The sequence below is a fragment of the Streptomyces sp. NPDC048606 genome (assembly GCF_040650855.1).
GTDB lineage: Bacteria > Actinomycetota > Actinomycetes > Streptomycetales > Streptomycetaceae > Streptomyces.
The window spans coordinates 1-43,428 of the sequence record NZ_JBEZIB010000052.1; the positions used below are offsets into that span (position 1 = coordinate 1).

General features: G+C 70.2%; 39 protein-coding genes and 13 pseudogenes. 32 read left to right on the plus strand and 20 right to left on the minus strand.

Going from position 1 to position 43,428, the window contains the following annotated elements; all coding sequences use genetic code 11:
• Window positions 1–105: 105 nt before the first annotated feature.
• Window positions 106–888 carry a site-specific integrase gene (locus AB0D01_RS36010; protein WP_229335153.1) on the plus strand — a complete coding sequence of 261 codons (783 nt, stop codon included), beginning with the start codon at window positions 106–108 and terminating at the stop codon, window positions 886–888.
• Between the two features lie 256 nt (window positions 889–1,144).
• Complete coding sequence (locus AB0D01_RS36015) at window positions 1,145–1,954, plus strand: serine/threonine-protein kinase (protein WP_229335154.1); 810 nt, start codon at window positions 1,145–1,147, stop codon at window positions 1,952–1,954.
• A 177-nt stretch (window positions 1,955–2,131) separates the two neighbouring features.
• Here the strand turns inward: AB0D01_RS36015 and AB0D01_RS36020 are convergent.
• The 3 genes from AB0D01_RS36020 to AB0D01_RS36030 form a co-directional block, all read right to left on the minus strand.
• Window positions 2,132–2,940, minus strand: a protein-coding gene (locus AB0D01_RS36020) for an IS5 family transposase (RefSeq protein ID WP_363062946.1) whose coding sequence is annotated in 2 segments (ribosomal slippage) — window positions 2,132–2,593 and window positions 2,596–2,940 — 807 coding nt in all. Because the reading frame shifts where the segments join, the coding sequence is not laid out codon by codon here.
• Window positions 2,941–2,980: 40 nt separating this feature from the next.
• Complete coding sequence (locus AB0D01_RS36025; protein ID WP_363062948.1) at window positions 2,981–3,625, minus strand: NAD(P)H-binding protein; 645 nt, start codon at window positions 3,623–3,625, stop codon at window positions 2,981–2,983.
• Between the two features lie 23 nt (window positions 3,626–3,648).
• Window positions 3,649–4,401 carry an MBL fold metallo-hydrolase gene (locus tag AB0D01_RS36030; RefSeq protein WP_363062950.1) on the minus strand — a complete coding sequence of 251 codons (753 nt, stop codon included), beginning with the start codon at window positions 4,399–4,401 and terminating at the stop codon, window positions 3,649–3,651.
• A gap of 81 nt (window positions 4,402–4,482) precedes the next feature.
• Between AB0D01_RS36030 and AB0D01_RS36035 the strand changes: the two genes are divergently transcribed.
• Complete coding sequence (locus AB0D01_RS36035; protein WP_363062952.1) at window positions 4,483–5,112, plus strand: winged helix-turn-helix transcriptional regulator; 630 nt, start codon at window positions 4,483–4,485, stop codon at window positions 5,110–5,112.
• 144 nt (window positions 5,113–5,256) lie between these two features.
• Here the strand turns inward: AB0D01_RS36035 and AB0D01_RS36040 are convergent, their stop codons facing one another.
• Entirely contained in the window at window positions 5,257–6,777 is a 1,521-nt protein-coding gene (locus tag AB0D01_RS36040) for a catalase (protein WP_363062954.1), read from the minus strand.
• Between the two features lie 551 nt (window positions 6,778–7,328).
• On the opposite strand from AB0D01_RS36040, the pseudogene AB0D01_RS36045 reads away from it, so the two are divergent.
• Window positions 7,329–8,588, plus strand: a pseudogene (locus tag AB0D01_RS36045) (ISL3 family transposase); the annotation flags it as partial.
• A 109-nt stretch (window positions 8,589–8,697) separates the two neighbouring features.
• Here the strand turns inward: AB0D01_RS36045 and AB0D01_RS36050 are convergent.
• A complete protein-coding gene (locus AB0D01_RS36050; protein ID WP_363062956.1) occupies window positions 8,698–8,853 on the minus strand; it encodes a hypothetical protein in 156 nt (51 codons plus the stop codon).
• Window positions 8,838–9,194 (minus strand): hypothetical protein, encoded by a 357-nt coding sequence (locus AB0D01_RS36055; RefSeq protein WP_363062958.1) that lies wholly within the window; start codon window positions 9,192–9,194, stop codon window positions 8,838–8,840. Before AB0D01_RS36055 ends, AB0D01_RS36050 begins: the two co-directional genes overlap by 16 nt.
• 517 nt (window positions 9,195–9,711) lie before the next feature.
• Between AB0D01_RS36055 and AB0D01_RS36060 the strand changes: the two genes are divergently transcribed.
• Together AB0D01_RS36060 and AB0D01_RS36065 are read left to right on the plus strand one after the other, a co-directional pair.
• A complete protein-coding gene (locus tag AB0D01_RS36060; RefSeq protein ID WP_363062960.1) occupies window positions 9,712–10,608 on the plus strand; it encodes a hypothetical protein in 897 nt (298 codons plus the stop codon).
• A gap of 768 nt (window positions 10,609–11,376) precedes the next feature.
• Window positions 11,377–12,414 carry an SGNH/GDSL hydrolase family protein gene (locus AB0D01_RS36065; RefSeq protein ID WP_363062962.1) on the plus strand — a complete coding sequence of 346 codons (1,038 nt, stop codon included), beginning with the start codon at window positions 11,377–11,379 and terminating at the stop codon, window positions 12,412–12,414.
• Window positions 12,415–12,489: 75 nt separating this feature from the next.
• On the opposite strand, the pseudogene AB0D01_RS36070 reads toward AB0D01_RS36065, so the two are convergent.
• A pseudogene (locus AB0D01_RS36070) lies at window positions 12,490–12,767 on the minus strand (transposase); the annotation flags it as partial.
• A 41-nt stretch (window positions 12,768–12,808) separates the two neighbouring features.
• Here AB0D01_RS36070 and AB0D01_RS36075 point away from each other — a divergent pair.
• Both AB0D01_RS36075 and AB0D01_RS36080 read left to right on the plus strand, forming a co-directional pair.
• A pseudogene (locus AB0D01_RS36075) lies at window positions 12,809–13,552 on the plus strand (transposase); the annotation flags it as partial.
• Window positions 13,553–13,972: 420 nt separating this feature from the next.
• Window positions 13,973–14,923 carry a hypothetical protein gene (locus AB0D01_RS36080; RefSeq protein ID WP_363062964.1) on the plus strand — a complete coding sequence of 317 codons (951 nt, stop codon included), beginning with the start codon at window positions 13,973–13,975 and terminating at the stop codon, window positions 14,921–14,923.
• A gap of 215 nt (window positions 14,924–15,138) precedes the next feature.
• On the opposite strand, the gene AB0D01_RS36085 is transcribed toward AB0D01_RS36080, so the two are convergent.
• Window positions 15,139–16,467 carry a helix-turn-helix domain-containing protein gene (locus tag AB0D01_RS36085; protein WP_363062966.1) on the minus strand — a complete coding sequence of 443 codons (1,329 nt, stop codon included), beginning with the start codon at window positions 16,465–16,467 and terminating at the stop codon, window positions 15,139–15,141.
• Between the two features lie 316 nt (window positions 16,468–16,783).
• Between AB0D01_RS36085 and AB0D01_RS36090 the strand changes: the two genes are divergently transcribed.
• From AB0D01_RS36090 to AB0D01_RS36110, 5 genes and pseudogenes are all read left to right on the plus strand, one after another.
• Complete coding sequence (locus AB0D01_RS36090) at window positions 16,784–18,139, plus strand: lipase family protein (RefSeq protein WP_363062968.1); 1,356 nt, start codon at window positions 16,784–16,786, stop codon at window positions 18,137–18,139.
• A 336-nt stretch (window positions 18,140–18,475) separates the two neighbouring features.
• The gene (locus AB0D01_RS36095) at window positions 18,476–19,051 is read left to right on the plus strand and encodes a hypothetical protein (RefSeq protein WP_363062970.1); all 576 of its coding nucleotides are present in this window, start codon (window positions 18,476–18,478) and stop codon (window positions 19,049–19,051) included.
• Window positions 19,052–19,245: 194 nt separating this feature from the next.
• A complete protein-coding gene (locus AB0D01_RS36100) occupies window positions 19,246–19,647 on the plus strand; it encodes a hypothetical protein (RefSeq protein WP_363062972.1) in 402 nt (133 codons plus the stop codon).
• Between the two features lie 155 nt (window positions 19,648–19,802).
• A complete protein-coding gene (locus AB0D01_RS36105; protein ID WP_363062974.1) occupies window positions 19,803–20,000 on the plus strand; it encodes a hypothetical protein in 198 nt (65 codons plus the stop codon).
• A gap of 19 nt (window positions 20,001–20,019) precedes the next feature.
• Window positions 20,020–20,354, plus strand: a pseudogene (locus AB0D01_RS36110) (transposase); the annotation flags it as partial.
• Here AB0D01_RS36110 and AB0D01_RS36115 read toward each other — a convergent pair.
• Together AB0D01_RS36115 and AB0D01_RS36120 are read right to left on the minus strand one after the other, a co-directional pair.
• Window positions 20,329–20,655 (minus strand): hypothetical protein, encoded by a 327-nt coding sequence (locus tag AB0D01_RS36115; RefSeq protein WP_363062976.1) that lies wholly within the window; start codon window positions 20,653–20,655, stop codon window positions 20,329–20,331. The pseudogene AB0D01_RS36110 and the gene AB0D01_RS36115 overlap by 26 nt on opposite strands.
• An 86-nt stretch (window positions 20,656–20,741) precedes the next feature.
• On the minus strand, window positions 20,742–21,236 hold the full coding sequence (locus AB0D01_RS36120) for an HIT family protein (RefSeq protein ID WP_363062978.1): 495 nt from the start codon (window positions 21,234–21,236) through the stop codon (window positions 20,742–20,744).
• Window positions 21,237–21,378: 142 nt separating this feature from the next.
• On the opposite strand from AB0D01_RS36120, the gene AB0D01_RS36125 reads away from it, so the two are divergent.
• The 3 genes and pseudogenes from AB0D01_RS36125 to AB0D01_RS36135 all read left to right on the plus strand — a co-directional run bounded on the left by AB0D01_RS36125 (window position 21,379) and on the right by AB0D01_RS36135 (window position 22,733).
• Window positions 21,379–21,684 carry a hypothetical protein gene (locus AB0D01_RS36125; protein ID WP_363062980.1) on the plus strand — a complete coding sequence of 102 codons (306 nt, stop codon included), beginning with the start codon at window positions 21,379–21,381 and terminating at the stop codon, window positions 21,682–21,684.
• A 57-nt stretch (window positions 21,685–21,741) separates the two neighbouring features.
• Window positions 21,742–21,944 (plus strand): annotated as a pseudogene (locus AB0D01_RS36130) (hypothetical protein); the annotation flags it as partial.
• 42 nt (window positions 21,945–21,986) lie between these two features.
• A complete protein-coding gene (locus AB0D01_RS36135) occupies window positions 21,987–22,733 on the plus strand; it encodes a phosphotransferase (RefSeq protein ID WP_363062982.1) in 747 nt (248 codons plus the stop codon).
• A gap of 234 nt (window positions 22,734–22,967) precedes the next feature.
• On the opposite strand, the gene AB0D01_RS36140 is transcribed toward AB0D01_RS36135, so the two are convergent.
• Window positions 22,968–23,444, minus strand: a complete 477-nt coding sequence (locus AB0D01_RS36140; protein ID WP_363062984.1) for a hypothetical protein — start codon at window positions 23,442–23,444, stop codon at window positions 22,968–22,970.
• A 157-nt stretch (window positions 23,445–23,601) separates the two neighbouring features.
• Here AB0D01_RS36140 and AB0D01_RS36145 point away from each other — a divergent pair.
• Window positions 23,602–23,739 (plus strand): annotated as a pseudogene (locus tag AB0D01_RS36145) (IS5/IS1182 family transposase); the annotation flags it as partial.
• Between the two features lie 11 nt (window positions 23,740–23,750).
• Window positions 23,751–24,083, plus strand: a complete 333-nt coding sequence (locus tag AB0D01_RS36150) for a hypothetical protein (RefSeq protein WP_363062986.1) — start codon at window positions 23,751–23,753, stop codon at window positions 24,081–24,083.
• A 386-nt stretch (window positions 24,084–24,469) separates the two neighbouring features.
• Here the strand turns inward: AB0D01_RS36150 and AB0D01_RS36155 are convergent, their stop codons facing one another.
• From AB0D01_RS36155 to AB0D01_RS36165, 3 genes and pseudogenes are all read right to left on the minus strand, one after another.
• Window positions 24,470–25,435: a linear amide C-N hydrolase gene (locus tag AB0D01_RS36155; protein WP_363062988.1), complete on the minus strand. Its 966-nt coding sequence runs from the start codon at window positions 25,433–25,435 to the stop codon at window positions 24,470–24,472.
• A 348-nt stretch (window positions 25,436–25,783) separates the two neighbouring features.
• Window positions 25,784–26,071 (minus strand): annotated as a pseudogene (locus AB0D01_RS36160) (winged helix-turn-helix domain-containing protein); the annotation flags it as partial.
• A gap of 26 nt (window positions 26,072–26,097) precedes the next feature.
• Complete coding sequence (locus AB0D01_RS36165; protein ID WP_363062990.1) at window positions 26,098–26,322, minus strand: hypothetical protein; 225 nt, start codon at window positions 26,320–26,322, stop codon at window positions 26,098–26,100.
• 298 nt (window positions 26,323–26,620) lie between these two features.
• On the opposite strand from AB0D01_RS36165, the gene AB0D01_RS36170 reads away from it, so the two are divergent.
• A complete protein-coding gene (locus AB0D01_RS36170) occupies window positions 26,621–27,448 on the plus strand; it encodes a helix-turn-helix domain-containing protein (protein ID WP_363062992.1) in 828 nt (275 codons plus the stop codon).
• A gap of 267 nt (window positions 27,449–27,715) precedes the next feature.
• Window positions 27,716–28,093 (plus strand): hypothetical protein, encoded by a 378-nt coding sequence (locus tag AB0D01_RS36175; RefSeq protein ID WP_363062994.1) that lies wholly within the window; start codon window positions 27,716–27,718, stop codon window positions 28,091–28,093.
• Window positions 28,094–28,229: 136 nt separating this feature from the next.
• Here AB0D01_RS36175 and AB0D01_RS36180 read toward each other — a convergent pair whose 3' ends face one another.
• Window positions 28,230–29,252, minus strand: a complete 1,023-nt coding sequence (locus tag AB0D01_RS36180; RefSeq protein WP_363062996.1) for a hypothetical protein — start codon at window positions 29,250–29,252, stop codon at window positions 28,230–28,232.
• A gap of 990 nt (window positions 29,253–30,242) precedes the next feature.
• Between AB0D01_RS36180 and AB0D01_RS36185 the strand changes: the two genes are divergently transcribed.
• A complete protein-coding gene (locus AB0D01_RS36185) occupies window positions 30,243–30,857 on the plus strand; it encodes a hypothetical protein (RefSeq protein ID WP_363062998.1) in 615 nt (204 codons plus the stop codon).
• A 112-nt stretch (window positions 30,858–30,969) separates the two neighbouring features.
• On the opposite strand, the gene AB0D01_RS36190 is transcribed toward AB0D01_RS36185, so the two are convergent.
• A complete protein-coding gene (locus AB0D01_RS36190) occupies window positions 30,970–31,101 on the minus strand; it encodes a hypothetical protein (protein ID WP_363063000.1) in 132 nt (43 codons plus the stop codon).
• Window positions 31,102–31,694: 593 nt separating this feature from the next.
• Window positions 31,695–32,048: a hypothetical protein gene (locus AB0D01_RS36195; RefSeq protein WP_363063002.1), complete on the minus strand. Its 354-nt coding sequence runs from the start codon at window positions 32,046–32,048 to the stop codon at window positions 31,695–31,697.
• A gap of 361 nt (window positions 32,049–32,409) precedes the next feature.
• Here AB0D01_RS36195 and AB0D01_RS36200 point away from each other — a divergent pair, with 361 nt between their 5' ends.
• The 3 genes and pseudogenes from AB0D01_RS36200 to AB0D01_RS36210 form a co-directional block, all read left to right on the plus strand.
• Complete coding sequence (locus AB0D01_RS36200) at window positions 32,410–32,766, plus strand: hypothetical protein (protein ID WP_363063004.1); 357 nt, start codon at window positions 32,410–32,412, stop codon at window positions 32,764–32,766.
• A gap of 95 nt (window positions 32,767–32,861) precedes the next feature.
• Window positions 32,862–33,194, plus strand: a complete 333-nt coding sequence (locus AB0D01_RS36205; protein WP_363063006.1) for a hypothetical protein — start codon at window positions 32,862–32,864, stop codon at window positions 33,192–33,194.
• A gap of 85 nt (window positions 33,195–33,279) precedes the next feature.
• Window positions 33,280–33,384 (plus strand): annotated as a pseudogene (locus tag AB0D01_RS36210) (HNH endonuclease); the annotation flags it as partial.
• 42 nt (window positions 33,385–33,426) lie between these two features.
• On the opposite strand, the pseudogene AB0D01_RS36215 reads toward AB0D01_RS36210, so the two are convergent.
• Window positions 33,427–33,574, minus strand: a pseudogene (locus AB0D01_RS36215) (IS5/IS1182 family transposase); the annotation flags it as partial.
• A 25-nt stretch (window positions 33,575–33,599) separates the two neighbouring features.
• On the opposite strand from AB0D01_RS36215, the pseudogene AB0D01_RS36220 reads away from it, so the two are divergent.
• From AB0D01_RS36220 to AB0D01_RS36230, 3 genes and pseudogenes are all read left to right on the plus strand, one after another.
• Window positions 33,600–34,016 (plus strand): annotated as a pseudogene (locus AB0D01_RS36220) (lipase); the annotation flags it as partial.
• A 761-nt stretch (window positions 34,017–34,777) separates the two neighbouring features.
• Window positions 34,778–35,866, plus strand: coding sequence for a UDP-N-acetylglucosamine 2-epimerase (non-hydrolyzing) (gene wecB / locus AB0D01_RS36225; protein ID WP_363063016.1), 1,089 nt, complete (start codon window positions 34,778–34,780; stop codon window positions 35,864–35,866).
• Between the two features lie 38 nt (window positions 35,867–35,904).
• Window positions 35,905–37,224: a glycosyltransferase gene (locus AB0D01_RS36230; protein ID WP_363063008.1), complete on the plus strand. Its 1,320-nt coding sequence runs from the start codon at window positions 35,905–35,907 to the stop codon at window positions 37,222–37,224.
• A gap of 242 nt (window positions 37,225–37,466) precedes the next feature.
• On the opposite strand, the gene AB0D01_RS36235 is transcribed toward AB0D01_RS36230, so the two are convergent.
• Window positions 37,467–37,625, minus strand: coding sequence for a hypothetical protein (locus AB0D01_RS36235; protein ID WP_363063010.1), 159 nt, complete (start codon window positions 37,623–37,625; stop codon window positions 37,467–37,469).
• 676 nt (window positions 37,626–38,301) lie between these two features.
• Between AB0D01_RS36235 and AB0D01_RS36240 the strand changes: the two genes are divergently transcribed.
• The 5 genes and pseudogenes from AB0D01_RS36240 to AB0D01_RS36260 all read left to right on the plus strand — a co-directional run.
• Window positions 38,302–38,910: a hypothetical protein gene (locus AB0D01_RS36240; RefSeq protein WP_363063018.1), complete on the plus strand. Its 609-nt coding sequence runs from the start codon at window positions 38,302–38,304 to the stop codon at window positions 38,908–38,910.
• Window positions 38,796–39,387 (plus strand): annotated as a pseudogene (locus AB0D01_RS36245) (IS5 family transposase); the annotation flags it as partial. The gene AB0D01_RS36240 and the pseudogene AB0D01_RS36245, both read left to right, overlap by 115 nt.
• Before the next feature lies 1 nt (window position 39,388).
• A complete protein-coding gene (locus tag AB0D01_RS36250; RefSeq protein WP_363063012.1) occupies window positions 39,389–41,515 on the plus strand; it encodes a serine/threonine-protein kinase in 2,127 nt (708 codons plus the stop codon).
• A gap of 167 nt (window positions 41,516–41,682) precedes the next feature.
• Window positions 41,683–42,366: a peptidoglycan DD-metalloendopeptidase family protein gene (locus tag AB0D01_RS36255; protein ID WP_363063014.1), complete on the plus strand. Its 684-nt coding sequence runs from the start codon at window positions 41,683–41,685 to the stop codon at window positions 42,364–42,366.
• Window positions 42,367–42,432: 66 nt separating this feature from the next.
• Window positions 42,433–43,032 (plus strand): annotated as a pseudogene (locus tag AB0D01_RS36260) (peptidoglycan recognition family protein); the annotation flags it as partial.
• Between the two features lie 25 nt (window positions 43,033–43,057).
• Here AB0D01_RS36260 and AB0D01_RS36265 read toward each other — a convergent pair.
• Window positions 43,058–43,428 (minus strand): annotated as a pseudogene (locus AB0D01_RS36265) (carbohydrate-binding protein); the annotation flags it as partial.

Genomic DNA, 43,428 nt, shown 5'->3' on the forward strand with positions numbered 1-43,428 from the left:
GCACAACCTCGCCCTCGCCGGATAGGCCTACGGGCGGTACAGCAGCCCACTATCCCCGAGGCAACTCAAAGATCATTTACGGGACAACCCTTAGGTAGTCGCCGCATGAACTCATTCGACCACCGAGTAGTCGACGATTTCATTCGAACCCTGGAGGTTGCAGACACGGGCCTAGCCACGCAATCCAACGCATTCGACAAGCTCTCTGCGGTACTTACCGACGCTCAAAGACTCGGCATCTACGACTTCAATCCAACAGATGGAGTCAAGCCGCCACAGTACACACCTGGCCGCGCCACCATACCGACAGTCGAACAACTGCGAAACATCCGACAAATCGGCGACGATAGGCTTCGGTTGATCTGCGACCTAATGAGCGGGTGCGGAATGAGGAATTCCGAGGCCGTCGCCGTGAACATTGACAACATAGTTGCCGACAATGTTTACAGGATTACCGAACAGGTGAATCAGGCGACCAAGGATTACGATCGCCTCAAGCATCGCAAGTCTGGCGAATATCGCGAAGTTCCACTGCCGCCGCGAATAAGGCAGTCCATCGAACAGTATGCCGCAGAACACGGTAGCATCGACGGCTACCTTCTGAGGGACCCTCGCGATTCATCCAGGCCCTTCCAGCCATACCTGCTCCAAAACCAGTGGCAGCGACTAAAGCGCGCCAACCGCGCAGCCATACCAGACGGAATGGTGCTGTACAGTCTCCGACATTTCTTTGCATCACGGTGCCTCCAACTGCGCATCCCCATTACCGACGTAGCCGACTGGATGGGCCATAAGAGCCTGGATATGACGTTCCGCATCTATCGACACCTGATGCCAGGGTCGATTAAGAGTGCCGCCGAATCCTTGGATTTCGCCTTGGTCGCATAGAGGACGGCACGCGGATAATCTCACAAGGGGATCGGCAGACCCTCTTTCGTAACGGTCCGCCGACAGAGGTTGGCGGACCGTTACGCGTTCTGTAGCTGGCGGCAGGCTGACAACGCGGTTCCTCGCGCTCGGTGAGCGCCGACTTCCACTGGTCCGGTCGCGGTGCCGCCGGGACGAGGAGCCCGCCTCAAAGGCCATCCAGGTAGGAGGGGAAACTCCCTGCGGCGTCCGACGAGACTTGGCACCATCCTTGAACATGACGGCGCACCCACTCCTCGACGTCTCCCACGTGGCCTCACTCGACACCTACGTCGCCCAAGTCGGGCCCATCTTTCGCACCTTCGCCGAGCAGGACTCCGGATGCATCTCGTACGGGGTCCTGGCAGGCGAGCGGAGATGGTTTGTGAAGAGCGCCTCGACACCCGCAGCCGCAGCCTTGTTGCGCCAAGCCGTAGCCGTGCACCAAGCCGTCACCCACCCCACCATCATCCCCCTCCTGAACAGCATCACGACGGATCAGGGGCTGGCTCTCGTCTACCCCTGGGTACCGGGCGAAGTCCTCTACCACCCCACCAGGTCTCGTAGCGGAGGCAGAACAGCGCCGGAGAGCACGATGGCTCGCTTCCGCAGGCTTCCTCTCCCCGAAATCCACTCCGCCGTGGAAGCCATCCTGGGTGCCCACATCGCTGTGGAAGGCGCGGGGCTCGTGGCCGTCGACCTCTATGACGGCTGCATGCTGTACGACTTCGAAGAGAACCGCATGAGGTTGTGTGACCTGGACGAATACCGGCAAGGGCCGTTCACCCTGGAAGCCGACCGGCTCCCCGGCTCAAGCCGGTACATGGCTCCGGAGGAGTTCATTCGCGGTTCGGTGATCGACATTCGGACCACTGTGTTCAACCTCGGCAGGGCCTTGCGGCTCCTGCTGGACACCGGCGACGAGGAAAAGGGCTGGCGCGGCACTCCCGATCAGCTCGCGGTCATCGAGAGGGCGACGTCGACCGGACCCAGGGACCGTTTCTCCTCCGTCTCCTCGCTGGCCGATGCCTGGCATGCCGTTGCCTGAATCGCAGTCGCCCCGTCGGTGTATACCAGCGCCTGCTGCCACAGCATCGGGCGCTGAGGCAGGCCCTACCTGCCGATCCGACCGCGCCCGTTGGCCTCCCCGTCATCCGGGGAAGCCAACGACGTCAGGACGTGCCAACGACGAGCATGTGCGCAGAAGCGTCGGTAAGACGTCATCTCATTTGGCTAGTCTGCGGTAGCAGATGAGGGTGCAGGCGAGGCTGGTGAAGGCGAGGAAGTGCTCGGCCTTGCGTTCGTAGCGGCGGTGTAGTCGTCGGCAGCCGGCGAGCCAGGACATGGTCCTTTCGATGACCCATCTGTGGCGGCCGAGCCGCGTGGAGGACTCGATGCCTCTGCGGGCGATGCGGTGTTTGATGCCGCGTCCGCGTAACCATCGTCGCAGGTGGGCGTAGTCGTAGCCCTTGTCCGCGTGCAGCTTGCCGGGCTTGCGCCGTCGGCGTCCGCGGCGGGATCGGATGGGCGGTATGCCACGGACCAGGGGCTCGAGAGCCTGACTGTCGTGCAGGTTTGCGCCCGAGATTGCGACGGACAGGGGCAGACCGGTCCGCTCGGTGATCAAGTGGATCTTCGACCCGAACTTGCCCCGGTCGACAGGATTCGGACCTGTCAGGTCCCCCTTTTCGAGGCCCTCATGTTCACCGAGTCGATCGCGCAGCGGGACCAGTCGAGCTCGCCGCGGGCGCCGAGTTCGTCGAGGACCAGGCGGTGGAGCTTGGCCCACACCCGGGCCTTGCTCCACTCGGAGAACCGCCGATGGGCCGTCGCCCCGGAAGGGCCGAACGAGGCCGTGGGCAGCTGCTGCCAGGTACAGCCCGACGTCGCCACGAAGACGATCGCGGCCAGTACCTCACGGTCACCGTGCCGACGCCGACCACCGCCCTGGGGCCGCGACGGCGCCTCCGGCACCACCCGCTGAAACAGCACCCACAGCTCGTCCGGCACCAGCCGTTCAACGATCCCCACCATGACCGCCAGCCTACCAACGAAGCCCAAATGAGATGACGTCTCAGTACGCCACGGTGATGCGGCGGCGGATGGCGGTGCCGCTCTCGATCGTGTCGGCCAGGGCGATCGCGTAGTCGGCGTACGAGATGCGGCTGTTGCCGTCGTCGTCGGTGAGCAGGGTGTCGCCGGCGCTGCGGTAGGTCCCGGTCCGCTCGCCCGCCGCGATGATCGCGGCGGGGGACACGTACGTCCAGTCGAGGTCGTGCACGCCGCGGTAGAGGTCGAGCGCTTCGGACTGGGCTTCGGCGTTGGCCTTCCACAGCGCGGGGAAGTGCGGGTCGTCCATGACCCGGGCGCCGTTCGGCGTGCGCAGGCTACCGGCACCGCCGATGGTGACCAGGCGGGTGACGCCGGCTCGGCGGAGTCCGTCGATCAGCGCACGGGCGGCGCCGACGATCGTTGCGCGGTCGTTCTCCTGGCCGATCCGGGGGCCGACGGCCGACAGCACGGCGTCGTGGGAGGCGGCGAGGCCGGCGACCGCGGCGGCGTCCGTGACGTCACCGGCGGTCACGGTCAGGGCCTCGTGCTCGAGTCCGCCGACCTGGCCGGCTCGGGTGACCGCGGTGACGGTGTGGCCGCGACGCAGCAGTTCGTCGAGGGTGGGCCGGCCGATGTTGCCGCCGGCACCGAACAGGACGATCTTCATGTGTTGCTCCTTGTTTCTGGTGGTCACAGGACCGGTTGGCCGTCGGCGATGATGGCCGCGGTGATGCCGCGCTCGTCGGCGGCGTGCCGGAAGCGCTGCTCGATGTCGGGTTGTTCGGTGTAGAGCGGCGGGTTGTGGAACAGGCCGTAGTGCATGGCGCAGACGGTGCCGGCGCCGAGTGCGACGGCGGCCTCGACGCCCTGCTCGGGGGTCATGGTCGCCGGGACGTTGGCCGCGTAGCCCTCGAAGTGGGCGATGACGCCGTTGACCGGGACGAAGGCGACGTCGAACGGGCCGTGGTCGCGGGCGATCTGCCACCAGCTGCCGTGCCACTGGGTGTCGCCGCAGTGGATGATCCGCCGGCCGGCGCCTTCGACGACCCAGGCGACCTGGTCACAGTCGTTGCCGCGCCAGTCCAGCGAGGTAACCGGGGTGACGGTCAGCTCTCCGATGCGGCGTGACCGGCCCAGGTCCTGGGCGACGGGGGTGATGCCCACCTCGTGCAGGGCCGCCGCGCTCGGGGTGTGGCAGCCGATCGTGCCGGTGGCCGCGATCCGGGCGATCAGGTCGTGGTCGTAGTGGTCGGGGTGCAGGTGGGTGATGAGGGCGTGGGTGCCGGGCGGGGTGTCGACCGGGTCGACCGGCCGGTGCGGCGGCCCCATCACCGGCGCCAGCGGAGCGACGTTCTCGAGCGGATCGATCAGCAGGCGGGTGTCGCCGAGACGGATCTCGACGCCGGCCCAGGCCAGCCGACGCACCGAAAGGGTGGAAGTCATGGGCAGCGACGCTAGACCGACCTTGTTGAGAAAGTCAACAACCAAGTTTTGGATCTCAACACCACGATGTAGGGTGGTGGCATGCGCACCTACGGGCAGTACTGCGGCATCGCGAAGGCACTGGACACCATCGGCGACCGATGGACCCTGTTGATCATCCGTGAACTGTTCGCCCTGGGTCCGTGCCGGCACACCGACCTGCGCAACGGGCTGCCCGGGATCGCCAGCAACCTGCTGGTAGACCGGCTCCGCGACCTCGAGGAAGCCGGCCTGATCCACCGCGAGGCCGCCCCGCCGCCGGTGGCCACTACGCTGTTCTCCCTCACCGAGCGTGGCCACGAGCTGGAGCCGGTGCTGCGGGAGCTGAGCCGGTGGGGCCTGCCGCTGTTGCGCGAGCCGGGCGGCGGCGACACCTTCCGCACCCACTGGCTGGACATGCCCGCCCGGGCACTGACCGACCACCATCCCGACCAGCCGGCGATCGCCCTGCAATTGCACGCCGACGGCAACGAGGATCTGGTCATCGAAGTGAAGGACGGCTCGGTGCACACACACGCCGGCCGGGTCGACGACCCCACCGCGTCCCTGACCGGACCGCCGCACCTGTTGGCCGCCACCCTGCTCGGCGACCTCGACCTGAGCGCCGCAATACAGCAAGGCCTGCGGCTCAGCGGCGAACGCGAGGCGGTAATCCGCATCTTGCCCCGCTGATTTACCGGCCGCTCGCGCGAAAGGCCCGGAGGAGCCGGCCCCCACAAGGGTGGTCGGCTCCTCCGGGCCTTTGGGCCCGCCGTGCCGTGCCGGTGCGTCGCGCTCGGGTCCGCGTGTCCGCGGAGCAGGCCCGTACGCGAACGCTCAGGCCTTGTCCTGCATGCTGCTCCGCGCCGGGTTGCCCTGCTGAGCCGCCTTCGGGTCCTTCTCGGCCGCCTTGGCGCGTACGCCCTGCGCGATGCGCTCGCCGATCGACTTGTCGATGTTGGACCAGTACTGGAAGGCGCGCTCCAGGACCGGCTCGCTCACCCCGTTCAGGAGGTGCCCCACGACGTTGTCCACCAGCCGGTCGCGGGCCGCGTCGTCCAGGACCTCGCGGACCATCGTGCCCGCCTGGCCCCAGTCGTCGTCCTCGGCGTGCGAAACGTAGGCGCTGCGGGTGATCGCCCCGTCGGTCTCCCAGCTCGGCGGCTGCCCGTACCGCGCGGTGTCGGCCGCCGGACCGCCCTTGGAGTTCGGCGCATAGACCGGGTCGGTCGTCTTGCGGAAGGCCATCGCGCCGTCCTTGGAGTACGTGTGCACGTCCACGACCGGGGCGTTGACCGGGAGCTGCTGGTAGTTCCCGCCGATGCGGTGGCGGTGTGCGTCGGCGTACGAGAAGAGCCGGCCCAGCAGCATCCGGTCCGGGCTCGGGCCGATGCCGGGGACGAAGTTGTTCGGCTGGAACGCGGCCTGCTCGATCTCGGCGTGGTGGTCCGTGGGATTGCGGTCCAGCGTCATGCGGCCGACCTGGATCAGCGGGTAGTCGCCGTGCGGCCACACCTTCGTCAGGTCGAACGGGTTGAACCGGTACCCCTCGGCCTCCTCGTACGGCATCACCTGCACGTACAGGGTCCAGCTGGGGAACTCCCCGTCCCGGATGTGCTCGAAGAGGTCGCGCGTGTGGTAGTCGGTGTCGGCAGAGGCCATCTGATCGGCCTCGTCCTGCGTGAAGCACTCGATGCCCTGGTCGGTCTTGAAGTGGTACTTCACCCAGAACCGCTCGCCGGCGGCATTGATCCACATGTACGTGTGCGAGGTGTACCCGTTCATGTGCCGCCAGGTACGGGGGATCCCGCGGTCGCCCATCAGCCAGGTCACCTGGTGGGCCGACTCGGGGGAGAGGGTCCAGAAGTCCCACTGCATGTCGTGGTCGCGGAGGTTGTTGTCGGCGCGGCGCTTCTGCGAGCGGATGAAGTGCTGGAACTTCATCGGGTCCTTGACGAAGAAGACCGGCGTGTTGTTGCCGACCATGTCGTAGTTGCCGTCGCTGGTGTAGAACTTCAGTGCGAAGCCGCGCGGGTCGCGCCAGGTGTCCGGGCTCCCGCGCTCGCCCGCGACGGTCGAGAACCGGGCCAGCAGCTCGGTGCGTACGCCCGGCTGGAAGACGGCGGCCCTGGTGTAGGCGCTGACGTCATGGGTCACCTCGAAGTGGCCGAAGGCGCCGCTGCCCTTGGCGTGCGGCTGCCGTTCGGGGATCCGCTCCCGGTTGAACTGGGCCATCTGTTCGATCAGGTAGGCGTCCTGGAGCAGGATCGGCCCGCCCGGACCCGCGGTGAGCGAGTGCTCGTCGCTCTCGACGGGTGCGCCCGAATCGGTGGTGGTGGCCGGTGGCACGTTGGTCATGGAACCTTCCTCTCTCGGATCGGGACGCCGATGCGGTTCAGGAGCGTCCCGGGTGGCAGCCCCGTGACCGTCCGCTCCGCGAAGACCACCACCCGCAGCTCTACGCCTAGCCCCGTCCGGCCGATGGCAAACGTATGTACGGGAGGTCACCTCGGCCGGCCTCCCGACCGCCGACCTTCCGGGTGAACGGCGAACGCGTGTACCTACCGCCCGGTCGGGCCGTGCTCTCCCGCATGCCCATCCGTTGGCTGCGAACTCCGAGATCGGACAACCCGACTCCCCTTACGAGAAGGCGGGGCCGGCATCTCGGGCCGCTCGTTCAGGAACCACGACCGGCTCGCCGGGGCCCTGGCCCACGTCGGCCGCGGTCGGCGTACAGCCTGCCCGCTGCGAGCTGGGAGGTCTTGCTCGGTCGTGGTCAGGCCGCGGTGACGAGGACGGTCCAGAGGCGGGTCTGTCAATCGAACGGGTCTGTTCCGTAGTCGGTGGTGACGGTGAGTGCTCACCTGTGATCATGGAGCGTGCATGATGCGAACACGCTTGTGGGTACGGTGTTTTCGGAGTCGGCGTTGGTCATCGAAGATGTGGCGGACGGTGGCGAGATAGTCCGGGTTTCGGCTCGGACCCGGGATGTTCCCGTTCCATGCCCGGTGTACGGAGTGGTGACGGGGAGGGGCCACGGGTATCACGGCCGGACGGTGCGGGATGTGCCGGTCGACGGCCGGCAGGTCGTGGTCCGGGTGAGGATACGACGGCTGGTCTGTCCGGTCCGGGGCTGCAGACGGCAGACCTTCCGAGAGCAGGTCCCCGGGCTCCTGGACCGCCATCAGCGCCGCACCACACGTCTGACCAGCCAGCTCGCCGAGGTGGTCAAGGAGTTATGCGGCCGGGCGTCCGCCTGGCTCTCACGATCGCTGGCCGTGCCCGTGTCGTACGCCTCCGCCCTGCGGCTGCTGCGGCGGGTGCCCGTGCCGGAGGTGCGGATCCCGCGGGTGATCGGGGTCGACGACTTCGCCCTGCGGCGCCGACACAGCTACGCCACGATCATCATCCACGCCGAGACGGGCCAGCGGATCGAGGTGCTGCCCGGCCGTGAGGCAGCCACTCTGGAAGCCTGGCTGCGCGGGCATCCGGGCATCGAGGCCGTGTGCCGGGACGGATCGGCCACCTACGCCGAGGCGGTCCGCCGAGCCCTGCCCGACGCGGTCCAGATCAGCGACCGCCGGTACCTGTGGCACAACCTCGCCGAGGCCGTCCGTAAAGAGGTCGCCGCCCACAGCACCTGCTGGGCGAGAACGGGCCCGCCCCCGGCCGAGGGCCGGCAGGCCGCGACCACCCGCGAGCGCTGGCAGCAGGTCCACGCCCTGCGCGAGCGCGGAGTCGGCCTGCTGGAGTGCGCGCGCCGCCTGAACCTGGCTCTCGACACCGTTAAGCGCTACGACCGTGTCGCCGAGCCCGAGCTCCTCATCCGCGCCTCCAAGTACCGGCCCACCCTCGTGGATCCCTACCGCGAGCACCTGCGCCGACGCCGGCTGGAGAACCCGGCCGTCCCCGTTATCCATCTTCTCCAGGAGATCAGGGAGCTGGGCTACACCGGCAGCTCGAACCTGCTGGTCCGCTACATCAACCAGGGCCGTGTCGAGGCCGACCGGCCCGCCCTCTCGCCCCGGCGCCTGGCTCGCTACCTGCTCACCCGCCCGGACCGCCTCAAGGACCGCCAGCGGGAACGTACCGAGGCCGCCCGCGCCGCCTGCCACGAGATGACCGCGCTGGCCGACCTCATCCACCGTTTCGCCCCGCTGCTGGATCCCGCCGACGGCAATGCCGGCCTGCTGTGCACCGGGAGCTGACCGCCGAGGCTGCTGCGACGGGTACCCCGCATGCGGTTCCTTCTGTTCGGGCTTTGCAGCGTGCCGTGCGTCAGGATTTGTTGGCACCGCGGTGCGCGCATGTCCATGTTGCGCCCGCGGGGTGTTCGGCGAGCAAGGCGCGGGCGTCGTGGGCGGCGGCTGCGCTGCTTGCGTATTCGGCCGAGCTGACGCGCTGGGTGCCTTCGGCGGTCAGGGTGGTGAACATCCACAGGCCATCGGTGTCGGGCTGGTGGAGGACGGCGGCGGTGCCGCCGGCGTGCTGGACTGGCACGGGCGGTTGGGAGAGGTGGGCGCGGGAGGGAACGGCGTCGGGCCACTTCGCGCGGCGGACTGGCGGGTGATGCCCCATGCTGCGCAGAGCTGCGGGTAGCCGGCTCCCTGGTGCCCGGCTGTCCGTGCGGCGGCGGCCCGGCGCTCGACGGCGGCGCCCTGGCGCAGGGAGTGCAGGAGGGCGAGCTGGTGGTCGCGGGCGAGCACGACGTGGTCGGGGGCCTGCCCGCCGTCGGCGCGGTGGGCGCGGGCGCGCTCGGAGATCTGCCGCGCCATCGCGTCGGCGGCCTCCGCGACCGGCCTCCTGGAGAGCGATCACGTCGTCCTCGGACGGCTTGGCGTAGGCGGGGGACCGCAGGGTGTTGATGTCGGTCTGACTGTCGATGTCCATGTATGACAGTCGTTCCTGTCGAGTGGTGGTTCGCGACAACTGAAGCTGTCGGATTGGCATGTGACGATTCCTCCGCCGAGATTCGGGGGTCCAGCCGTAACCCGGTCTTTCAGGCGGACGGCCGGCGTGGGAGGTGTACCCGTCCGGAGCCGGTCTCGGCATCCCGGCCCTGGACGGGTGGGCGCCTTGTGGTGGGACCGGTGGGTGTACGGGTCGAGCTGGGCGGGCTGGCGTGCGGGGCGCGGCCGGGCCGTGTCTGCGTCGAGCTGGGCGGCGGCCCCCCTTACGGGTGGTGATCATGGGGTGCCGGTGACCGGGTGGGGTTTGTGCGGTTGATGTGGTGCGTGTGCAGCCGGTGTCGGTCCGGTTTCTGTGTCCGCTGTGTCGCATAGGAGCGTGGGTATGTCGTCGTGGGTGTCTTCGTCGTTTTCCGTCCGCGGGGCGGGTCTTCGGGCGGCGACGCTGCTGGTGTCGCCGGTGCTGGTGTGGACGGGGGTGATGGCGGTTGCCCCGGCCGCGCAGGCTGCCGACCCGCAGGGAAGTTGGAGCAGTGATGTCCCGGGCAGCTACGCCGACGTGGCTGACATCCCCGCGGGTTCGGCCGTCTCGGTCACGGTCGGGGGCGGGGGCGGGGCAGGTGGAGGCTGGACCGTAACCAATTTTTACGGACCGGGCGGTGGTGGCGGTGGCGGTCTGACCTGTGACTTCGTCACGACCACCGATATCCGGCTCGGTGCCGATGTCGGGGGTGGCGGCAAGGGCGGCCAGGCCGGCAGGCGTGGTGCGGGCGGTGCCGGAGGGTCCGGTGGCCTGCTCGGTGGGGGACTCGACGGCGGCACCGAAGTCTTCCAGGACGACGGCGAGTTGTTCGCCAGTGCCGGCGGTGGTGGCGGCGGCGGTGCTTCGACGGTGACGGGTCCGCTGGGTCTGTTCATCCAGGCCGCCGGCGGTGGCGGCGGCTCAGGCGGCGGCGCCAAGCACTACGCCGAGCCCCGCCGAGATGGCGGTGGCAAGGGAGGCGGGCTCAGGGGCGGCCCCGGCGGGTCGTCCGTATCTGGCCTCTCTGGTGTCGGTGGTGGTGCCGGTGGGGTGAGCTGGAGCCCGGACGCGTGCTCCACCGGCGCGTCGGAGCATCTGGCCATGGCAGGCGCGGACGGCGACGGCGGTCCCGGTCGCGGTGGTGAGAGCGCAGAGGGCGGTGCCGGCGGGGCAGGAGGCGGCTTCGAGGAAAGCGGTCGCGATGGTGGTGACGGCAAGGTGAGCATCACCTGGCGGCCTGCCGAGCCCGCGGCCCCCTGACCTCGGTCGGTGGCTCGCCATCCAACGACGCAACTGGGCGCGGCTGAACGCCGAGCGGCAGCACCGGCCCGGTGCGCTCGGCGTCACTCCCGCGCGGATCGTACGGGCCCGCCAGACGCCCGCCACGCCCTCCGGCTCGACGGGAGCGGGGCCGGCGAGCAGTGAGCGGCGGCCCGCCTCGACCGTGCGCACCGCCCGCCAGTCCACCTGCGGCCACACGACCGGGAGGAGCGCCACGTCCTCGGCGTTGTAGAGGTCCGGTGGTGATGCCTCCGTGGCGCTTGAAGTCGCTGTCCACCGAACCCGACGGCGCGATGAAGCCCTTCGTCACGAGAACGTCGAAATCCGTGCGGCGGACACCGAGCCGGCGGGCGGTTTGGTCCGGCCCGAGCGGCACGTGCCGGTTCAAAAGCGCGGGCAGGTCCCGACGGCGGGCCAGGGCCGCGACCTGCTCGGGGTGGACGTCGGGGAACTCCGCCTCGCCGCCGAGGTAGACCAACAGGCCCACGCGGACCAGATGCCCGACAGCCGCCGGCGTCACCCGAGGCCGCCGCAACGGCAACGGAGTCCCGAGCGCTTCGCTCAGCCGGCTAGGACGTGGCTCCTTGTTCGTCGCTTTCGAGCAGGCGGAGAGGGCGTATGGGAGGCGTTCGTCGGAACGGCTGGGTGGCTCACACCCACTTGACCCTCACTTTCCGAACATGAATGATCACTAAGCGTTCATCAAGGTCGGCCTCTCCTCCTGGGCCTCGACGACAGGGCACATCCATGTCTTCGCTCATGCACAAGACGAACACTCCCTTGCCGCGGCGGCTGGCTGCCGCGGCCATCGCGCTGGGCAGCTGCCTGGCACTCGCCGGCCCGACGGGAAGCGCCGGCGCGGCGCCCGCCGACCCGGTACCGACCGTCTTCTTCGGCGACTCCTACACCGCCAACTTCGGCATCGCCCCCTTCCAGGAGGGCGACAGGACCCTCTGCTTCCAGGCGAAGGAGAACTACCCCGCCGTCGCCACCCGGAGCCTCGCCGGCAAGGGCATCACGCTCGACGTCCAGGCGGACGTCTCCTGCGGAGGCGCCCTCATCCACCACTTCTGGCTGGAACAGGAGCTGCCGCTCGGCGCGAAGGTCCCGCCGCAGCAGGAGGCGCTCAAATACGACACCCAGCTGACCGTGGGCAGCATGGGCGGTAACACGCTGGGCTTCACCCGCATCCTGAAGCAGTGCTCCGACAAGCTCCGGGGCCCGGAACACGTCCTGCTGCCGGGAGCGCCGGTGAACGCGGACGAACCGGCCGCCAAGTGCGCTGAGTTCTTCGAGTCCGGCGACGGAAAGAAGTGGCTGGACGACCAGTTCGAGCAGGTCGGCACCGAGCTGGAGGAAGTGCTCGAGCGCATCGGCTACTTCTCGCCCGACGCGAAGCGCGTGCTGGTCGGCTACCCCCGGCTCGTGCCCGAGGACACCACCAAGTGCCTGACCCCGGCACCCGGTCAGACGGAGCTGCCGTTCGCGGATGTCCCGCAGGACGCCCTGCCGGTCCTGGACCAGGTCCAGAAGCGGCTGAACGAGGTCATGAAGAAGGCCGCCGCCGACATCGAGGGCGGAGCCGACTTCGTCGACCTCTACGCCTCCACCGGCGGCAACACCGCGTGCGACGGCGCCGACCGGGGCATCGGCGGCCTGCTTGAGGACTCCCAGCTCGCGCTCGGCGACTACAAGCTCCCCTGGTACGCGCACCCCAACGAGAAGGGCCGTGACATCCAGGCCGAGAAGGCAGCCGCCACGGTGGAGCAGATCCTCAACCGGTAGACCGGACGGACTCCCACAAACCAAGAACTCCGCACGCGCACGGTACGGGCGGCGAACCGACGCCGGGGCCCCGGATCTCCTGCGGCTCCAGAACAGGACACAGGCAAGGTGCAGCGCGGCCTGACAGGCGATGGCGAACTTGTCGCATCGCACGGCCAGGCCGCGCCCCTGCTTCATACGGTTGATCCACCGTTCGACCGCGTTGCGTCCGGAGTGGGTCTCGACATCGAAGCCCGACGGCCGTCCTCCGCGCGCGCCCTCTCGCCGACGGTCGCGGACCGGTCCGCCGGCTGTGGGACGACCGCGTGGATGCCCCGCTCACGCACATGCGCGCGGATCGCGCAGGACGCGTACACACAGTCGGGAGCAAGGCGTTCAACGAGACGCTTTCGCGTTGGTGTCGGATTTCCGGTCGGAGCTCTACGCGTGCCTCACGTCGCGAGCTGACGCCTTGTTCGACCTGTGTGACGCGCTGCTGTGCACCGACGGACCGGTCCGCACTCTTGTGGACCTGGCCCTCGCGCCGGAACACCGGCGGGGGCACGGGGCCTTGTACACCGGGATCAACCGGGGCCGGATCGACGTCGCCCGGCTTCGCCGCACGCTGACGGGTGTGCCGTTGCCCCGGCGAGCGACGGCCGCCTGGTGCCGGCCGTGGACGCTTCCCCGTGGCTTCGGCCCCAAGCCGACACCTGCTCGGACCGTTCCTTCTACCATACCTTCGGCCGCGGCCTGGGTAAGCACCAGATGGTGCCCGGCCGGCCCTACTCGATCGTCGCCGCCCTGGAGACCGGCCGGACATCATGGGTGGCCCTGCTGGACACGATCCGGCTGGAGCCCGGTGCCGACTTGACCGCGGTCACCGCCGACCAGGTCCGCGGCGTCGTGGAACGCCTCGTGGAAGCAGACCAGTGGCAGGCAGGAGCCCCGAACATCTTGATCGTCCTCGATTCCGGCTACGACGGGCCCCGCATCGCCCATCTCCTTAGCGGTCTTCCCGTCGAGGTGCTGGGCCGGCCACGGTCGGGCCGGGTCATGCGCGAAGCCCGTCCCGGTGCCGTGGATCTGCCCGCCGCAAGGTGGCCGCCCGCCCAAGCACGGAGGCGAGTTCGTCTTCGGTGACCTGGCCACGTGGGGCGAGACCGCGAGAAATGAACTGTCACCGAGGCGAGAGACCACTGATACCGAAGCGGCACCCCGCCGCACCCCGCATGGATGGCTGCTGATCTGCGGCGCATCGGCCGGGACGACAGCTGCATCCGACCGAGGCGGTGACGCGCCCGCAGACCCTGCGGTGCCGGGTGTCGCCCCTTCCGGCTCCGACGCCGCCGCGGTCTATTTGGACGCTGCCGGTCAGGTCATCGACATGAATGCGGCCGATGAATCCGTGACACCCAACGCACCTCGTGGCGCAAACATGTGGACGTCGATGCGATCGACGAGATCGACACGGGAGAGAAGCCCATGAACCAGACTGAAGTGAACTGCCGAGTCTGCTGAGGGCCTCTGTCGGCCACTCCAGTGGCAGGTCGTCGAGTTCATCCAGAGGAAAAGCAGCATGAGGGATCAGATGTCGGAGCAGGATGCCGTCGCGCAGCCGGGTGTGGCGCCCTCTGCTCGTCGGACTACGGGAACCATGTTTGCCGCACTCTACGGAGAACTCGTCCCGCACGCGTGGCGGGATCCCTCGTCGGAACACGACGCATACCAGCTGTTCCATCAGCGATCGCTCGCGATGGGCTGGCTCGACGACAGGGCGGGTGCCGAGGAAGGGAGTGCCGCCGGTCAGCGCACGCACGCCGCGCCGGGGTTGTGGGCCATGAACGACGCGGGATGGAGCCACCCCCTCGCCGCTCCGCAGCCGAACCTGATCTCGTGGTTCCAGGTCGAAGCGAGCGCATTGGCCGACGACCGGCCACTACCCGTCCAGCCGTTCCTGCGCTGCGCGCAGGACACGACGGAACGGGTCGGAGCCGTGTGCCTCACCGCGGTCCAGATCCTTCTGCCAGTGCAGGGGATCGAGGTCTCGACACGCCCACCGTACGCGCTGGTACCGTCCATGCGGACCTCGGACTGGTTCGAGGAGTGCAACCCCCAGGCACGGGTACCGGTGAAGGTCCGCATTGACGGCGGCCTCGACCGTTCGATCCCCGTGGTGGCGGCGCAGCTCGCCCGCCACGTCGTCGCTGCGGAGCAGAACGTGTTCGCCGGCGAGATCGACGGTGCCCTTCCTCCAAGGGAATTTCCGGCGCCGCCGTTCGGAGACAGCTTCTGGAACGGTCCGCCCCGGCATGGAATGACCCTCTCCGGTGAGTTGGCGGAATGGTCCTGTGACGCCGTCGGCTGGCTCGCGGCGACCGTGGCCGACGCCGCCGCTCGCCTCGGCGTCCACACGCCAGCGCTGTTCACCGTCCTACGGGCTGACCGTCCGGCTGAGAGCGCGCCCTTGGGCCCAGGGGTGCGTGGACAGGCGACGGCTACCCGCGCACCTGACCCGACCGGCGGGTAGGAGGCCGGTACCACCCAGCACGAACCCCGACAGCACATCGGGTCTCGAACTGCTCCCGTTCCTCCGTCGTGGCCAGCAGCCGGATATCGTGCAGGTCCCGTCAGTCGGCGCCAACCCGAGCCTCGTCACCTTCAGCCCGATCGTGAACCGATCGGGCAGGGAGGCTCAGAGAAACCCGCGGGATTTCGCACAGATGCGTGTTCGAGAGAATGACGCTACGGGACCGGATTGGCCTTGCCCAGGGTGGGTGGCGGCGGCAGGTGGCCCGGAGCGGGAGGGGCGAGGCGGGAGCCCAGTTCGGCATCGCGGGCGGCGAGTGCGGCGCGCAGGGTCAGGACATCGGTGCCCCGCCCGGCGTCGAGTCCGGTGAACTCCGCTGCCTTGCGCAGGCGGTAGTCCACCGTGTTCGGGTGCACCTGGAGCCGGGCGGCCGCCCGGCGCCGGTCCAGACCACAGGCGAGAAACACCCGCAGCGTGTCGACCAGTTCCGGACGCGCGTCCAGCGGACCGAGCAGCGCCGCGAGTCCGGCCCTGGCCGGGCTGGGGCGGCTCAGCTGGTACTCCAGCAGCACGTCCTCCAGCAGGTGCAGCCCCGGCCCCCGGCCGGAGGCCCGCGCCACATCGCGCACCTCGCCGGCCAACCGGGCGGCCTCGGCGACGCCTTCCGGGGCCGCGGCCGCGGCGGCGGCCAGCAGCTCAGCCCCGCACGTCCGGCCCAGCTGTTCGACCAGAGCGGCGAGCCGTTCCCGGTCCGCCGGGCCGAAGTCGACGGCCGGCGTCTCGTAGGGGATGAGCACCAACCCGCCGTCGCCGGACAGCACCGACAGCGGGACCCCCGACGTCCGGCGCTGGAGCTCGTTGCGCAGCCGCCGGAGCTTGCGGCGTCCGGCCACGACGTGGTTGACGCCGGGCACGAGCTCGTCCGGATGCGGCCCCACCGCGATGCTCAGCACCAGGTAGCACGGCGGCAGGCGGACGCCGGCCCGGTCGGCGGCGGCCTGCGGACTGCCGCCCTCCAGCAAGCGGGACAGCAGCGACTGGAGGGCGACCTGTTCGTCGGCCAGGGCCATCTGCCGTTCCTGCACGTACCCGGCCGCGACCTCGCAGCTCACCAGCCTCAGATAGACGAGGAGTTGGCGCTGCACCAGCAGCACGTCGCAGAGATCGCCCGGTTCGGCCGCGGAGAAGACCTGCGTGGCGCACTCCTCCGCGCCCAGGTGGTAAGCGCTCACCACGGCTTCCAGGGGCACGCCCTCGTCGGCGCGCCGGGCCGAGGACTCGCGGATCGCCGTCTGCTCCTCCCGCCCCGGCAGATCGCCGGTGCGAAGCACCTCGGCGAAGCCCCGGATGCTGCGGGTGACCTGCCTGGCGATGTCACCGCCGAGATGCTCGGACGGCAGCGTTCCGTATACCGGCAGCCTTTCGACCAGCCGGGCCATCACCGCACGCTCCAGCGTGCCGGCGGCCCCCTGGAGCCGCTTGTGGACCGGAACGCCGCCGAACTGCGGCGCCGAGTCGCGTCCTGCGGTGTTGTGAGCGGTCACAATCCACCTCTCAAATCTCTGTAGCCGGGCCCGGAGACGTGGCCGTGCTCCGCATCCATGATGTTTCCGGGACATCTCCTACTGGTTGGTAACACGGCTGGTCGGTGGATGACCAGATGTGGCGGACCTCAGCCGCATTGCTCACCGGATCTCCCATCGCCCGCCCCCACCGGCCTTCCCCACCACCCGGTCCCCCCGTCACCGTCCCCGTCCCCACCCGTGTCCCCGTCCCCGTCCTCCGTTCGGGACCCCGGTCCCCGCAACCCGGACTTCACACCAGAGCGTCGGCCCCCACCCACGAAGACAAGGAACCTCCATGTCCAAGACAGCCGTCCGCCTGCTCGCCCTTGCCGTCGCCACGGCCGCGGCCACGACCGCCCTGCCGTCGGCCACCGCCACCGCCGCACCCCGGACCGCGCAGGTGACCGCCGCATCGGCATCGGCGAGCGACCCGTTCTACTCCTACGACGGAACCGAGCCGCTGTCCGCGTTCGCGCCGGGCACCGTGCTGAAGACGAGGACGCTGCAGTACCACCTCATCGGCATCCCCACCCCCCTCAAAGCCGTCCAGCTGCTGTACCGCACCACCGACGCCCAGGGCCGCCCGGCGGCCAACGTGACCACGGTGGTGCGCAGCCTGACCGGCGACGGCAGCAAGGCCGTGTCCTACCAGTCGTTCTACGACTCGCTCAGCCCGGAAGACGGCCCCTCCCGCGCGGTCGCCGGCGGTGTCACCCTGGGCGGCCTCATCCCGAACGCCGAGGCCCTCCTCCTGGTGCCGCTGCTCACACAGGGCTACGACCTCGTCATCCCGGACACCGAGGGGCAGCAGGCGAACTTCGCCGCGGGACCGGAGTACGGGACCAACACGCTGGACTCGATCCGCGCCGCGACCAGGTCGGCCCAGACCCGCCTGCACTCCGACACCGCATTCGGCCTCATCGGCTACTCGGGCGGCGCCATCGCGACCAACTGGGCGGCCGCCCTCGCACCGGGCTACGCGCCGGACGTCAACCGCAGGCTGGTCGGCTACGCCGAGGGCGGCCTGCTCGTCGACCCGGCGCACAACCTGACGTACGTGGACGGCTCACTCTCGTGGTCGGGCGTCATCCCCATGGCGGTCATCGGCGTCTCGCGCTCCTACGGCATCGACCTCAAGGCGTACCTCAACGGCTACGGCCTGCAGGTGTACAAGGAGCTGGAGCGCGGCTCGATCATCAACGCCCTCGGCCGCTACCCGGGACTGACCTGGAAGAAGATGGCGAAGCCGGAGTACGCCAACCCGAACTCGATTCCCGCCTTCGTCGAAGCGATGAACAAACTCAACCTGGGATCGGTCCCGGCCCCGACCGTCCCCGGGTTCATCGGCCAGGGTGACGCGGGCGTCCTGGAGGGCACCTTCAGCAACCGGCCGGGCATCGGGACGGGCGACGGCGTCATGGTCGCCGGGGACGTACGGGCGCTCGCCCGGCAGTACTGCGCCGCGGGCAACTCCGCGGTCAAGTACACCCAGTACGAGCTGCTCAGCCACACCGGCGCGGCCGTCGCGTGGGCACCCACCGCCCTGGGCTGGTTGGCCGACCGCTTCGCCGGTCGGGCGGCCCCCTCCGACTGCGGCCTCATCCCCGCCGGGAACTCCCTGGCTCCGGAGCGGCCGGCGCCGCTGTCCTGACACCCGGATCGCCACGACTGCCCGAAGCCCCCGCGCTCGTAGGCGCGGTCGGCACGCGATCGCGGGGGAACGGGCCGCCGACCGGAACGAAGGGCCGAATCCGGGCCGGAGCCGTCGCGGTCAGCCGACCTTCAGCGTTGCGGCGATCGACGAACGGCTCCCCGCATCGCCGACGATGAAGGTCCAGGCCGACGGGCTGCCGGCCTTCCGGCTCCGGGGCCCACTGGCTGCCCTACGCGCGCAAGCATTTGAACGCCATCCTCCCCTGCCTGCCCCAGCGCGCGGGTTCCGACAAACGACCGTCGCCCTGCACGACGCTCATCCAGAGGAGGATCTGTGGAGGGCTTCCGAGGGCACCTCGGATCGGTCACCATGGATGTCCGTCGGCAATGCGGGGGCGTGGGGATGAGCGAGGGTGGGAACACTCTGGGCGGGCAACGGAGCAGTTCGCAGCAGGTCGGACCCGCCCCGTGGCTTGCGCTGGCCTGTCTGGTCGGGCTGTCTCTGGCCTACGTCGTACTGACGAACTTCACCGCAGAGCTGCGGGCGGCGCTGTGGGGCGAGCCCGGCACCGTGACCGAAGCCGACTGCCGGACCTACGACAACACCGTGGCCAACGCGGGAACGTCGACGTCCTGCTCGGGCGCCTTCACCCCGGACGACGGCAGCTCGTCGTTCAACGTCCCCGTCGAAGGCGACATCGATTCGCAACCGGTCCGCGCATGGCTGGTGGACGGTACATCCGGCACCGCGTACATCTCACCCACCGTGTGGGCGGGGGTGTTCCCGGTCGGACTTTCCCTCCTCCTGCTCGGGCTTCCGGCGGCGGTGACCGTCAAGCGCGTGCGCCACGCCCACGCGCAGCGCTCAAGAGAACCACTTCACGGATCAGACCCAGGGGCGAGTGCGTGATCGACGACGAGCACGACCAGTACAACAAGCACGTCACCCGGCTCGACTCGGAATAGCGACAGCCCACCCAAGAACACGGCCCGCAGGACGTTCGGCAGCAACGTCCCCGACTCCGGCGGCTCCCCGGACGAGGTCCAGGCCCTGCTCGGGCAGAAGTGCGGTCTCTCTGTCTCGTCGCGATCTGCCGGCACGTCATGCTCGTCTTCTACCCGAGTCGCCTCTCCCTGGTCCTGAACAACTCGTCGGCGCTTTTCGACCGGGCGGCCGTTACGGGCTTCATGAAACGGATGCACGAACTGCTGGAGAGCGAGGAGGCCTACGAAGACTTCGACGAGCTCACCCCGGAGAAGGTCGAAGCCATCGTCCGCGAGTACGGCGACCACATCGGCTGCCGGCAGGTTCCACTCAACGCAATAACGTCCGTGAACGCCAGGACGCGAATGCTGCGCGACCCCGTCGTCACCGTCGAGGTCGACACCGCGCTGGTGCCTGCGGGCATCGAGATCGAGTGGCCGCTCCGGTTCCGGTGCGACCAGGCTACCGCCAACAGGCTCGCCTACCGGCTCAGATGCCTCGGTTGTCCACGGCAGCGCTGACCCATGAGCTCGACGGCAGCTGCGCAGCGGCCGGGCTGCTGTGGCTACAGTCACCCAGGCCGACCGCGCCGACCCGACCGGCGGACATCCCCCGGCCCGGACAAACCCATCACCGAATCCGGTAACCGAGCCATCACCTGATCGTTTGGCCAGGCATGAACACCACGAAACGCGTTCTCTTCGCGGTCGTCCTCGGCTGCGCCTTGCTGTCGACGACCGGTGTGGCGCAGGCCGCCGTTCTCCCCGTTCCTCCGCCGGAGCGAATCCTCAAGCCGTGGATCGGCGGCAGCATCCTCGCGTCCCTGACCACCTTCCAACAGCTGTGGATCACTCCTCAGGAATCCGGCCGGTAAGTACCCATATCCGCCTTGCCGGACCGGGATCCCCTGGCGCTGCCTTCCCCACGACTTCGCGCCGCGGGAAACCGTCTACGGATACTTTGCCGCCTGGCAGAGGGACGGTGTATTCGACCAGCTCAACGGCCTCCTCTGCCGGCTGGTCCGGGAGGCCGCAGGCCGGGACGCCGAGCCGAGTGCGCGCGTGCGTGCTGGACGCACATAGCGTCAAGACCTCCGCCAACGTCCCGGCTGCCGGCCAGGGCATCGACGCGGGCAAGAAGATCGCAGGCCGCAAGCACCACATCGGGGTTGACACCCCTCGGTCTCCTCCTGGCCGTCTGGGTCACCGCGGCCGGCGTCTCGGACAACGCCGGCTCTTCACGAGCAGTGCGAGCACGGTGGAGGCGAGGAGCGCGCAGATCACCAGAACACCCACGGCGACGTGCGGCAGCGACGGATGGGCGTTGGCCCGGGTGGCTTCGACGGAGATGAACGCTCGTCGGCGGATCGAGTCGCGTACCGCCGGGGCTACCCGGCCGTCACCCGTCGTGGTCTCCAGGTCCTGCGCGAGTCCCGTCACCACCTCGTCGATTCCACGGTGGATGCGGGCCCAATTGCTGCGGGCCGTCCCAAGCAGCATCCGAGTCGCCACGGAATTGCCGTACTTCACGCTGTCCCCCCGACGCCGGTGTCTCGACGGTCCCGCCTTCGCCGTGCCGGGCGGAGCGCTATTGCAGAACTGTGACGGGACCCCGATCATCCCGGCTCGAGTACTCCCCGTGCGACGACCGCCGCGCGCAGTTCTGTGGCCATCGCCACCGCCTGGTCCGGCGGCAGGGCAAGGACCCCGTTCTCCGTCATCAGTGCGTGGAACTGCTGCTCTTCGTACGGGACACCGGGTGGCAGAGCGGCGATGTGCCAATGGAGATGCGCATTGCCCTGCCGGCTGCCGAGCGAGTAGAGGTAGGTGCGCTCCGGCTCGCAGACGGCCTCGACGGCGAGGGCGATCTCCCGGACGAACACCATAAGTCGACTGTAGGACGCCTCGTCCAGGTCGCGCACGACGTGCTCGACGTGTGCCTTGGGAGCGACCAGGACCTTTCCCGGCACGGTCGGCCACCGGTCGAGGAACGCCACGTGATCGGCATCCTCGAAAACCGTCTCGTGCGGGTAGTCCGGGTTCCCGGCGAGGAACGCACAGACGAAGCACGGACCGGTCCGGGTCCGCTCCACATAGGCCTCAAGGTCCATTGGCAGCCTGTCCGTTGACACCCGGGAGCCTCTCGATTGAAGGTGAACCAGTCTGACGCACCCCCACGACACCCACAAGAGCGAAGGAACGCCCAAGGCTGGGCGAGCGCGATGACGGAGTCGATCCGTTAGCCTGCCCGGCATGTCAGTGAACATTGGATTCAATTTCCGGGTGTCGAACGTCGTCGACGAGGCACAGGCGCAGGCGATCGTCGGTGAGCTCCAGGAGTTGATGCGGGACGAGAGCATCGCCGATCAGGTCCGGGTGGCGGTGGAACAAGAGGGCGATGCGTGGCTCGTCGAGGGGGAGACCGACTTCCCCATCATCGTGAGTCGCTCCTACCTGTGGCGCCCGAAATTCGAGGAGTCCGTCGCCTGGTACGTGAAGGAGGTGGCGCCGTCGGCGAAGGTGGTGCTGGATTGGAACTATCCGGACGAGGAGTACTGACGGTCACAGCCCGGCAGCCCGGGGCGCCCGCCTTCCTCCGGAAACGGTTTGCCTTGCTTCGCGGTCATGGTCCAGGTCCTCGGCGAGTCCATCCGGCATGCCGGCACGCCGACGTGCTGCGTGAGAGCTTCGACCGCCGGACCGGGTTGCACGCCGAACACGAGAAGCAGATCGACGAGAAAGCCCGTGCGGCCCACTGCGCGCAGATCGAGCAGGCCGCCAGGTCGGCCAAAGGACACCTGTTCCGTCGCATGCCATAAACCCGGCGACATCGGTGATCCCCGCCGGGATACTGGGCACCCATGGATGAGGTGGAGGTGGTCGTCGCCCATACGGAGCGCGCGACCCTGCGCGTCGGCGACGTTTTCCTGAAAGTGGACGCCGACCAAGCGCGTATCGACGGGGAAGTAGAGGCGATGTCCCTCGCGCCGGTCCCGACCCCGGAGGTCCTGTGGCGCAAGCCGCCCGTACTCGCACTCGCGGCGCTCCCGGGGACGACGCTCGGGCGCCTCGGCGGGTCGTCGACCGGGTCGTCGGCGGCATGGGCCGCGGCAGGTGCCGCCATCCGTCAGTTGCACGACGCGCCGCTGCCGCCCAGGCCCGGCCGGGCCGGACGGAGCACCGTCGCCCTGGCAGCGGAACTCGACGACGAATGCCGGTTGCTCGTGACGAACGGCCTCCTGCCCGCTGACCTGGTCTTGCGTAACCGCCGGGTCGCCGAGGCCGCGCTCCGCCCCTGGACTTCGGCATTCACCCACGGCGACCTCCAGATCGCGCACGTCTTCGTCGACGGTGACGAAGTCACCGGCATCATCGACTGGTCCGAGGCCGGGCAGGGTGATCCTCTGTACGATCTCGCCACCTTCACCCTCGGACACGAGGAGCGCCTCGACGACGTCCTCGCCGGCTATGGCGCCGACGTCGACCTCGACGTGATCCACGCGTGGTGGTCGGTGCGGAGCCTGCTGGCGGTTCGCTGGCTTGCCGAGCACGGCTTCGACCCGTTCGCGCCGGGCTGTGAGGTCGACGTACTGAGATCCCTGGTGTGAGCCTGCGGTACCCGCCCGGTCCAGAGCCCTGCCCGGTGCACTGAAGGGTATCGCGCCGGGTGCTCGGGATCCGGCGGCCCTTGTTCCGGCGGGACCTCCCGGAGTCACAGCCGAGGTCGGCCCGCGCGACGAAACGGCTCGCGCTACCTCGCGTGTTGCGGTCTGGCCGGTTCCCCGAAGCCCCGCACGACGCTCGCGAAACCCGCCACACGAAGCCCTCTCTCAGGCTGGGCATCAAGCCCATGAGTTGAAGAGCACTCCGCCCAACGTGGTGATGCCGTAGGAGCGGATCTGGCGCCACTCGCCCCGAGTGAGCACGGAAGTGTCCATGGCGGAAAGGGGCGTGGCGAGCTGCTCGTCGTTCAGAACCGCGAAACCTTCCTCGGTGAAGGCCGAGGCCCATGATGGAGGGTGGATGAACTGCTCCGCGTACCAATTGCGGCGTTCCTGCGCGAACGCGATCCACGGGTGATGGACGTGACACAGAACGACGCTCTCGCCCGTGCGGTCGACGACCGACGCGGTATGGAAGGTTCGGGGGTACGCTTGGACCTCCATCTCGCCCACGTGACCGGCGCCAACTCGGGCCGCGGCAATGAGAGCGCTTCGAAACGCCCGCAGGTCGGTGTCCGGAAGCGGGCCGTCAGCCGGCACGAAGTAGCCTGTCGCACCACGGAGCAGTGCCAAGTCGGTGTTCCCCTCGTTGGTCATGGCGCTCATCCTGCCCGGTGCGGTGCGAGCTCCCCTCATCGGCTCCGCGGCTCGTGCCACAACCCCCGACGCGATCCTGATCGGATGAACGGATGCTGAGAACCGCCCCCTTCGTCCGGACCGCGCCCGCACTGCTACCTTCCTGTCGGCTGTTGCCGCGAAACTCGGCCTCACGGTCGAGACCGTCAAACGCTCCGACGACACAAGCGGGTTCGCGGTCCTGCCACGCCGGTGGGGAGTGGAGAGGACGCTCAGCCGGCTGATGCGCTCACGCCGCCTGGTGCGCGCCTACGAGGCCCTGCCGCCATGCACGAGGCGATGGTGCTGTGGTCGATGACCATGCTCATGAGCGGACGCCTGGCCGGGCGCCGTCGGCACGCTTTCATCCCACGTCAGCAGGTATTTGCCGGGCTGACCGCGCCGAACACGTTCGGCCGGAGTTCTGCCGCCCGGCCCCGGGCCGTCAGTCGTTTCACCCGCGAGCGCACTCCTTCCATCCCGATCGAAGTCGTCTGCCATCCCAACGGCGCCGCGATCCGCTTCGCCCGCAGTCCGCCTGCGGCTTCCGACCCGGACAGCACCGCAGGGATCTGCTGGTACTCCGGTGCGAGCACCTCCACCCCGACACCCTCGACGTGATGCGGCACGACCGAGCCCGCCACCGCGGCCCGCACCGGCCCGTCCGCCCCGCCGACGGCTCCTCGGCCCGGCACTTCCGCGACCGGCGCCCGCGCCAACGCCAACGCCAACCGCTCCAGAACCGTTCTGCCACACCGAGCGCGCCCTACGCCCGCTCGGCCTCCTCGCGCAACCGTGCGACCTCCTCCCGGACCTTCTTCTCCCGGGCCTCCAGCAGCCCCATCACCGACGGCTCCCCGGCACCTCCACCAGACAGACGACACGGTCCGCCGTCTCTCCCACCAAGCAGCGCGAACCATGTCTGACCAGCAAATACTCAACCACTGTGTTCGGAAAGCGGAGGCCTTCTGAGCGCAGCAGACCCGTCGTCATCGGCCTGCCGGCTGCTATACGGCCACGAACTCGTCGGTCACGTTGCCGACGCGGTCGGGTTCGTGCACCAGGTCGAGGCGCCGTTCGGGTCCTGCGGCGAAGTCCACCTGTGACAGTTCGACCCACACCACGTTCGGGCTCGTGGTGGACTCGAAGAAGTACCGCCGCTCGGTGAGGTCGGTGACGGTGCGCCAGCGGGTCGTCGAGATGTTGGGCCGCAGTTCGTCCGCGGTACCGAACGGGGCGGAGGCGTTGCGGATCACGCTGAACGCGTAGGCCGAGGCTTCCCTCGTGTCCGAGGTGTTGGGAAGCCGCGCGGAATAGTAGGCGGCGCGTGCGAAGCGGTCCGGTGAGTCGACACCACCCGGAAGCGGCTGATCGCCGCCGTGCGCCGGATACTGCTGCTGCAGCTCCAGTTGCTGCTCGTATACGGGCGAGTTCGCCATCACGGTGTACTCGGGTCCGTGGTGGACTGATGCCTTGCCGCTGATGAACTCGATGATGGCAGAGTCGCCGCTCGGGTCCGCGAGGGCGATGTGGCCGGTCCCCGGCTTCCCGCCGATGCTCATCTCGATGAGCTGCACATCGCTGTCCACCAGCTCCCTGACCGCGGCGGCGACGGTGCTGAAGCGGTCGAGCATGCACTGGATCGCCAGGTGAAGTTCGAGTCCCGGACGTGCGGTGTCGCGGTCCCCGTAGTCCGACTCCGCCAGGTAGAGCCCGCTGACCTGGAGGCCGGCCTCGTTGATCCCGTCGACGACCACCTTGCCGTACATCAGCGCGACGACGCTGCCGTACTCCGATGTCCAGGTGAAGCTGCCGGGATCACCGGGGGTGTCGGGCGTGCTCTCGCGCTTCACTCCGCGCGGGCGTACCGCCAGTACCGTCTCGGTGTCCTGATACCAGTCCATGCTCCGGCCCACGAGCACGTTTCCCGTGCCTGGGCTGCCCAGCGATGACCACAGAAACCTCGTACACATACTTTTCAGTCTTCTCCACTCGGCCGGGTTTCACGGGTGCACCGGCCGGTGTTCACCCGGTCAGCCGAGTTCCGGGCAGCAGCGTCCGGATCGCTCGTGCTTCACCGCCGCCCGCCCCGCTCCGAAGCTGTTTGTCGCCGCCACGGCGGGGCGGCGTCAGTGGCGTGCGGTGAGGTCCATCGCAGCGAACGCGCCGTCGTGGATGCGCAAGCCGCGTTCCGGCGGTCACCGGAGAAGTCCTAGCCGGACGCTCGGATTGCAGCGAGTCGTTCACGCGCTGGGAACGGCCGCGGGCCCGGATGACCGGTGTGCTGCCGCGCCGGCTCCAGGTGCGTGAGGTCGGCGGCGTCATCGAGAATCCGGCCTCGTCCTCGAAGACGATCCAGGCCCCGAGCGCCGCCGCGGTGGTTCCAGGTGCGGCCACACGTCCTTCACCCAGGCGGCGACGGCTGCCTCGTCGCGCTCGACGGCACGACGGGCCGGCACCTGATGACTCCAACCATGACGTCGCAGCATCTGCGAGATCCCCGACATCGTCATCGACTCGTGGAACCTGCGGCCGATCAGCGTCTTGATCCGGGCGAGCGTCCACCGCTGGTCCGGCCGGTCGTGAGCGACCGGGCCCTTGGCCAGTTCCAGTTCCTGCGCCGGCTCGTCTGGGGTCAGGGCATTCGCTGGATCAGGCGCAAGCACCGCCGGATCTCGATCTCACCCGACGACATCGGCCAAAAGTTCACCAGCACGTCCGCAACAGGCCACACCCGCAGCATGGCCGTGTCCGCGTCGTCCCGACGCGACAACAACGCCTCCGCCGAGGGCAACGGAACCAGGACGTGGCCCTCCCGGTACCCCCACACCCAGCCGCACGACCGGACCAGGTCGAACACCGCCTGCAGTCCTCGACCGAAGCGCCCTCCACACAGACATCCGGCAGAGCACCCATCAGGTCAGGATCGAAGAAGTCCTTGACGTCGTCCCACAGCAGATCCGGCATACCGCCATGCTGCCTGCCGGTGCCACCCGCGCACAGCCCGATTTCCTTGACGAACCCCATAGAGGCACCCTCCCGCCTCCCACCCCGGGCCGGCCGCCGGAACAAGACGCCGAGTCCAAGCCCCGGCCGGGTGAACCACCCCGCCCGGCCTCGGGGCCGGCGGGAGCCCGCGGGGCACACCGGACGGCGTAGTGTCCGGCGGCCACAGGTCGTTTGCCCACCGTCAAGCACGGTACACAAGCCTCGCCTACCGGATCACCACCGCCTCACCCGGTGGATCCCCCGTGCGCTCCCTCAGGGGTCTGCGCCTGGTACCCGACATGCCGTTGGAGAAGGCGACAGCACCGCACACCCTGATCGTGCCCGGCGGCGGCATCGAACGCTATCGAGCCTCAGCCACCGACTCCACGGTCGCAGCCTGGCTCGCCCGCCATGGCGATCAGGCCAGGCGCATCACCTCGGTGTGCACGGGCGCGTCCTCCCTCATCGTCGACCCCGACCCCGTCTTCGTCAGGGACGGCCTCGTCATCACCGCCGCCGGCGTCACCAGCGGCATCGACATGAGCCTCGCCCTCGTCGAGGAGGACATCAGCCTTGACGCGGCCACGACCATCGTCCGATACATGGTCGTCCACCTCCGACGCCAGGGCAGCCAACCCCAGCTCAGCACCCACCTCAAAGCGCAGCTCGCACACCGCCCCGCCATCCGACGGGTACAACAGTGGCTCGCCGCGCACCCCGAAGCCGACCGCAGCATCGACTCCCTGGCCGCCCGCGCGAACCTCTCGCCCCGCCAGTTCGCCCGCGCCTTCGTCAAACAAACAGGCACCTCACCAGGACGCTACGCCGCCGCGATCCGCCTGGAGACCGCACGCCGACTGCTGGACGACACCGACCACGACCTCTCCCGCATCGCCCGGCAAGCCGGCTACACCTCCACCGAAGGGATGCGCCGCGCCTTTCGACAAGCGCTCGCCACGAGTCCCTCCAGGTACCGCTCACGGCGACCCGACTCCTGAGCTTGGTGCCCAGAGCACAGGTCATGCGTACGGCGCGGGGTAACGGTGGCGCAGACCACAGCAGCCCATCGGAGGGCCGACGGCCGCTGCGGGCTGCCTCACCGTGATCCGGCGCCGCAGCGAACCTGCGGGGGCGCCATGTCTCTTCCCGCCCCGGCCGTGCCGGGCCCGGTCACGGATCTTGACGGGCCGCAGAGCCGGACCGCGGTCGACACGTTCCTCGGCCTGCGCGGGCGTTGCCCGGGGGCGGAGGAGACGTGGCGGCTGATGGCGGTGCCTATCCAGCACGGCGACACGGCCCGCGCCGCAGCAGCCACCCGCCCCACCGCCGCGAGGGCCCTCTTCGACCGGCAGGGTGTCGGCATCGCCGGCTTCCTGACCGCTGCGCACGCTCAGGGAGTCGGTGTCGACCGGGCCGTCGCCGTCCTCCCGGTCCAGCCCGCCGCCGTTCCGGCCGCCACCGGCCCGCCGGCCGGACCCGCGTCCGGGGTGCCCGCCGCCCGCCCCGCCCCTGCCGCGAACCCGTACGCCGCGCCTGCGGGGCCCGAGGTCGCCTCTGCCCCTGCTGCTCCCGATCCGGCCCCGGCTCAGGTCTCGGAGTTGGTGGCGGTGAGTACGGATACCCGCGCGATGTGGGGCCGCTGAGCGAAGGCCTCACCGCCCTGTGGCCGGGTGGGCGCTGTTGGGGGCCGGGGGGCGCTCCTTGGCTGGGGGCTTTCGTGTGCTCTGCGGTGGTGGGCGTGGGGTCGGTTGTCGGGGTGGTGGTGTGTTTCGGGTGGGGTCAGTTGGTGGGTGGCTCTTCGTTGACGATTCGTTCGACGTAGCCGCAGGTGGTGCGTCCTTCGGTGTCGGGGGTGTGGGTGGCGGTGTCGTCGATGGTGGTGGTGGTCCAGGTGAACCAGGGTGTGCAGGTTTCGTTGGGCTTTGAGCGGCCGTCTTCGAGTTGTGTGGTCCTGGCGGTCACCTTGGCGGTGCCGTGGCCGGGGATGGTGCCGAGGTCGCAGGTGAGGATGGCCTTGGCCGAGACGGGTGGGGGGTTGGTGGTGATGGTGCATGCGGAGTCGGTGGTCGTGAACTCGAGTTCGTCGTCCTCGTTGGTGTACCGGTAGTCGAGTTGTGCGCGGATGCCGCCGTGGACGGGTTCGTCGCCGGTGTTGGTGACGGTGAAGACGTACTCTTCATCGAAGTCGTCGGGCGTGTTCTGGACGGTCTGCGCGGTGTATGTCCCGCTGAGGTTGGGTGTCTTCGGGACGGTCAGGTCGGCGTCGAAGTTGGGGTTGAAGACGTTCGTGACACCGTTTTTGACGCATTCGCCGGTCGATTGGTCGCAGTAGGTCCATTCGGACTGGGCTTCGACGCGGGCGGTCAGGTTGTAGGTGCCGGGTCCGGGGTATTCGTAGCGGACGGACCCGCCGTGGTAGAGGCGGGGCAGTGCCGGTGTCGTCGTGCCGTTGAGGGTGAGGAACCCTTCGAGGGTGTTCCTCAGGTTGCACGGTTTCCAGGCGTCGGGCCGCAGGTCTCCGATGGTGCCGTCGAACCTGCACTCGGCGTCCGAGGTGACGGTGATGTAGCGGCCGTCGGTGGACACGCAGGCCGTCATCCGGGCCTGCCGGGCCGAGAGGTCGTTGTCGGTGTAGGAGTAGGTCTTGCAGCCCTCGTTGCCATCGGCTGCGGCTGCGGCTGCGGCCGTTGCCGTGGTGGTGGTTTCGGCACGGGCGGTGGCCGGGGTGGTGCCCAGGGCGCTGCTCGCGGCCGCGAGCAGGGTGGCGGCCATGACGCCGCGGAGGACGCGTTGTGTGTTCACTGTCTTCGCTCCGTCTGTCGGTGTCCGCCGGAGGATTCCGCGGGCCCGCATGGTGCCCGGATCAGGGACGTTCGTGCGGGTGCGGCGTGTTCTTCGGCGGGCTGTTGTGGGCGCGGGTTGCGGCCGGGTGGCCGCGCGTGATGTTCCGTCGCGCGCATGGTGGCGTCTCGAAGGCCCGTTTCGCGGGATCTCGGGTGCTGTGGTCGCCGGGTTCGCCCGAACGGGGCGCTGCTTCGATGACCCGCTGCCGGTGTTGGCCGAGGAGGCGTCGGGCGAGGACCGGCTCGTGGCGTGGTCCACGGACTCCGAAGCCGACGCCCTCGCCTCCCTCACCGACAACGAGTTCGGTGGGACGCTGCGCCGGCTGACCGTGCCGGGCGCGCCAGGGTGGGCGGTGCGGTGCGGGGTACGGCTCGCCGGCCGGGTGGAGACGGCGCGGGTTCCCTCTACGTCGCGCTTGTCTGGCGGGCCGGCCACCGGTGAGCGGCGCGGGGTTGGGGCTGGGGGCGGTGGTCTGACCGGGATCGGCAGGTGGTGTGCCGGCTGACTGTGTCCGGCAGCCGTTCCCTTGCGGTTCCCGGCGACGTGTGGTTGATCGACCAGGAGTGTGGTGGTGTCGTCTCGTCCGACCGGTGTCCGGAGCTCGGTCGGACGGTGGGGCCGGTGAGGGAGCGGGTCCGCAGGGCGGCGGGATCGGCAGTGGCTCTGTTGCCGTGTCGCGTGCGCAGGCCCCCGCGGCGCGGTGATTTCCCCGGCACAGTGTGCGTTTGTCCCGTGTGCGGGGAGCGCGTCGGGCTGTGGTTGGTTGTTTCGGCCAGTGTGTGGTGTTTCGGTCGTGTTGTGCGACGGCCTGGTTTCTTGATCGTTGCTCATGCTGGGGCGGCGCGGGGCCAGGTCATTGTCCGGTCGGGGCTGCCCGTCTTGATGGTGTTGTCGAGTGGGAGGTCGGTTGTTGTGGTGGCTGTTCGTGGTTGGTGGATGTCTGCGGTAGTGGCGGGTCTGGTGGTGGTGCCGGTGGTGGCGGGCGGCTCGTCGGCGCAGACGCGGGGGGATGGTGCAGCGGGGCCGGGTCCGGTGCTGGAGCGGGTGTTTCCGGCGGGTGCGGTCGAGGTGGCGGACGACAAGTCGTGCTTTACGCTGACGGTCCGCGGACGCGGCTTCGTGCCCGATGTGGTCTCCAAGGGCCGGGACGGCAAGGCGCTGCATTCCCAGGAAGTCCGTCTGGCGGTGGGAACGGATCAGGCGATGGGAGTCCTCCGAGGGGCCCCCGTGAGCGTGTATCCGGACGCGGACGGCGCTTTCGAGACGACGTTCACACCGTGCGGGGTGACCACCCACGGTTCGAAGGAGTCCGACTTCACCTGCACGGCCAAGGACGTCGAGCACGAGCGTTGTGAGGAGTGGGAGGTGGGCGACGTCAAGCAGACCGGCGACCGCTGGGTCTCCCGCCTCGTGAAGGTCGTTGCCACCCACGAGCCGTGCCTGGCCGTCGAGAAGGCCGACCGCCGTTCCTGCCTGAAGAAGCACGGGACGAAGAGCAACTTCACCGGGACCCAGACCCTGGGCCGCGTCACCTGGCCTCTGACGGTCACCGGCACGAAGTAGCCCCCCGGCACCTCGCGCTCGTCGGCGCCCGGCGCGGACGCGGCGCCGGCCCAGACCCCGTGGCTGCCCCCTGGGCTACCCGCTCGGCGACCGCCGCGCCCTGGGCCCGGGGTCAGGGGTGGCTGATGGTGAACAGGGTGGTGCCGGTCATGTCGAGCAGGCGCAGGAACTGGGTCTGGGGCTTGCGCAGGATGGGAGGCCGGCGCCCTTTCGCGGGCGGTCTGCTGGGCCCGAGCCGTTTCACCACCGTGAGGGTGGCTAGTTGGTCGGGGTCGAGCCGGTCGCGGGGGTTGGTTGGTCCAGTAGACCCCGCGTCGCAGGTGTGTCCCGAGGGTGTCTGGAAGGCTGACGACGAGTCGGGCGGTGAGCTCTGCCCCATCTGTGTGGGTTGGTGCCTCCGAGGAGCTGTCCGGTTCGTGGCGCCCTTGCGGGGATGGGGTCCCAGTCTCGGAGCAGGCCGCGGTGGTGGAGTTCGGTGTGGAGGGCGGGGGTGCGGGCTTGGTGCCGGCTGATGTGGTGGGTGCCGTTCTCGCGTAGCCGGTCTCGCTCGGCGCGGATTCGGGCGCGGGCCGGGCCCGGTTCGGGTCCACGGAGGTGTGGGGCGTCGGTGTCGTGTTCGGTGCTGGCCTGGCACCTGGTCTCGCGGATCCGGCTGGATGCCGCGTGCTTGGTGGGGCCGCTTTGGGCCCGCCCCATGGTCGGTTGCCGCCGGGTTCCGCTTCGCTGACCGGGCTGGTGGCGTGGGGCGGTGACGAACTGGCCGAGGAGGAGTTTGCGCGACCCGATTTCCTGCCCAAGGCCGACGGGACCGGGTCCGGTCGGCCTTGGGGTAGGGCCCTACCCGAAGACCACCGACCGGAACCGCGTGGTGGCAGAGCCGGATCCGACGAGCGCGGGCAGTACCAGGTAGTCCGGGCCGCTGCAGTCCTCCGTGAGGAAGACGGTCGCGGGCGTGGTGGTCTGGTTGCGGGGCGAGAACGCGGTGTCGGTCGTTTCGGGGTCGGCCGCCTGCGGGATCTGGATGCACTCCTCGTTGGCCGGATTGGTCAGCCTGGCACGGTGAACGACCCCGTTGTCGTCGGTGTACTGGTAGCGGAACAGGCCGACCGCGGCCGTCGCGGGCGAGGCCGGGACGGTCAGGGTGAGGGCGACGGCGCCGACGGCGGCGACCACCACGCTGCGCATACGCATGAACTACTCCTTGGACAGGGAGCGGCGGGCAGCGGGGCCGAGAGCCCGCTGCAGGTGTCACGATGCCCATCAGGCTGTGGCGACCAACCTGCCAGGCAACGAAGTCGACCACATTTCATCCGTTTGGCCAGGACCAGGGCCGCTCCGGAGCGTCCAAGACTTCGGAGCGATCGCTTTGAAACGCTCTCACCAAGGCCGGGGGGACGTGCCAGGGCGGCGCCGTTCCGAGGATCTGCGGGTTGATGTCGGTTCAGATAGCCAGTCCTGCTGACGGGTTCGCGGAGCGGAACGACCGAGAGCAGGCACGGATTCCGTGTGTTCATGAGGTGTCGAAGCCCTGATCACCGCAACGGAAGAACGTTTGACGACCACGATCCTGATCACGCCCGCCGGCCGGTTCCCCGCCGATCACCGCGTGGTCCTGGACGGCCGGGTGATCGGCCTGGTGAGCGATGAGGCGGGCGCGGTGCCTGGTCGGGGCCGGTTCCACGCGTGGTCGGCGGCGTTCGGTCCGCGCGGGTTCCACGCGACGGAGGCGGCGGCGGTCGAGCGGGTGGTGTCGGCGTGGCTCAACTGCGAGGCGGAGTCGACGGGTCTGATGACGTCTCGGGGGACGGTCCACGCCGCTCGCCGTACGGGTGAGGGCCTGGTGCCGACGTGCACGACCGGTGGTGGTGTCGGGCCTGGTCCGAAGATTGGTGCTGCGCCGATCGGATGATGAGGAAACGATTCGGCGCGGGCCGCCGTGCCGCCGCGATTCCGGTCGGGCCAGTGTGGGGTGATCCATCTCCTTCTATCCGACGGGACACCCCCATGCGGCTGCGCAATGCCTCCGTCGCCGCCCTCGGCGCGCTCACTCTGCTCCTCGCCGTGCCGAGCTCCGCTTCGGCGGCGGCGGGGAACTTCGAGTACACGTACGGCTTCGATTCCGGGACCGGCGGTGTCCTTCTCGATCCGTCGAGTGGTGAGTGCATCAACATCCCCGAGGCGACGGAGGTCGACGCCGCTCGCGCCCCGAAGAACTACACGGATGCGACGGCGACCTTGTTCCTCGGACCCGACTGCGAGGACACCGACTGGATCGTCATGGAACCCGGAAAGGTGTTGGGAAGCGCCACCATCTTCCGCTCCGTCGTCTTCAACTGACCGCGTCGGTGTCGGTCGTGTCGGAGAGGTAGCGGCGTCGGTGCGTGGTGCTGGCTTTGAGGCCGGCCCCGGGGAGGCCCGGTGCTTCAGGTGCTGGAACGCCGGCCGGCTGCCTGCAGACGGCTGCGACGCCCGGGCTGAGGTGCTGATCGTGGAGGCGGTCGAGGCGCCGGAGGTCGGTCCGGGCTGCCCCAGAGATCCATGCCCACGTCGTCGCGTGAGCCTTCCGACCTCACGCTGATGCGTGGTGCAGGACGCGGATGGCCTTCACGACGTCGGTGATTCTTGGTGCCGCAGCGGAGCTTCCTCAAGAGGCCCCACCTCTTGAGGGTGGCGATGGCCTGCTCGCCGAGGCAGCGGATCTTGGCGTTAGTGGTGTTGTGGCGGCGCTTCCATCCCTTGAGGTGGGCCCGCCCAAAGATCCCCGACGACCGCCTGTCCGTGGCCGGGGCCCAGCCGTCCGGCGTCCGCCTGGCCTTCCGTACCGCCACCACCGTCCACCTGAACACACCCGGCCCGCCAAGCGCGTCTACCGGGGCTTCCCGCCCCCGCCCGACGGCGTCTACGACCTCCCCGTCGAGACCGCGCCGGACAACGGGCGCCGGGTATGGCCGCACCACGGCAGCTTCATCAGCCACGGCTCCAACGCCCTCTTCCCCAGCACCATCCGGCCCGCCCTGGCCGCGAACGCCGGCGGCGTGGACCTGATCCACCTCGGCATCGGCGGCAGCACCCTGCTGGACGCGTTCACCCGCGCGCCATGCGCGACACCCGGCCGACCTGATCAGCGTCAAGCCCGGCATCAACGGCGTCAACAACGACACCAGACGCGCGTCTCGACGACGCCGGCGATCCACGACGATCGGTACGAGGTGGATCATCCCGAGCCTGTTCATCCGTCACCTGACTGCCTGGCCCTCGAACACCCGTCGGGTGCACAGTTTCGAGCGTCCATCACCCGCTCTGTGCTCCCCGAGATCTGTCCCGGAACCCACGACCCGCGAACGAAGTCGACCCGCTCTCCTCGGTAACCCGTTCCTTCCCGAGGTCAGGAGCGGATCGGGCAGCCATGGCAGGCGACCAAGCGATCACCCGCTCGTTCCCGCGCCCGCGGGCGGGGCGAGCCGCATGTCTTCACCGGCACGGTCCAGGGCCGCCACCGTTGCCTACCGAGCCCAAGTCGGGACACCAAGCAGAGCGACGCCGACGCAGTCCTCGACGCGGACGACCCCGGTCCGACCCGATCGATGCGGGACGGCCGGGGCTACTGCCACCGGGACGCCCACGGGGGACCGGCACCCGGCACCGCGCCCGCAGCACCCCGTGGTCCCTGGGACACCCGGACACCCTGTCGAACCACCCCCGGGCCGGACGGCCCCGCCCACCGGGACCTCCGGCCCGCCCCCGCAGGACCTATGGGTCGCGCCCTGGCGGGTCGTCCGGCCCCGATTCCCGCCCGGCGCACGAAGTGGCCCTCCAGTAAGCGGACTCCGACCCTCCGCACAACTAAGAATATGACCTTGAAAGTTCATCCAACTGTTCATTCTGCTGGAGCACCCTTGTACCCCCTGCCGCCGCGCAGCATCGCCGTCGTCCTCGGCACCCGGCCCGAGCTGGTCAAGCTCACCGAGCTCATCCGCATCCTCGGACCCGCCGCACACGTCGTGCACACCGGGCAGCACTACGACGCAGACCTCTCCGGCCGCTTCCTCGCCGACCTGGACATCCCCGAACCGACCTACCTCACCGGCATCGGCGGCCGGCCCCGCGCGGTCCAGATCGCCGCAGGGCTCGCCCAGCTCGACGAGGTCTTCACCGCACGCCCCCCGCTCGCGGTGGTCGTCCAGGGCGACACCAACGCGGCGCTCTCCGGCGCCCTCGCGGCCAACGCCCGCTCGATCCCGCTGGTCCACGTGGAAGCCGGGCTGCGCAGCCACGACCGCAACATGCCCGAGGAGCACAACCGCGTCCTGATCGACCGGCTCGCCGACGTACTCTGCGCGGCCACCCCCGAGAACCGACTCAACCTGCTGGCGGAGGGCGTGGATCCGGCCCTCGTCGACGTCACCGGCAACACCGTGATCGAAGCGGTCCGCGCCCAGCTCCCGGGCCCCGACGAACGGTCCGCGCACCTCGAAGAGCTGGGCCTGGCGCCGGACGGGTTCGTCCTCGCCACCGTCCACCGGCCCGAGAACACCGACGACCCCGCGGCCCTGCGGGCCGTCCTCACCGAACTGGGCCTGCTCGCCGACCACCTGCCGGTGCTGCTGCCCCTGCACCCGCGCACCCGTGCCCGCATCGAAGCGGCGGACCTCACGGAGCTCCTCACCCCGCTGCGCGTGACCCGCCCGCTCGGCTACCGCGGCTTCCTGGCGCTCGCCCGCCACGCGGCCCTGCTCGTCTCCGACTCCGGGGGCGTCCAGGAGGAAGTCACCGTCCTCGGTCGCCCGCTGGTCGTGGTGCGCAACTCCACCGAACGCCCGGAGGCGATGGCGGACTTCGCCACCCTGGTCGCGCCCGGACCCGAACTGGGACGAGCCGCCCGTGCGGCCCTCGCCCTCGGCCCCGACGGCCGTGCCCGCCTCGCCGCGCTGCCCAGCCCCTTCGGGGACGGGCAGGCATCGCGGCGCATCGCCGCCCGTCTGACCGAGCTCGTCGCCGTCGCGGCCTGACCCCGCTCGCCCCGGTCGCCGCACCTAGGAAGTCATACATGAACGCCCTGCTGATCCTGCCCTTCGCCCTCCTCCTCTGCTTCTTGCTCTACTGGGCCGCCGCCCGCCACGCGTACGCACGTCGTCCCGCGACCGAGGGCGGCGACCCGACCGCCTTCGACTGGCACTTCTTCGTACCGTGCCGGGACGAGGAAGCCGTCATCCGGGCGACCGTCACCCAACTGCGGACGGACTTCCCGGCCGCCCACGTCTGGGTGATCAACGACGACAGCGACGACCGGACCGGCCCCGTCGTGGACGCCCTCGCCCAGGACGACCAGCGCATTCACCTGGTGCAGCGCAGGCGCCCGCACGCCCGCAACGGCAAGGGCGACGCGCTGAACACCGCCTACGACCGGCTCGTGGAGTTCCTCCCCGACGGCACCGGCCACGACCGGGTGGTCGTCTGCGTGGTCGACGCCGACGGACGCCTCGACCCCCGCGCCCTCGAACACGTCTCGGGCCCCGAGGCGTTCGGCGACCCGGACATCGGCGGGGTCCAGGTCGGAGTGCGGATGCGCAACGTCGACGACCCGCGCCCGCTGCCCGACCGCGGCCGGATCCGCAACGCCGCCGCCCGCCTCCTGGTGCGCCTCCAGGACATGGAGTTCGCCGTCTCCAACGCGGGCATGCAGCTCCTGCGCCGCCGCACCGGCTCGGTGGGCCTGGGCGGCAACGGCCAGTTCACGCGGCTCTCCGCGCTCGACCGCATCGCCGACGCCGAACGCCGCCCGTGGCAGCGGGGCGCCCTGCTGGAGGACTACGAACTGGGCCTGCACATGACCCTGGCCGGCTACCGGATCACCCACATCGCCGACACCTGGGTCTCCCAGGAGGGCCTGCCCCACCTGCGCAGGCTCCTCACCCAGCGCACCCGCTGGGCCCAGGGCAACCTCCAGTGCGTGCGCTACGCACCGCGCATCGTCTCCTCCCGCCATTACGGCGGCCGGGGCGTACTGGAGACCCTGTACACCTTCTTCCAGCCCCTGGCACACCTGCTGACCCTGGCCCTGACCGCCGTACTGCTCGTCCTCGGCGGCCTCGGCCTCCTCGCACTGGGGCCGCTCACTCTGGTCCTGGCCCTGCTCTCCATCGGCCCGTTCGTGGCGTGGGGCCCGCTCTACCGCCGCGACCACGCCCCGGACGCCTCGCGGCTGACGGCACTGCTGTGGGGCGCGGCCCTGTGGCTCTACGCCTACCACCTGTTCGTCGTCTCGGCCCGCGCCTTCGTCCGGACGGCCCGCGGCCGCCACGGCTGGGCCAAGACCCGCCGCAACGCGGAACCCGTCACGACGGGCCCGGTGGCCCTGGAAGCCTGATCGACCCACCCCGAAGTCCCGGACGCCCGGCCGCCGATGAGGCGGACGGGCGCCGGGTCACGGTCGAGGTGTCGGCACGGGGGAGCTGTTCGCCGCTCACCTGCCGCGCCGGGTCCGCCAGGTACGGCGCTCCCCGGCCGCCTCGACTCACCGGTGAGAACACACGGCCCCAGCCGGAGCCCACACCGAGCTCTACGCCGCCATCGCGGCCCGGCCCGCCCGAGTGACTGACATGACCTCGCTCACTCGCTGTCAGGCCGGCTCTCGTCGCTGTCCTGACGCGCCGCGCTCCGGCTGGAGCGGCGCCTGGATTCGGCGATGACCGTGACGAGAGCGAACGTGGCCGCGCCGGCACCCGCGAGGCTGGTCACGAGCTCGATGAGGGAGATCCACTGGCTCACGATCTGTCTCCTGCCCAAGAGAAAGGGGTGGGGCGGCCGGCACCTTCGATGGAAGGGATCCTGCGCTTCGGCAGCCCGATGGCGGCGCGATGTGCTGTCCTGTGTGCGGAACAGGCGACGGACAAGTGGTCTGACCAGCGGCTCAGCGGCTCCTGCGGGCACCGTCGCGAGACACCTGGTGGACACCTCGGGAGACGGACCGGAGGCGCAGTTGGCGAAGGAGGCCCCGACCAACCGGAGCCAGTGGCCGGACGCCGGACCGATACGGCAACTGCTCTGTTCCCCGCCAGGCTCCGCGAGAACAACGGCCGTGAGGGCCTGCGCGGCATCGCCGAGCGGACGCACCTTTCTCCCTCCGCGGTCAACGCGCTGCTCTGCGGGGTGCGTCGGCCAAGCGACAAGGTCCAACTGCCCAGCGTAGTACGTGCTTTGGGCGGCGGCTCGGACGACGTGACCCAGGGACTGGAGCTCTACCGCAAAGCCCAGACCGCCTGGACCGGCCGTACCCGGCCGCACGCGTCCCTCTACAGCGAATAGGTTCGCCGGATCGCCCCCGCCGAACTCATCGGCCGCACGGCCGAACTCGCCGAGCCGGCCGCCTTCACGACCGGCGGCCCGACCGAGAGCGCCTACCTGTGGTGGCAGGCCCCGCGCGTGGGCCGGCAAGTCGACCCTGATGTCGACGTTCGCACTGCGCCCACCGCCGAGGGTCGATGTCGTCTCGTTCTTCGTGACCGCCCGTTACGCCACTCACAACGACCGGTGCGCTTACCCGGAAGCCGTCTCCGGCGGCTCCGGTACCTACAGCATCGCCGCCCTGCTGCCCGCGCGGCCCCCCAAGGGCCTGCGCATCGTGGTCGCCGGCCGGCCCCACCCGCCGATCCCGCACGATGTGCCCGACGGCCACCCGCTGCGCGGCTCGGCCGTGGTCCGCGCCCTGGCGCCCTCCCGGCACGCCCAGGTGGTCCGCTCCGCCGCCGAACGCAACCTGAAGCGCCTCCTGCACGGAGACTGCGCAGGCCAGGACCTTCTGGGGCTGGTCACGGCTGCCGGCGGCGGCCTGTCCCGGGACGACCTGGCCGAACTCACCGGGCTCCTGCGCCACCACCGACGCCTGTGGGACCTGGCCGCGACCTACCGACGGCGCGACTGGCCCGATGACACGCCTGACGGTTCTCGGAGTGGAGCAAGGCCCGGGTATGAGCCAAGTTTTATCGCTTGGTCCTGGACGAACTCGGGGCCCGCCGAGAGCTGGACTGGTCCCGATACGCGATCGACTCCGTGAACATGCGGGCCTTGAAATGGGGGCCTGACAGGTCCGAATCCTGTCGACAGAGGCAGGTACGGGTCGAAGATCCACCTGATCACCGAACGGACTGGTCTGCCCATATCCGTTGCCGTCTCTGGCGCGAACCTGCACGACACCCAAGCCCTCAAGCCTCTGCTCCGGGGCATCCCACCGATTCGCTCCCGTCGCGGGCCACGCCGCCGACGGCCAGGCAAGCTCCACGCCGACAACGCCTACGAATCCCGCGACCTGCGCAGGTGGCTGCGCGGCCGCGGGATCCGGCACCGCATCGCACGGAAAGGGATCGAGTCCTCCGACCGGCTCGGCCGGCACCGATGGGTGGTCGAGCGGACCGTGTCCTGGCTCGCGGGCTGCCGCCGATTACACCGTCGCTACGAACGCAAGGCCGAACACTTCCTCGCATTCGCCGGCATCGCCGCAACCCTCATCCGCTACCGTCGACTCACCAAATGAGATGACTTCTTACGGACCGGACTGGTTCGCCGACGCCTACCACCTCAGCCCGTTCCCCGAGAGCCTGCTCACCCTCGCCGATGCTGAGCAAACCCTGGGCGGCGTCGCCGGCGAGGCGGTCGCCGAGACCACCGACGAGGACCCCGCCCGGGTCGCCTTCGTCGCCGACGCGATCTCCGCCTACTTCCGTGCAGCCCTCACTCCCGACCACGCCGAGTGGACCGCCCTCGGGGAGGCCCCCGAGGGCGGCGACGGAACGTGGAGCCTCAACGGGCAAGTGGGCCCGGCCCGACCGTGGTGGATGCCGGGCCGCGAGCCCCGGGCGCGGCGACGCGTACCGGCCCGTGATCCGGAGGAGGGAGGCGGGGGAAGGAGCCGGCCCCCGGGCGGGGGCGGGCCCCGGGGCTGGCGACCCCGGGCTCCTGCGGTCGACAATGACCCGGCGCAGGCGGAGGCGTCGCGGCGCACGGGGGAGGACGACATGCGAGGGGCGATACTCGGCGGCCGCTACCAACTGCGGGAGCCGATCGGCGCGGGCGGCATGGGCACCGTGTGGCGGGCCACCGACCAACTGCTCCGTCGGGACGTCGCCGTGAAGACACTGTTGGACTTCACCGGCCCGGAAGCCTCCGAACTGGCCCGCCGGTTCCACCGCGAGATCCGGGTGTCCTCGCTGCTGCGCGACCCGCACATCGTGGAGGCGCACGACTCGGGCGAGGCACGCGTCGATGGACGGCCGGTGCTCTACCTCGTCATGGAGGAGGTCCCGGGAGAGCCGCTGAACCGGCTGCTCGCGGCCCGCTCCCCGTCGCTCGCGGAGATAGGCCGCTGGGCCGACGGGATCTGCGCGGCCCTGACGTCCATGCACCGGGCCGGGATCGTGCACCGCGACCTGAAGCCCGCGAACGTCATGATCGGCCCCGACGGGCACGCCACCGTCCTGGACTTCGGCATCGCCCGCGTGGAGGCCGACGGACTCGACCTGTCCACCCTCACCCGCTCCGGCCACCTGGTGGGCACGTTCGCCTACATGTCCCCCGAGCAGGCCCTCGGCGCGAGCGCACTCGACGGCCGCAGCGACCTCTACTCCCTGGGCTGCCTGCTGTACGCGGCCCTCGTTGGCAGGCCGCCCTTCGCCGACGGGCCCTGGCACGTGGTGCTGCGCCGGCACGTCGACGAGGCCCCCGTGCCGCCCGGCGCGCTCAGAGCGGGGCTCCCGCCCGCGTGGGAGGCCCTGGTGCTGGACCTCCTCGCCAAAGCGCCCGAGGACCGCCCGGCGAACGCGCCCGCCGTACGGGAACGCCTCGCCGCGCTGCCCGTACCCCGTGAAGCGGCGCCCTTACGGGGGCAGCCGGGCCCGCCGCCCCCGACGCCGATCGACCCGGACGCGAGCACCCGAGACGCCCCCGCGGCCGTCGCCCGCGGAGGTCACCCCGAGGACTCGGCAGCGCCCACCGACCGCACGGCGGCCCGCACCACCCCGGGGCCGCCGGCGCCGCCGAACCCCACCGTCGCCCCGGGCGGCACCCACGTCCTCACCGGGCCGCCGCCCGGATCCCTGCCGGCCGGGCCACCGGGGCCGTCCGGCGACGAGGTGATCGCGCGGGGCGTGACGACGCGACAGCTGTCGATCCTCGTCGTGGTCGTGTTGCTGCTGCTCGGCGGCTTGGTGACGCTCGTCCTGGTGGCCTCGGGGCGCGAGGCCGGGCCGGCGCTCGGGACGTCCGGCCTCATCCTCGGCGGGGGGCTGCTCGCCGCCCTCGTGCTCGGGATCCTGTACGACCGCTACACCGGACGACCGCCCCGGGAGGAGCGGCGGACCGCGGCCAGGATCCGGCGCGCCGCCGCGGAGGCGGAGGCCGCAGCGCGGGAGGAAGAGGACGCGGCGCGCGGCGTCGGAAGCCCCGCCCACGTCGAGGCCCTCGCGGCCGTCGACGCGGCGATCACGGCCGGTCGGACCCTGTGGGTGGCGTACCGGTTCCGCGGCGCCCTGAGGTGGGTCCACCTCCAGCCGCTCCGCTTCGACCACGGCCAACTCGTGGCGCTCACCGCGTCGAGCCAGGAACCGTACTACGTGGCCGATTTCCGGCTGCGCGGCACCTCCGAGAGCCGGCCGCCCGGGGTCTGAGCGAGGTGCGCCGCCCCGGCCGCCCGGTCCACCGGGCCGGCTCGGGCCTGACCGACCGGCGGTCATCACCCGTTCGGGTCAACCCCGGATGAGTCGAGGCCGCTCCGACCGCAGGCTGGGCGGGGCGGCCCGTACGACGGGCGGACCTCGGAGAGAGGACGCAGCCGATGACCTGGCAGATGCCCGTGACCAAGGGCAGGATCACCGCGAAGTACCGGCAGCCCGGAGGCTGGGCGGCCGGGTTCCACACCGGCGTGGACTTCGGCTCCCCCACGGGCACCCCGGTCACGGCCGTCGGCCCGGGAACGGTGGTCGCCGCCGGGGACCAGGGCGCGTACGGCGCGTGCGTGATCCTGGAGATGGACGACGGCCGGTTCACCCTGTACGCCCACCTCAGCAGGATCGACGTCACAGCCGGCCAGAGCGTCGCCGGCGGCCAACGCCTCGGCCTGTCCGGCGCCACCGGCAACGTCACGGGCCCCCACCTCCACTTCGAGGCGCGCACCGCCAACAGCTACAACGGGCACACCGACCCCATGGCCTACCTCGCCGGCAAGGGCGTCGCGAAGGCGGGAGCCAAGGTGGGCGTGAAGCCGGGCGTGAAGCCGGGCGTGAAGGCGGGCGCCAAGAAGAGCGTCGTGCGGGGGACCGCCGCCAAGAAGGCCGCGCCGCGCCCGCCGGCCGCCAAAGCCGGCGCCACGTACACCGTCAAGGCCGGGGACACCCTGTCCGCGATCGCGGTGGCCAAGCTCGGCCGCGCCGACCGGTACCCCGAGATCGCCCGCCTCAACGGCATCACCAACCCCGACCTCATCATGGTCGGGCAGAAACTGAAGCTGCCGCCGCGATAGCGCCACGGCGCGCGACGCGACGGCCCGGCCGAACCGGCGACAGGCCTGCGGAACGGGGAGGCGACGATGGCGGAGCCGCTCGGCTGCGACGCGTTCCTGGCCGCGCTCCGGGACGAGGGAGTCAGCGTCGTCGAACGCGCCGGTTGGCGCACCCACAACCGCGACCACAAGGGCCGCTGGGGTCCCGTGCACGGCGTCATGGTGCACCACACCGTCACGAACGGCATCGAGGCCACCGTGGCCCTCTGCGCGAACGGCCACGGCAACCTGCCCGGCCCCCTGTGCCACGGGGTCATCGGCAAGGACGGCACCGTGCACCTCGTGGGCCACGGTCGCGCCAACCACGCCGGACTCGGCGACCCGGCCGTGCTCGCCGCCGTGCGCGCGGAGGGCCCGCTGCCCGTCGTGGCCGAGGCGACGACCGACGGCAACCGGCACTTCTACGGCTTCGAGTGCGAGAACCTCGGCGACGGCAAGGACCCCTGGCCGGCGGAACAGGTCGACGCCATCGTGCGGGTGTGCGCGGCGCTGTGCCGGGCCCACGGCTGGGGAACCACCGGGGACACCTCGGTCATCGGCCACGCCGAGTGGCAGCCGGGCAAGGTGGACCCGAGGGGACCGGGCATCACCATGCCCGGCCTGCGCGCCGCCGTGGCCCGTCGACTGCGGTGAACGGTCCGGGCGGCGGTCCTCACCCGCGCTGCCAGAGCGCCGGCACGTTCGGCGGCTCCCAGCCCGCCACCGCGGTGTGCGCCTGGAGGCACGGGTAGGAGGGATCCCGCGTACGTGACCCCTTCGCCGGCGCGGTAGGCCTGGCCCCGGGGTCCAGGTGCCCGTGGGTGGGGTCGTCGGCGAAGGCGTCGGCGGGGGAGTGGTGGGCGGGGTGGTCGGGTCCTGGGGCGCGTCCAGGACGAAGTCGAAGGTGCCTTCGTGGCCGGGTCCGGACTGGCGGACGTTCATCAGCAGTCGGCTGTCGAAGAGGGAGTCGGTGTTGTTGCGCGGTTCGCCCGGGAAGTACAGCTGGGTGGTGACCACCCGGCGCCCGGGTGCCTGGAGTTTGAC

Coding starts and splice junctions, on each gene's coding strand:
- AB0D01_RS36010 (WP_229335153.1), top strand. CDS start 106: ATGAACTCATTCGACCACCGAGTAGTCGACGATTTCATTCGAACCCTG.
- AB0D01_RS36015 (WP_229335154.1), top strand. CDS start 1,145: ATGACGGCGCACCCACTCCTCGACGTCTCCCACGTGGCCTCACTCGAC.
- AB0D01_RS36025 (WP_363062948.1), bottom strand. CDS start 3,625: ATGAAGATCGTCCTGTTCGGTGCCGGCGGCAACATCGGCCGGCCCACC.
- AB0D01_RS36030 (WP_363062950.1), bottom strand. CDS start 4,401: ATGACTTCCACCCTTTCGGTGCGTCGGCTGGCCTGGGCCGGCGTCGAG.
- AB0D01_RS36035 (WP_363062952.1), top strand. CDS start 4,483: ATGCGCACCTACGGGCAGTACTGCGGCATCGCGAAGGCACTGGACACC.
- AB0D01_RS36040 (WP_363062954.1), bottom strand. CDS start 6,777: ATGACCAACGTGCCACCGGCCACCACCACCGATTCGGGCGCACCCGTC.
- AB0D01_RS36050 (WP_363062956.1), bottom strand. CDS start 8,853: ATGTTCACCACCCTGACCGCCGAAGGCACCCAGCGCGTCAGCTCGGCC.
- AB0D01_RS36055 (WP_363062958.1), bottom strand. CDS start 9,194: ATGGCGCGGCAGATCTCCGAGCGCGCCCGCGCCCACCGCGCCGACGGC.
- AB0D01_RS36060 (WP_363062960.1), top strand. CDS start 9,712: ATGTCGTCGTGGGTGTCTTCGTCGTTTTCCGTCCGCGGGGCGGGTCTT.
- AB0D01_RS36065 (WP_363062962.1), top strand. CDS start 11,377: ATGTCTTCGCTCATGCACAAGACGAACACTCCCTTGCCGCGGCGGCTG.
- AB0D01_RS36080 (WP_363062964.1), top strand. CDS start 13,973: ATGAGGGATCAGATGTCGGAGCAGGATGCCGTCGCGCAGCCGGGTGTG.
- AB0D01_RS36090 (WP_363062968.1), top strand. CDS start 16,784: ATGTCCAAGACAGCCGTCCGCCTGCTCGCCCTTGCCGTCGCCACGGCC.
- AB0D01_RS36100 (WP_363062972.1), top strand. CDS start 19,246: ATGCTCGTCTTCTACCCGAGTCGCCTCTCCCTGGTCCTGAACAACTCG.
- AB0D01_RS36105 (WP_363062974.1), top strand. CDS start 19,803: ATGAACACCACGAAACGCGTTCTCTTCGCGGTCGTCCTCGGCTGCGCC.
- AB0D01_RS36120 (WP_363062978.1), bottom strand. CDS start 21,236: ATGGACCTTGAGGCCTATGTGGAGCGGACCCGGACCGGTCCGTGCTTC.
- AB0D01_RS36125 (WP_363062980.1), top strand. CDS start 21,379: ATGTCAGTGAACATTGGATTCAATTTCCGGGTGTCGAACGTCGTCGAC.
- AB0D01_RS36135 (WP_363062982.1), top strand. CDS start 21,987: ATGGATGAGGTGGAGGTGGTCGTCGCCCATACGGAGCGCGCGACCCTG.
- AB0D01_RS36140 (WP_363062984.1), bottom strand. CDS start 23,444: ATGACCAACGAGGGGAACACCGACTTGGCACTGCTCCGTGGTGCGACA.
- AB0D01_RS36150 (WP_363062986.1), top strand. CDS start 23,751: ATGCACGAGGCGATGGTGCTGTGGTCGATGACCATGCTCATGAGCGGA.
- AB0D01_RS36155 (WP_363062988.1), bottom strand. CDS start 25,435: ATGTGTACGAGGTTTCTGTGGTCATCGCTGGGCAGCCCAGGCACGGGA.
- AB0D01_RS36175 (WP_363062994.1), top strand. CDS start 27,716: ATGGCGGTGCCTATCCAGCACGGCGACACGGCCCGCGCCGCAGCAGCC.
- AB0D01_RS36195 (WP_363063002.1), bottom strand. CDS start 32,048: ATGCGTATGCGCAGCGTGGTGGTCGCCGCCGTCGGCGCCGTCGCCCTC.
- AB0D01_RS36205 (WP_363063006.1), top strand. CDS start 32,862: ATGCGGCTGCGCAATGCCTCCGTCGCCGCCCTCGGCGCGCTCACTCTG.
- AB0D01_RS36230 (WP_363063008.1), top strand. CDS start 35,905: ATGAACGCCCTGCTGATCCTGCCCTTCGCCCTCCTCCTCTGCTTCTTG.
- AB0D01_RS36240 (WP_363063018.1), top strand. CDS start 38,302: ATGTCGACGTTCGCACTGCGCCCACCGCCGAGGGTCGATGTCGTCTCG.
- AB0D01_RS36250 (WP_363063012.1), top strand. CDS start 39,389: ATGACTTCTTACGGACCGGACTGGTTCGCCGACGCCTACCACCTCAGC.
- AB0D01_RS36255 (WP_363063014.1), top strand. CDS start 41,683: ATGACCTGGCAGATGCCCGTGACCAAGGGCAGGATCACCGCGAAGTAC.